55 protein-coding genes, 2 tRNA genes and 4 pseudogenes are annotated in these 55,399 nt (G+C 71.0%); 33 read left to right on the forward strand and 28 right to left on the reverse strand.

Annotated features, from left to right (window positions below):
- Window positions 1–189 precede the first annotated feature (189 nt).
- The 11 genes from G7070_RS04355 to G7070_RS04405 all read left to right on the forward strand — a co-directional run bounded on the left by G7070_RS04355 (window position 190) and on the right by G7070_RS04405 (window position 10,314).
- On the forward strand, window positions 190–429 hold the full coding sequence (locus tag G7070_RS04355) for a helix-turn-helix domain-containing protein (protein WP_166232247.1): 240 nt from the start codon (window positions 190–192) through the stop codon (window positions 427–429).
- A complete protein-coding gene (locus tag G7070_RS04360; protein WP_166232249.1) occupies window positions 426–932 on the forward strand; it encodes an IclR family transcriptional regulator domain-containing protein in 507 nt (168 codons plus the stop codon). The genes G7070_RS04355 and G7070_RS04360 overlap by 4 nt, the downstream gene beginning before the upstream one ends.
- A gap of 35 nt (window positions 933–967) precedes the next feature.
- Entirely contained in the window at window positions 968–2,617 is a 1,650-nt protein-coding gene (locus G7070_RS04365) for an OPT/YSL family transporter (RefSeq protein WP_206079946.1), read from the forward strand.
- 45 nt (window positions 2,618–2,662) lie between these two features.
- Window positions 2,663–3,730, forward strand: coding sequence for an aminopeptidase (locus tag G7070_RS04370; protein WP_166232251.1), 1,068 nt, complete (start codon window positions 2,663–2,665; stop codon window positions 3,728–3,730).
- A gap of 14 nt (window positions 3,731–3,744) precedes the next feature.
- The gene (locus tag G7070_RS04375; protein WP_206079947.1) at window positions 3,745–5,019 is read left to right on the forward strand and encodes an alpha/beta fold hydrolase; all 1,275 of its coding nucleotides are present in this window, start codon (window positions 3,745–3,747) and stop codon (window positions 5,017–5,019) included.
- A 59-nt stretch (window positions 5,020–5,078) separates the two neighbouring features.
- Window positions 5,079–5,756 (forward strand): AroM family protein, encoded by a 678-nt coding sequence (locus tag G7070_RS04380; RefSeq protein WP_166232252.1) that lies wholly within the window; start codon window positions 5,079–5,081, stop codon window positions 5,754–5,756.
- A 105-nt stretch (window positions 5,757–5,861) separates the two neighbouring features.
- On the forward strand, window positions 5,862–7,235 hold the full coding sequence (locus tag G7070_RS04385) for a hemolysin family protein (RefSeq protein WP_166232254.1): 1,374 nt from the start codon (window positions 5,862–5,864) through the stop codon (window positions 7,233–7,235).
- Window positions 7,232–8,266 carry a hemolysin family protein gene (locus tag G7070_RS04390; protein ID WP_246227316.1) on the forward strand — a complete coding sequence of 345 codons (1,035 nt, stop codon included), beginning with the start codon at window positions 7,232–7,234 and terminating at the stop codon, window positions 8,264–8,266. The genes G7070_RS04385 and G7070_RS04390 overlap by 4 nt, the downstream gene beginning before the upstream one ends.
- Window positions 8,267–8,318: 52 nt before the next feature.
- Window positions 8,319–8,861: a TetR/AcrR family transcriptional regulator gene (locus tag G7070_RS04395; protein WP_166232256.1), complete on the forward strand. Its 543-nt coding sequence runs from the start codon at window positions 8,319–8,321 to the stop codon at window positions 8,859–8,861.
- Complete coding sequence (locus G7070_RS04400) at window positions 8,858–9,568, forward strand: ABC transporter ATP-binding protein (RefSeq protein ID WP_166232258.1); 711 nt, start codon at window positions 8,858–8,860, stop codon at window positions 9,566–9,568. The genes G7070_RS04395 and G7070_RS04400 overlap by 4 nt, the downstream gene beginning before the upstream one ends.
- Complete coding sequence (locus tag G7070_RS04405) at window positions 9,565–10,314, forward strand: ABC transporter permease (RefSeq protein ID WP_166232260.1); 750 nt, start codon at window positions 9,565–9,567, stop codon at window positions 10,312–10,314. Before G7070_RS04400 ends, G7070_RS04405 begins: the two co-directional genes overlap by 4 nt.
- Before the next feature lie 1,830 nt (window positions 10,315–12,144).
- On the opposite strand, the gene G7070_RS04410 is transcribed toward G7070_RS04405, so the two are convergent.
- Together G7070_RS04410 and G7070_RS04415 are read right to left on the reverse strand one after the other, a co-directional pair.
- The gene (locus G7070_RS04410) at window positions 12,145–13,377 is read right to left on the reverse strand and encodes an HNH endonuclease signature motif containing protein (protein WP_166232262.1); all 1,233 of its coding nucleotides are present in this window, start codon (window positions 13,375–13,377) and stop codon (window positions 12,145–12,147) included.
- A gap of 1,199 nt (window positions 13,378–14,576) precedes the next feature.
- On the reverse strand, window positions 14,577–15,953 hold the full coding sequence (locus G7070_RS04415; protein ID WP_246227318.1) for an MFS transporter: 1,377 nt from the start codon (window positions 15,951–15,953) through the stop codon (window positions 14,577–14,579).
- 170 nt (window positions 15,954–16,123) lie between these two features.
- Here G7070_RS04415 and G7070_RS04420 point away from each other — a divergent pair, with 170 nt between their 5' ends.
- Window positions 16,124–16,708: a TetR/AcrR family transcriptional regulator gene (locus tag G7070_RS04420; RefSeq protein ID WP_166232266.1), complete on the forward strand. Its 585-nt coding sequence runs from the start codon at window positions 16,124–16,126 to the stop codon at window positions 16,706–16,708.
- 43 nt (window positions 16,709–16,751) lie between these two features.
- On the opposite strand, the gene G7070_RS04425 is transcribed toward G7070_RS04420, so the two are convergent.
- Complete coding sequence (locus G7070_RS04425; protein ID WP_348981495.1) at window positions 16,752–17,699, reverse strand: agmatinase family protein; 948 nt, start codon at window positions 17,697–17,699, stop codon at window positions 16,752–16,754.
- Window positions 17,696–18,025 carry a hypothetical protein gene (locus G7070_RS18395; RefSeq protein ID WP_246227320.1) on the reverse strand — a complete coding sequence of 110 codons (330 nt, stop codon included), beginning with the start codon at window positions 18,023–18,025 and terminating at the stop codon, window positions 17,696–17,698. The genes G7070_RS04425 and G7070_RS18395 overlap by 4 nt, the downstream gene beginning before the upstream one ends.
- Before the next feature lie 253 nt (window positions 18,026–18,278).
- Here G7070_RS18395 and G7070_RS04430 point away from each other — a divergent pair.
- Window positions 18,279–19,048 (forward strand): annotated as a pseudogene (locus G7070_RS04430) (YggS family pyridoxal phosphate-dependent enzyme).
- A 51-nt stretch (window positions 19,049–19,099) separates the two neighbouring features.
- Here the strand turns inward: G7070_RS04430 and G7070_RS04435 are convergent.
- On the reverse strand, window positions 19,100–19,474 hold the full coding sequence (locus tag G7070_RS04435; protein ID WP_166232268.1) for a YciI family protein: 375 nt from the start codon (window positions 19,472–19,474) through the stop codon (window positions 19,100–19,102).
- Complete coding sequence (locus tag G7070_RS04440) at window positions 19,471–20,175, reverse strand: TetR/AcrR family transcriptional regulator (RefSeq protein WP_166232270.1); 705 nt, start codon at window positions 20,173–20,175, stop codon at window positions 19,471–19,473. Before G7070_RS04440 ends, G7070_RS04435 begins: the two co-directional genes overlap by 4 nt.
- 75 nt (window positions 20,176–20,250) lie before the next feature.
- Between G7070_RS04440 and G7070_RS04445 the strand changes: the two genes are divergently transcribed.
- Window positions 20,251–20,787, forward strand: a complete 537-nt coding sequence (locus tag G7070_RS04445) for a DnaJ family domain-containing protein (protein ID WP_166232272.1) — start codon at window positions 20,251–20,253, stop codon at window positions 20,785–20,787.
- Window positions 20,788–21,325: 538 nt separating this feature from the next.
- Here the strand turns inward: G7070_RS04445 and G7070_RS04450 are convergent.
- From G7070_RS04450 to G7070_RS04460, 3 genes are all read right to left on the reverse strand, one after another.
- Window positions 21,326–22,132: a hypothetical protein gene (locus G7070_RS04450; protein WP_166232274.1), complete on the reverse strand. Its 807-nt coding sequence runs from the start codon at window positions 22,130–22,132 to the stop codon at window positions 21,326–21,328.
- Between the two features lie 157 nt (window positions 22,133–22,289).
- Window positions 22,290–23,249: a BsuBI/PstI family type II restriction endonuclease gene (locus G7070_RS04455; RefSeq protein WP_166232276.1), complete on the reverse strand. Its 960-nt coding sequence runs from the start codon at window positions 23,247–23,249 to the stop codon at window positions 22,290–22,292.
- Entirely contained in the window at window positions 23,246–24,721 is a 1,476-nt protein-coding gene (locus G7070_RS04460) for an Eco57I restriction-modification methylase domain-containing protein (protein ID WP_246227662.1), read from the reverse strand. Before G7070_RS04460 ends, G7070_RS04455 begins: the two co-directional genes overlap by 4 nt.
- 199 nt (window positions 24,722–24,920) lie before the next feature.
- On the opposite strand from G7070_RS04460, the pseudogene G7070_RS19760 reads away from it, so the two are divergent.
- The 3 genes and pseudogenes from G7070_RS19760 to G7070_RS04470 all read left to right on the forward strand — a co-directional run.
- A pseudogene (locus G7070_RS19760) lies at window positions 24,921–25,061 on the forward strand (recombinase family protein); the annotation flags it as partial.
- 284 nt (window positions 25,062–25,345) lie between these two features.
- Window positions 25,346–25,978 (forward strand): recombinase zinc ribbon domain-containing protein, encoded by a 633-nt coding sequence (locus G7070_RS17580; protein WP_431977918.1) that lies wholly within the window; start codon window positions 25,346–25,348, stop codon window positions 25,976–25,978.
- Window positions 25,944–27,214 (forward strand): IS3 family transposase gene (locus tag G7070_RS04470; RefSeq protein WP_166230744.1). Its coding sequence is split into 2 segments (ribosomal slippage): window positions 25,944–26,232 and window positions 26,232–27,214, totalling 1,272 coding nucleotides; the frame shifts between segments, so codons are not numbered across the junction. Before G7070_RS17580 ends, G7070_RS04470 begins: the two co-directional genes overlap by 35 nt.
- A 322-nt stretch (window positions 27,215–27,536) precedes the next feature.
- Here the strand turns inward: G7070_RS04470 and G7070_RS04475 are convergent.
- The 4 genes from G7070_RS04475 to G7070_RS04490 all read right to left on the reverse strand — a co-directional run bounded on the left by G7070_RS04475 (window position 27,537) and on the right by G7070_RS04490 (window position 30,434).
- Window positions 27,537–27,612, reverse strand: a tRNA-Ala gene (locus G7070_RS04475).
- Window positions 27,613–27,657: 45 nt separating this feature from the next.
- Window positions 27,658–28,422 carry a hypothetical protein gene (locus tag G7070_RS04480; RefSeq protein ID WP_166232280.1) on the reverse strand — a complete coding sequence of 255 codons (765 nt, stop codon included), beginning with the start codon at window positions 28,420–28,422 and terminating at the stop codon, window positions 27,658–27,660.
- 93 nt (window positions 28,423–28,515) lie between these two features.
- Window positions 28,516–29,136, reverse strand: a complete 621-nt coding sequence (locus G7070_RS04485; RefSeq protein ID WP_166232282.1) for a GNAT family N-acetyltransferase — start codon at window positions 29,134–29,136, stop codon at window positions 28,516–28,518.
- Window positions 29,133–30,434: a molybdopterin molybdotransferase MoeA gene (locus G7070_RS04490; RefSeq protein WP_166232284.1), complete on the reverse strand. Its 1,302-nt coding sequence runs from the start codon at window positions 30,432–30,434 to the stop codon at window positions 29,133–29,135. Before G7070_RS04490 ends, G7070_RS04485 begins: the two co-directional genes overlap by 4 nt.
- A 17-nt stretch (window positions 30,435–30,451) precedes the next feature.
- Here G7070_RS04490 and G7070_RS04495 point away from each other — a divergent pair, with 17 nt between their 5' ends.
- The 4 genes from G7070_RS04495 (at window position 30,452) to mscL (ending at window position 32,603) form a co-directional block, all read left to right on the forward strand.
- Window positions 30,452–31,075, forward strand: coding sequence for a 5-formyltetrahydrofolate cyclo-ligase (locus tag G7070_RS04495; RefSeq protein WP_166232286.1), 624 nt, complete (start codon window positions 30,452–30,454; stop codon window positions 31,073–31,075).
- Between the two features lie 54 nt (window positions 31,076–31,129).
- The gene (locus G7070_RS19530; protein ID WP_166232288.1) at window positions 31,130–31,429 is read left to right on the forward strand and encodes an FmdB family zinc ribbon protein; all 300 of its coding nucleotides are present in this window, start codon (window positions 31,130–31,132) and stop codon (window positions 31,427–31,429) included.
- A 56-nt stretch (window positions 31,430–31,485) separates the two neighbouring features.
- Entirely contained in the window at window positions 31,486–32,082 is a 597-nt protein-coding gene (locus G7070_RS04505) for an SAF domain-containing protein (protein WP_166232290.1), read from the forward strand.
- 146 nt (window positions 32,083–32,228) lie between these two features.
- Window positions 32,229–32,603, forward strand: a complete 375-nt coding sequence (gene mscL, locus G7070_RS04510; protein WP_166232292.1) for a large conductance mechanosensitive channel protein MscL — start codon at window positions 32,229–32,231, stop codon at window positions 32,601–32,603.
- A 181-nt stretch (window positions 32,604–32,784) separates the two neighbouring features.
- Here the strand turns inward: mscL and G7070_RS04515 are convergent, their stop codons facing one another.
- Window positions 32,785–33,150: a hypothetical protein gene (locus G7070_RS04515; protein WP_166232294.1), complete on the reverse strand. Its 366-nt coding sequence runs from the start codon at window positions 33,148–33,150 to the stop codon at window positions 32,785–32,787.
- The gene (locus G7070_RS04520) at window positions 33,147–34,523 is read right to left on the reverse strand and encodes a UTP--glucose-1-phosphate uridylyltransferase (protein ID WP_246227325.1); all 1,377 of its coding nucleotides are present in this window, start codon (window positions 34,521–34,523) and stop codon (window positions 33,147–33,149) included. Before G7070_RS04520 ends, G7070_RS04515 begins: the two co-directional genes overlap by 4 nt.
- 468 nt (window positions 34,524–34,991) lie before the next feature.
- Here G7070_RS04520 and G7070_RS04525 point away from each other — a divergent pair, with 468 nt between their 5' ends.
- Together G7070_RS04525 and G7070_RS04530 are read left to right on the forward strand one after the other, a co-directional pair.
- Window positions 34,992–35,825 carry a hypothetical protein gene (locus G7070_RS04525; protein ID WP_166232298.1) on the forward strand — a complete coding sequence of 278 codons (834 nt, stop codon included), beginning with the start codon at window positions 34,992–34,994 and terminating at the stop codon, window positions 35,823–35,825.
- Between the two features lie 66 nt (window positions 35,826–35,891).
- Window positions 35,892–35,964: transfer RNA gene (locus tag G7070_RS04530), tRNA-Arg, on the forward strand.
- Between the two features lie 59 nt (window positions 35,965–36,023).
- Here G7070_RS04530 and G7070_RS04535 read toward each other — a convergent pair.
- From G7070_RS04535 to G7070_RS04555, 5 genes and pseudogenes are all read right to left on the reverse strand, one after another.
- Window positions 36,024–37,052: an LLM class flavin-dependent oxidoreductase gene (locus G7070_RS04535; RefSeq protein ID WP_166232300.1), complete on the reverse strand. Its 1,029-nt coding sequence runs from the start codon at window positions 37,050–37,052 to the stop codon at window positions 36,024–36,026.
- Between the two features lie 187 nt (window positions 37,053–37,239).
- Window positions 37,240–37,584, reverse strand: a pseudogene (gene trxA, locus G7070_RS04540) (thioredoxin); the annotation flags it as partial.
- 18 nt (window positions 37,585–37,602) lie between these two features.
- Window positions 37,603–38,097 carry a hypothetical protein gene (locus tag G7070_RS04545; RefSeq protein WP_166232304.1) on the reverse strand — a complete coding sequence of 165 codons (495 nt, stop codon included), beginning with the start codon at window positions 38,095–38,097 and terminating at the stop codon, window positions 37,603–37,605.
- Window positions 38,094–38,450, reverse strand: a complete 357-nt coding sequence (locus tag G7070_RS04550) for a class I SAM-dependent methyltransferase (RefSeq protein WP_166232306.1) — start codon at window positions 38,448–38,450, stop codon at window positions 38,094–38,096. Before G7070_RS04550 ends, G7070_RS04545 begins: the two co-directional genes overlap by 4 nt.
- 15 nt (window positions 38,451–38,465) lie before the next feature.
- On the reverse strand, window positions 38,466–39,155 hold the full coding sequence (locus tag G7070_RS04555) for a metal-dependent transcriptional regulator (protein ID WP_166232308.1): 690 nt from the start codon (window positions 39,153–39,155) through the stop codon (window positions 38,466–38,468).
- Window positions 39,156–39,254: 99 nt separating this feature from the next.
- On the opposite strand from G7070_RS04555, the gene serC reads away from it, so the two are divergent.
- Entirely contained in the window at window positions 39,255–40,364 is a 1,110-nt protein-coding gene (serC, locus tag G7070_RS04560; RefSeq protein WP_166232310.1) for a phosphoserine transaminase, read from the forward strand.
- Between the two features lie 8 nt (window positions 40,365–40,372).
- Here serC and G7070_RS04565 read toward each other — a convergent pair whose 3' ends face one another.
- A complete protein-coding gene (locus tag G7070_RS04565) occupies window positions 40,373–41,332 on the reverse strand; it encodes an LPXTG cell wall anchor domain-containing protein (RefSeq protein WP_166232312.1) in 960 nt (319 codons plus the stop codon).
- Window positions 41,333–41,375: 43 nt separating this feature from the next.
- Here G7070_RS04565 and G7070_RS04570 point away from each other — a divergent pair, with 43 nt between their 5' ends.
- Window positions 41,376–42,023 carry a DUF7691 family protein gene (locus G7070_RS04570; RefSeq protein WP_166232314.1) on the forward strand — a complete coding sequence of 216 codons (648 nt, stop codon included), beginning with the start codon at window positions 41,376–41,378 and terminating at the stop codon, window positions 42,021–42,023.
- Window positions 42,024–42,262: 239 nt separating this feature from the next.
- A pseudogene (locus G7070_RS04575) lies at window positions 42,263–43,488 on the forward strand (IS110 family transposase).
- Between the two features lie 77 nt (window positions 43,489–43,565).
- Here G7070_RS04575 and G7070_RS04580 read toward each other — a convergent pair.
- The 3 genes from G7070_RS04580 to G7070_RS04590 form a co-directional block, all read right to left on the reverse strand.
- Complete coding sequence (locus G7070_RS04580; protein WP_166232316.1) at window positions 43,566–45,056, reverse strand: NCS2 family permease; 1,491 nt, start codon at window positions 45,054–45,056, stop codon at window positions 43,566–43,568.
- A gap of 104 nt (window positions 45,057–45,160) precedes the next feature.
- A complete protein-coding gene (locus tag G7070_RS04585) occupies window positions 45,161–45,934 on the reverse strand; it encodes a DUF3027 domain-containing protein (RefSeq protein WP_246227327.1) in 774 nt (257 codons plus the stop codon).
- 2 nt (window positions 45,935–45,936) lie between these two features.
- Window positions 45,937–46,323 (reverse strand): cold-shock protein, encoded by a 387-nt coding sequence (locus G7070_RS04590; protein ID WP_166232320.1) that lies wholly within the window; start codon window positions 46,321–46,323, stop codon window positions 45,937–45,939.
- 117 nt (window positions 46,324–46,440) lie between these two features.
- Here G7070_RS04590 and G7070_RS04595 point away from each other — a divergent pair, with 117 nt between their 5' ends.
- From G7070_RS04595 to G7070_RS04605, 3 genes are read left to right on the forward strand one after another with little or no spacing between them, the layout of a single operon-like run.
- Complete coding sequence (locus G7070_RS04595; protein ID WP_166232322.1) at window positions 46,441–47,370, forward strand: hypothetical protein; 930 nt, start codon at window positions 46,441–46,443, stop codon at window positions 47,368–47,370.
- The gene (locus G7070_RS04600; RefSeq protein WP_166232324.1) at window positions 47,367–47,924 is read left to right on the forward strand and encodes an NUDIX hydrolase; all 558 of its coding nucleotides are present in this window, start codon (window positions 47,367–47,369) and stop codon (window positions 47,922–47,924) included. Before G7070_RS04595 ends, G7070_RS04600 begins: the two co-directional genes overlap by 4 nt.
- Window positions 47,925–47,958: 34 nt before the next feature.
- Entirely contained in the window at window positions 47,959–48,891 is a 933-nt protein-coding gene (locus G7070_RS04605; RefSeq protein ID WP_166232326.1) for a cation diffusion facilitator family transporter, read from the forward strand.
- A 24-nt stretch (window positions 48,892–48,915) separates the two neighbouring features.
- On the opposite strand, the gene G7070_RS04610 is transcribed toward G7070_RS04605, so the two are convergent.
- Together G7070_RS04610 and groL are read right to left on the reverse strand one after the other, a co-directional pair.
- Window positions 48,916–49,626, reverse strand: a complete 711-nt coding sequence (locus G7070_RS04610) for a copper homeostasis protein CutC (protein WP_166232328.1) — start codon at window positions 49,624–49,626, stop codon at window positions 48,916–48,918.
- Window positions 49,627–49,777: 151 nt separating this feature from the next.
- Complete coding sequence (gene groL, locus G7070_RS04615; RefSeq protein WP_166232330.1) at window positions 49,778–51,406, reverse strand: chaperonin GroEL; 1,629 nt, start codon at window positions 51,404–51,406, stop codon at window positions 49,778–49,780.
- Between the two features lie 211 nt (window positions 51,407–51,617).
- Here groL and G7070_RS04620 point away from each other — a divergent pair, with 211 nt between their 5' ends.
- Window positions 51,618–52,046: a hypothetical protein gene (locus G7070_RS04620; protein WP_166232332.1), complete on the forward strand. Its 429-nt coding sequence runs from the start codon at window positions 51,618–51,620 to the stop codon at window positions 52,044–52,046.
- Window positions 52,047–52,121: 75 nt separating this feature from the next.
- Here G7070_RS04620 and G7070_RS04625 read toward each other — a convergent pair whose 3' ends face one another.
- The gene (locus tag G7070_RS04625; protein ID WP_166232334.1) at window positions 52,122–52,406 is read right to left on the reverse strand and encodes a DUF3263 domain-containing protein; all 285 of its coding nucleotides are present in this window, start codon (window positions 52,404–52,406) and stop codon (window positions 52,122–52,124) included.
- Between the two features lie 129 nt (window positions 52,407–52,535).
- Here G7070_RS04625 and G7070_RS04630 point away from each other — a divergent pair, with 129 nt between their 5' ends.
- Window positions 52,536–53,246: a type I phosphomannose isomerase catalytic subunit gene (locus G7070_RS04630; RefSeq protein ID WP_166232335.1), complete on the forward strand. Its 711-nt coding sequence runs from the start codon at window positions 52,536–52,538 to the stop codon at window positions 53,244–53,246.
- Entirely contained in the window at window positions 53,231–53,722 is a 492-nt protein-coding gene (locus tag G7070_RS04635; protein WP_166232337.1) for a hypothetical protein, read from the forward strand. Before G7070_RS04630 ends, G7070_RS04635 begins: the two co-directional genes overlap by 16 nt.
- 115 nt (window positions 53,723–53,837) lie before the next feature.
- Here G7070_RS04635 and G7070_RS04640 read toward each other — a convergent pair whose 3' ends face one another.
- Window positions 53,838–54,272 (reverse strand): VOC family protein, encoded by a 435-nt coding sequence (locus G7070_RS04640; protein ID WP_166232339.1) that lies wholly within the window; start codon window positions 54,270–54,272, stop codon window positions 53,838–53,840.
- 95 nt (window positions 54,273–54,367) lie between these two features.
- Between G7070_RS04640 and G7070_RS04645 the strand changes: the two genes are divergently transcribed.
- On the forward strand, window positions 54,368–55,315 hold the full coding sequence (locus tag G7070_RS04645) for a DUF808 domain-containing protein (protein WP_166232341.1): 948 nt from the start codon (window positions 54,368–54,370) through the stop codon (window positions 55,313–55,315).
- Window positions 55,316–55,399 lie beyond the last annotated feature (84 nt).

Genomic DNA, 55,399 nt, shown 5'->3' on the forward strand with positions numbered 1-55,399 from the left:
ATTATGCGCAACGCTCGTCTCCAATATCGGCACAACTCTGGACTCCCTCACCCGCGGCGGGTTATGTTCTCCGCCATCCCGAGCGAGGAGCGCGCCATGTATCTGCTTGTCAGTCGCGCCACCGTGGCGCAGCCGTGTGGACGCACGCCGTCCGACCGCCCGCCGACCCCTCTCCGCGAGGGCTGAACCATGGCCGGGGGCACGGAACTGCTGACCGTCAGCCGCGCGCTCAAGGTGCTGCGCGCCTTCAGCGAGGAGAACCCCTCCTGGGGCGTCACCGAACTCGCCAACGAGTTGGACCTGGACAAGTCGCAGGTCCACCGCCTGCTGGCCACCCTCACCCGGTACGGCTTCGTCGCCACGGTCCCCCGACGAGGCGCTACGCGCTCGGGCCCGCGGCCGTCCGGCTCGGCCACCTGGCGGAGATGAGCCCCGGCGTCCGGCACCGCTGGGACGTCCACCTGGCCGCCCTGTCCCAGCGAACGGGAGAGAGCGTCGTCATCGCCGTCCCCGACGGCTTCCGGTACCGCACCATCGCCGCCGTGGAGGGCCCGGGGCTGCTGCGCTACAACACCGCCATCGGCCGCTCCTACCCCGGCAACGCGGGCGCGACCGGCCACGCGATCTTCGCCCACCACCGCGGCGTGAGCGCGGTCGACCTGCTCACCGCCGACGGGACGCCCGCGGCCACCGCCGACGTGGCCGCGCTCCGGGAGCGACACGAGGCGGTCCGCCGCGACGGCTACGCGGTCTCGGAGGCCGAGTACGACCCACGCGTCATGTCCGTGGCGTTCCCCCTGATGTTCGACGAGCGGATCTTCGGGTCGGTCTCGGTCCTGGGCCCCAAGGAGTCCATGCGCGAGCGGCGCGAGGATCTCGTCCGCGCCGTCCGCGACGCCGCCACCGCCATCCAGGAACCCGTGGGTTCCTGAGCCACCCTCCCCCGACGCCACACCGAAAGCCGGCCATGACCACTGAACCCACCACCACGACGCAGGCACCCCTGCGGCACCCCAGCGCCTTCGAGCCGATCACCTTCATCCTGATCATCCTGCTGTCCGTCGTCGGTGCGCTGATCGGGCTGCACCTGATCACCACCCTCGGCATCTCGGCCAACACGTCCGTGATCGGCGCGCTGGTGGCCATGATCATCGGGCGCATCGGCATCCTCGGACTGAGCAAGTTCCGCGACATCAACCGCCAGAACCTCGCCCAGTCCGCCATCTCGTCGGCCACCTTCGCGGCCGCCAACGCGCTGCTCATGCCGATCGGCATCAGCTGGGCGTTCGGCCGCCCCGACCTCGTCTGGCCGATGCTGGCCGGCGTCACGGCGGGCCTGATGATCGACGCCTGGGTGCTCTACCGCACCTTCGGCTCCCGCTTCCTGCCCGCGACCGCTCCCTGGCCGCCCGGGGTGGCGGCCGCCGAGACGATCAAGGCCGGCGACCAGGGCGGACGCCGCGCCGCCGTGCTCACCGGCGGTGGCGTGGTCGGCGCCGTCATGTCCTGGTTCGGGCTGTCCGCGTCCGCCGCCGGCGTCGCGTTCATCGGCAACGTGGTCGCGCTGCTGATGCTGGGCATCGGCCTGATGGTGAACCAGTACTACAAGCTCGTGCCCGCCCTCAAGGACGTCTCGCTCTCGGGCCAGTACATCCCGCACGGCCTCATGGTCGGCGCCGGGCTCGTCGCGCTGGGGCAGGCCGTGTGGATCTTCCTCAACCGCCCCAGCCGCCGGAAGGCCACCCCCGTGGACGACGGCGAGGACGCCACCGATCCGGCGCTGGCCCCGACCCGCGGACGCCAGGAGCTCGCGTCCGGCCTCGGCGGCGGCTTCGTGGTGTTCATCGTGGGCGCGCTCGCGCTCGGCGTGATCACCGGCCTGATGGCGGAGATGTCGATCTGGCAGCTGATCGGGTGGGCGCTGTTCGCCGCCTTCGCCGCGTTCGTCCACGAGATCATCGTCGGCCTCGCCGCGATGCACTCGGGCTGGTTCCCCGCGTTCGCCGTCACCCTGATCTTCCTGGTGCTCGGCCTGGTCGCCGGGCTGCCGGACGTCCCCCTGGTCGTGCTGGTCGGCTACTGCGCCGCGACCGGCCCCGCCTTCGCCGACATGGGCTACGACCTGAAGGCCGGCTGGATCCTGCGCCGCGTCCATTCGCGGCACCCCGGGTACCGCGCCTACGAGATGTCGGGACGCCGTCAGCAGTACTACGCCGCCATCCTCGGCTTCGCCGTCGCCCTGGCCGCCGTCATGCTGCTGTGGCAGCCGATGTTCACCGACGGGCGGGTCCCGCCGGTCTCGAAGGTCTTCGCCGACACCATCACCGCGGGCCTCACCAATCCCAACGCCGTGACCAACCTGATGCTGTGGGCCATCCCGGGCGCGATCATCCAGCTGATCGGCGGCTCGAGCCGGCAGATGGGCATCATGCTCGCCACCGGCCTGCTGCTGACCCAGCCCAACGCGTGCTGGCTGATCTTCGGCGCGCTGATCATCCGCCTCGTCATCCGCCACCTCAAGGGCGCGAAGGCCGAGGAGGACCTGGCCCTGGTCGGCGCCGGCCTGATCGCCGGGGACGCCATCGCGTCCCTGGGCCAGATCTTCAAACCCCGCTGATCCGCGTTCCACCACCCCTGACCGCAACGAAGAAAGGCAACCGAAATGGAAGTCACCAACCGCGTCGAGTCGCGCAACGAGTACCTCGCCTTCGAGGCGTTCGTCGGCGCCCGCAAGTTGATCGAGGAGATCATGTGCGTGCAGCCGGGCGAGAACGTGCTGATCACCACCGACACGTCCTCCGACATGCGCGTGGCCGAACTGCTCGGCGGCGCGGCCCGGGCCGTCGGCGCGCATCCCGTCATCGTGCGCTACGAGACGCGCTGGCAGTCGGCCGTCGAGCCGCCCGCCCCGGTCGCGGGCGCCGCGCTCGGCGCGGACGTGTGGATCGAACTCCAGCTCGGCTACATCATGCATTCGAACGCGTTCCGGGCGGCGATGGAGCGGGGCACCCGCTACACGTGCCTGACCGGCCTGGACGTCCAGATGCTCGTCGACACCGTCGCCAAGGTCGACTACGCCGGCGTCCGGGAACTGGGCGACAAGCTGGTCGAGCTGATGAGCGCCGGCGAGGAGATCCGGATCACCTCGGAGAACGGCATGGACATCACCGGGCGCACCGGCGACCGCCCCATCCACGTGCGCGGCATCCCCGCCGACAAGCCGGGCATGTCGGTCATGCTCGCCGGCCAGATCTCCTGGAACCCGCTCGAGGAGACGCAGAACGGCACGATCGTGTTCGACGGCGCCGCCTGGCCGCCGGACGAGAACGGCCTGATCGCGAACCCGATCACGCTGACGGTCGAGAACGGCGTCGTGACGTCGATCACCGGCGAGGGCCGCGACGCCGCCGTCTTCCGCGCCTGGATGGAGTCCCAGGACGACCCGAACATGTTCCGGATCGCGCACTGGTCGCTGGGCTACAACCCGGGCGTGACCCGCTCGACGGGCCGTATCGTCGAGGACGAGCGCGTGTTCGGCTGCGTCGAGTTCGGCATCGGCACCAAGGGCGCCTGGATCGGCGGCGAGCCGTGGGTCGCCCCGGCGCACACCGACGGGTCGAACGTCCGGCCGTCCATCTACGTCGACGGGGTGGCCATCGAGGAGAACGGCAAGTACGTCCACCCCGAGCTCGTCGAGATCTGCCGCCGACTCGGCGTCGGCGGCTACTGAGAGGAGAATCCGCGGTGAGCACCGAGACCTTCCGGGTGGACGGCCACGAGGTCCACGAGCACGTCGTGACCGTTCCGCTCGACCACACCGGCACCACGCCGGGCACGATCGAGGTGTTCGCCCGCGAGTTCGTCCGGCGCGGCGGGGAGAGCCGGCCCCGGCTGATCTGGTTCCAGGGCGGCCCGGGCAACCGGGCCAACCGGCCGGACTCGGTCGGCGGCTGGCTCGACCGGGCGCTGGAGGAGTACCGCGTCGTCCTGCTCGACCAGCGCGGCACCGGCCGCTCCACCCCGGCCGACCGGCAGACCCTGGCGGGGATGGCCGAGCCCGCCTCCTACCTCAGCCACTTCCGCGCCGACGCGATCGTCGAGGACGCCGAGGCGCTGCGCGTGTCGCTGGGCGAGGAGAAGTGGAGCGTCCTGGGGCAGTCGTTCGGCGGCTTCATCGCCACCGCCTACCTGTCGCGCCACCCGGGGTCGCTGCGCGAGGTCGTGATCACCGCGGGCCTGCCCGCGCTGACCGGGCCCGCCGACGACGTGTACGCGCTCACCTACGCGCAGACCGCGCGCCGCAACGCCGACCTCGGGCGCGCGTTCCCGTGGCTGCCCGGCACCATCGCCGACGTGGCCCGGCACCTGGGCGACACCGAGGAACTCCTCCCCACCGGGGAGCGGCTCAGCGCGCGGCGCTTCCTGCAGATCGGGATCAAGCTCGGGGCGGCGTCCGGCTTCGCGGCGATGCCCTACCTGCTGGAGGACCCGTTCGTGAGCGTCCGGGGCGAGCGCCGGCTGCGCGACCGGTTCCTGGCCGAGGTGGGCGGGGTCGTGTCGTTCGCCGGCAACCCGCTGTACGCGGTGCTGCACGAGACCATCTACGCCCAGGGGTCCGCCTCACACGGGGCCACACGCTGGGCGGCGCAGCGCGTCCGGGACCGGCTGCCGGCGTTCGACGCGTCGGCGTCCGCGCCGCTGCTCACCGGCGAGCACATCTACCCCTGGCAGTTCGACGAGGACCCGGCCCTGGTTCCGCTCAAGGACGCCGCGGAGGCGCTCGCCGCCAAGGAGGACTTCGGGCGCCTGTACGACCCGGCCACGCTGGCGGAGAACACGGTGCCGGTCGCCGCGGCGGTCTACCAAGACGACATGTTCGTGCCGCGGCAACTCTCGCTGCAGACCGCCGCGGGGATCCGCGGGCTGCGGCCCCTCATCACCAACGAGTACCAGCACGACGGCATCCGCGTGGACGGCCGCAACCTGCTCGACCGGCTGCTGCGGCTGCTGCGCGGCTGACGCCACACCGACCACGGCGCCGGCACCCGCCGCCGCCAGGAAGCTCTTGAAGGGGAACCATGAAGCTGTCGCTGGTCACGATCGGGCAGAGCCCCCGCGTCGACATCACCGCCGAACTGGACGGCTACCTGCCGACCGGGGTGGAGATCATCGAGTTCGGCGCGCTGGACCACCTCGACGAGGCCGGGATCGCGGCCATCGCACCCCGGGCCCGCGAGGGCCACCTCACCTCGCGCCTGCGCGACGGGGGCTCCGCGGTCTTCGGGCACGGCCACACCGTGCCGCTCGTGCAGCGCGCGATCCGGAGCGGCGAGGACGCCGGGGCGGACGCCACCGTGCTGCTCTGCGCCGGCGACTTCCCCGGGGTGGTCCACGACAAGCCGCTGTTCCTGAGCGAGCGACTGTCCCACGACGGCGTCCGGGGGCTCCTGAGCGGCCTGGGCGCCGGCCGTCTGGGCGTCGTCCGGCCGCTGCCCGAGCAGCTGGACGCCGGGTACGCGCACTGGGGCCGGTCCCTGGGGCGGTTCCCGGCCGCGATGGCGGCGGCGTCCCCCTACACCGACTCGCTGGAGACCATCGCGGCGGCGTCCGCCAAGGTGGCTGACCGCGTCGATCTGGTGGTGCTGGACTGCATGGGCTTCGGCGAGGACGCGCGGCGGGCTGCCGCTGAGGCGTCCGGGGTGCCGGTGGTGACGGTTCGCGGGGTGGCGCTGCGGCTGCTCAGCTCACTTCTGTGATGCGGGACGAGCCGGTCCGCTGTTGGGCGGCACTGCCATAATGAAGCCCATGACAAGCACCGACGCGGAGAGTCATAGACCCAGCTCCCCCGGTGAGGTGGTCCGGTGAACCCGGTCGTCTCCCTGCTGCTCGGCGTCGTGGTGGTCCTCGCGATCACCGCCGCCACCGCCTATTTCGTCGCCCAGGAGTTCGCGTTCGTCTCCGTCGACCGCTCCCGGCTCGCGGGTCGCGCCGCGTCCGGGGACAAGCGGGCCGAGACGACGCTGACGGTCACGCGCCGCACGTCCTTCATGCTGTCCGGCGCCCAGCTCGGCATCACCGTGACCGGCCTTCTGGTCGGCTACGTGGCCGAGCCGCTGATCGGCCAGGCGCTGGGCTCGATGCTGTCGGGCGGGGCGCTCACGGCGGTCGCCGTCGGGATCGGCGGCTTCGTGGCGCTGGCCTTCTCGACGCTGGTGCAGATGCTGTTCGGCGAGCTCTTCCCCAAGAACTACGCGCTCGCCCGCTCGGGGCCGGTCGCGGACGCGCTGGCCCCCTCCACGCGCGTCTACCTCGCGGTGCTGGGCCCCGTGATCTGGGTGTTCGACAAGGCCGCCGAGCTGTTGCTGCGGCTGCTGCGCATCGAACCGGTGCACGACGTCGAGTCGGCGGTCAGCGCCACCGACCTGGAGCGGGTCGTCGCGGACTCCCGGGCGGCCGGCACGCTGCCCGACGAGCTCGGGCTGGTCATCGACCGGATCATCGACTTCCCCCGTCGCGGCGTCGAGCACGCGATGGTGCCCCGCGTCCGGGTCGACACGGTGCGCGACACCGCCACGATCGGGCAGGTGCGCGCCGAGATGGCGGCCGGCCACACCCGCTACCCGGTCATCGGGGCGGACTACGAGGTCGTCGGCGTCGTGCACCTCATGGACGTCCTCGGCCGACCCGCCGACGACGAGGCACCTGTCGCCACCCTGGCGCGCGAGGCGCTGTTCCTGCCGACCGTCATGTCGCTGCCGGACGCCCAGTCCGCTCTGCGCGAGGCCGGCCAGGAGCTGGCCTGCATCGTGGACGAGTTCGGCGGCTTCGCCGGCATCCTGACCGTCGAGGACCTGATCGAGGAGATCGTCGGCGATCTGGTCGACGAGCACGACCTGGACCCCGACCCGGACGACGACATCCATCTGGTCGGCGGCGACACCCCGGTCGACGACGTCGAGCGGCTCCTCGGGCTTCGCCTGCCGGAGGGCGACTACGAGACGTTGTCCGGCCTGCTGATCCACGAGCAGGGCGACCTGCCGGCGGTCGGCGATGCGATCACCGTCCGCCTCGAGCCGTCGCTGGGGCAGCAGACGCTGGACGCGGACGCCCCCGTGACGCTGGTCACGTTCACCGTGGAAGCGATCGAACGGCACGTCCCCTCCCGCGTCCGCATCGCGGTCGCGTCCGAGGACGGGACGTCCTCCGGGGGCCACGAGAGGACGGCGGAGCGATGATCACCCCCCTGGCCATGAGCCCCTGGGCCGTCACCGCGTGGACGGTGGCCCTGATCGCCCTGAGCGCCTTCTTCGTCGCGGCCGAGTTCGCCCTCATGGCGGCCAAGCGGCACCGCCTCGAGCGGCGGGCCGACACCCCCGCGGGGCGGGCCGCGCTGAAGAACTCGGCCGAGCTCACGCTCGTGCTCGCGGGCGCCCAGCTCGGCATCACCGTCTGCACGCTCGCGCTCGGGGCCATCACCAAGCCCGCCGTGCATCACGCCCTGATGCCGCTGCTCGAGGCCGGCCTGCCCACGGCGGCGGCGGACGTGGTGGCGTTCGTGCTCGCCCTGATCGTGGTGACGTTCCTGCACCTGGTCATCGGCGAGATGGCGCCCAAGTCGTGGGCGATCGCCCACCCGGAGGAGTCGTCCCTCGTGCTGGCGCTGCCGCTGCGGGCCTACATGTGGCTCACCCGGCCCGTGCTGATCGCGATGAACACCGCGGCGAACTGGCTCGTCCGGCGCGCGGGCGCCGAGCCGGTGGACGAACTCGCCACCGGGCAGGACGCCGTCGGCCTGCGTCATCTGGTGGAGCACTCGGCCAACGTCGGGGCGCTCGACGCGCGGTTCAGCGGCTCCCTGGAGCAGGTGCTGACGCTGCGCGACACGAAGGTCCGGGAAGTGATGCCCACCGGCCGGCCGCTGTCCGCGGTCGGGGTGCAGGCCACGGTGGCGGACGCCAGGGCGGAGGCGATGGCCTCCCGCCACCGTCGCGTCCTGGTGCGGGACGGCGAACGGACCGTCGGCGTCGTGCACGTCCGCGACACCCTGCAGGCGCCCGATCCCTCGGCCCCCGCGCTCTCGCTGGCCCGTCCCCCGGTCACCGTCGCCGCCGACACGGGGCTGGCCGCCGCCGTCGCCACCATCCGGCAGGCGAGGACGCAGTTGGCCGTGGTGACCGAGGACGGCCGCGAGGTCGGCGTCCTGACGTTCGCCGACGTGCTGCCGAGCCTGATGCCGGCGGCCATGCTCGTCGCCGAGGAAGGCTGACGCCCCTAGCCTCGGGCTCGACACCCTGTTTGTTAGTAACTAACATTTATGCATGAGCAGGTGGGACACCACGCATGCCGCGCTCAGGGAGGCGGCCCTGGAGTTGTTCGGGACGTTGGGGTACGACGCCACCACGACCGCGCAGGTGGCACGCCGGGCAGGCGTCACCGAGATGACGCTGTTCCGGCACTTCCCGACCAAGGAGGCGCTGCTGCTCTCCGACCCGTACGACCCGCTGCTGGCCGAGGCCGTCCGCACCCGGCCGCCGGGCGAGGCCCCCATGGCGGCGCTCGTCGCCGGCATCGGCCAGGCGTGGTCGCGGCTCCCGGAGGCCGACCTGGCCGCCCTGGGCGCGGTGCTGGCGATCGTCCGGGGGACGCCGGGGCTGCGCGGCGCGTTGGAACGCAACGCGTCCGCCACCACCGACGCGCTCGCGGAGGCCTTGATCGCGCGTGGGGCCACCCCGGTCGCCGCGGCCGTCGCGGCGGCGGCCGCGATCGCGGGGTTGAGCGCGGCCCTGCTCGCCTGGGACCCCGAGGAGCGCGACCTGTCCGACCACCTGAGCGAGGCGCTGGACGCCTTGGCGGGCCGATGAGCGCCCTGACTCTTGCGGGCGTCAGCGGCGGCTACCGGGGCGCGGCGGCCGTCAGCGCGATCGACCTGACGGTCGGGCGCGGCGAGGTGGTCGCGCTCGTGGGGCTCAACGGCACCGGCAAGACCACCCTGCTGCGGCTCGCGTTCGGCATGGTCCGACCCACGGCCGGACGGGTCAGCGTCCTCGGGACGCCGGTCGCGGGCCTGCCCGCCGCGATCTGGGGTCGGGTGGGGTACCTCGTCGACACCCCGCTCGCCTACCCCGAGCTCACGGTGCGGGAGAACCTTCGGATGGCCCTGTCCCTGCACGGGCGGTCGGCTGCGCGGCTCGACCAGTGCCTGGGGAGGTGGCGGCTGCGCGAGTCGGCCGGCCGCAGGCTCCGGCACCTGTCGCTGGGGAACCGGCAGCGGGTGGGGCTCGCGGCGGCCTTGGCGCACGACCCGGACCTGGTGGTGCTCGACGAACCCGGCAACGCCCTGGACCCCGCGGGCGTCATCATCCTGCGCGACGAACTGCGTCGCCGGGCGGACGCGGGTGCCGGCGTCCTGGTCAGCAGCCACCACCTCGACGAGGTGGCCCGCGTCGCCGATCGGGTGCTGGTGATGAACGCCGGACGCCTCGTCGGGGCCCTGGATCCGCACGGCGCCGAGTTGGAGCGAGCGTTCTTCGCCATGGTGCGCGCCGACGACGAGGAGCGGGTGCGATGAGGGCCGCGTTGGCCGCCGAGGCGCTCAAGCTGGGGCGCTCCCGCGTCGGACCGCTCGCGTCGCTGGTGTTCGTCGGAGGACTGCTGGCCCTCCTGGCGGGGATCGCGGCGGCGGTGGCGTCGGGCAACGCCGAGATGATCGCGAAGGCCGGACGCGGGGCCACAGCGGACTGGTCCGGGTTGCTCGCCTCATCGGCCCAGGTCACCGCCGCCGGCGGCCTGCTGGGGTTCGGCGTCGTGCTCGCCTGGATGTTCGCCCGCGAGTTCGCCGAGGGCACCGTCTCCGGGTTGTTCGCGTTGCCGCTGCCCCGCGGCCGCATCGCAGGGGCGAAGCTGGTCGTCTACCTCGGTTGGGTCGCGGCGGTGAGCCTCGCCGCGTCGGCCGGCGTGCTCGCCCTGGGATGGGTGCTCGGCTACGGGTTTCCGTTGCGGGACGCCTGGTTCGGGCTGGCACGGCAGGTGGCGCTCGGGTTGCTCACGGGTCTGGTTGCGGTGCCGGTCGCGTGGGTCGCGTCGGCGTCCCGGTCGCTGCTCGGGGGCGTGGCCTCCGCCGTTGGGATGGTCGTGATCGCCCAGGTGGGGACGCTGGCCGGCGCGGGGCCCTGGTTCCCGGTCGCGACCCCGGCCATCTGGGCCATGACCGGGGGCACGGTCGGAGCGCCACAGCTGGGGCTCACGCTCGCCCTGTCCGCGGCCGCGGCGGCACTCACGTGCCGGAGTTGGGCCCGCATGCGGCTGGATCGGTGACATCCGGTCGCCGCCCCCTCGCTTGAACGCCCCCGTGAACGGGATCAGCGGCTTGCACCCATGCCCGACGCCCCGTCGCTCGTGGGCCCGGACGACTCGTGGGCCCGGACGAACTGACTCAGCGCTTGCTCCCCGGGTAGGAGTGCGGGGCCGCGCCCGTCCCGACGACTGCTCGTTCTCGCCCGTCAGTTTGCCCCGCCAGGCGACCAGCCTCGTCAACCGGCGCCCTCTGTCAACCAGCCCGCAGCCACCCTGGTCAACCAGCCCGCAGTCACCAGTCGACCGGCCGTCCCTGTCAACCAGCCGCAATGTCAACCAGCCCCCGCAATGTCAACCGGCCGCCGCACATGTCAACCGGCTTCCGCAGATGTCAACCGGCTTCCGCAGATGTCAACCGGCCTCCGTAAATGTCAACTGGCCCCCGCAGACGTCAACCGGCCTCCACAGATGTCAACCGGCCTCCGCACATGTCAACCGGCCCCCGCACATGTCAACCGGCCTCCGCAGATGTCAACCGGCTTCCGAAAGTGTCAACCGTCCGGCAATGTCAACCGGGTCGGTAATGTCAACCGGGTCGGTAATGTCAACCAGCCTCGAAATGTCAACCGTCCGGCAACATCAACCGGGCCCGCAGTGTCAACCAGCCCGGCAATGTCAACCAGCGGCCGAAAATGTCAACCGGCCGACGACATCAACCGGGCCGGCAATGTCAACCAGTCGCCGCAATTCCAACGGGCCCCTGCGGTGCCAACCGGCCCCTCAGCCGGCGCCGCGTCCAGTTCCCCCTCGACGGCCCCGAGGGCGGCAGCGCGCGCGTCCGCTCGTTGGTCGCCTCTCGCTCGGTGCACAGCGCCGCCTCGAGCATCCGGCAGGCGCCCCCTATCAACACTCCGCCCACACCCCATGCCAACCGGCCTCCGCAATGCGATCCGGCTCCGAGAAGGGCAACCGGCCCGACAGCCGGCGCCGCGTCCGACTCCTCCTCGGCGGCCCGGCGGGCGGCCTGCGCGCGCCGCCCCGGCGACCAGCCACCCTTGCCAACCGGCCCCGCGATGTCGACCAGGCCACAGCCACCGCCGAACAGCCACCCCACGTCAAGAACCAGCCCTCGCAGTGTCAACAGGCCACAGCCACTCGCTGTCACCTGTCAGACCAGCCCTCCCGTCAACCAGCCCGCCCTCGCGGGCCTTCCGCCCTGCTCAACCAGCCCGCCCCGGCGGGCCCTCCGCCCTACAGGGGCCCACCTCGTGCCGGAGTATCTGCTAGCGGCGTCCGTCCCGATACCAGCAACCCGATCGCCCCGGCCGCGACACCGCCGTATGCGCGGGGCGGGATCGGGGCCGCCACGGGACGCGGCGGGACCGTACCGACGCCCTGGGCGCCAACGCCGGCTGCTCCACACTGCGAGCCACCACCTCGGCGCTACCGCACCATCATGTCTGGACGCGAGGCGTGGAACCTCTGGTTGGAGTCCCCTACGGCCACGCCCCCATGGACTTCGGCGTCAGACCCGGACACGGGCGCGCTCGCGAACGGCCCGGGACTCGCGCGGCAGGCCGCGGCATCGGCTTCCAGACCGGGGCCGGCAGGACGATCGACCCAGCCGCCGAAGGCGAGCGCGCTGTTGACTCGGCATCCTGGCGGACGTTGGCACCCCACGATGGCCCCGCTCGCTTGGCCTCTTGCGCTCGGTTCCAGCGCACGGCGGACCAGTGCCCCGCGACGACCCGCGTTATCCCCTCACCCGCGGCCGACCGGAGCGGGTTCGGGTGACCGGCTGCGCCTGTGCCCCGACCGACTTCTGGACGGTGAGCGACGCCGCCGCGTCCATCAGCCGGAACTCGTACCCTCACCGGCCGGATGCTCGCGCCGGTGGCGGTGGTTGCGGCGGGGACGCTGCTGCGGGTCGACCCTGACCGGTGGAATCACCACCGGCACGCCATCGTCGAGTCGGATCTGCCAGCGTGTGTCGGGATGCCGGTGGTCGGGTTCGACCGTGTTGTGGTGATGCCGGCACAGGAGCACCAGATTCGGAAGCGAGGTCGGTCCGCCGCGTTGCCAGGGAGTGACGTGGTGAGCGTCGCACACGGCGGCGGTCCGGTCGCAGCCGGGGAACACGCAGCCACGATCCCTGGCGACGAGCGCGGCACGGATCGCGGGGGTGACCAGCCGGTTCGCCCGTCCCACGTCCAGCACCTCGCCTGCACCGTTCATCACCACCGGGAGGATGCCGGCGTCGCAGGCCAGCACCCGCACCTGCGTGGGGGTGAGGTCCGCACCTGAATCGAGCAGCTGCGCCTTCCGGCAGTCGTCGACCAGCCGGTCGTGGTTGATGAGGACCATGATCCGCGGCCGATCCCCGCCGTGGTTGGGGGCGTCCTGGTGCACCGCGGCGGCGCGGGCGAGCTCGATCAGGGCATCAGCCCGGCGCTGGGTGGGGGTGGCCTTCTCGGCGAGCGGGTCGGCGCAGTCCAGGGCACGGCGGTGGTGCAAGTGCGCGATCGCCTCGACCTGCGCCCGCAACAACTCCGCCTCCACCGTCGGCAGCGAACCTTTGATGAGGACCGATCCCATCCCATCGGGGGTGAAGGTCAGGTGCCGCACCGCGTGGGCGTGCCGGGCTTCCCGCTCCAGGCGGCGTTCCAGCGTTTCGTCGGCGGTTTCGGGGGCGATGACTTCGAGGAGATGCCGGGCCAGCCGGCTGAGTTCGTGGGAGTCGAACTGGGCGCAGAACCCCACCATCATCGCCTCAGCGTCCCGCACCTTCTGGTCGGGCAGATCCTCGGGCAGTTGGGCTAGGACGCGGGTGACCGCGCGGGCCTGCAAGGGTGTGGCCGCCCCGGTGAGGGTCGCTTCCCGCAGCACGGGCCGGCTCGACAGTTCCTGGGCTGAGGCCAACAGCCGGCCGGCTTCGCGTCGCGTCATCCGCTGGGCGTCGTGCAGCCACGACAACGTGCCCACCCCGACCACCGCCTGCGGGGCCGCGACTCGATCCGCCTCAGCCACCAACACCCCTGCCAGTGCTTGCAGGCGGCCGGCGGCGGCGAGCGCCTGCTCGGCCAACCCGACCCGCTCAGCATCGGTGAGCAGCACCCGATCCAAACCATCGGGCTCCAGGCCGTCCAGACCAGCGAGGACATTCGTCAGGAATGCCTCACTCCGCGTCCGGATCAACGTCTCCATGAAAAGACTCTAGAAGGGCCCACTGACAATTCTTGATGCTGGTTGGCTCCGCCGACGAAAACAAGGTGAGATCGCACCGGCGCGCGGCGCCCCGGGCTGTTCACCTCATGACCAGGGCGATCGTGAACTCGTTCCACGCCGCGCTAGACAGCGATCCGGTCGGCGACCACGCGCGCCTCGCGGAAGGCTCTGCGCGCTGCGTCTGTCGGGGCGGGGTGGCGCCGAACCGGGTCGCGGCGTACTCCCCACCACCAACACGAGGATGCTGACCACCCCGATGCACCGGACCAGACCAACACACCTCCGAGGCCCACCGACCAGCACGTCAACCACCCGGATGCGTCGGACCGCACCTGGGCACCGCGGAGTCCCCACCCCCACACGCTGGAGGACCCCCGCGCCGGAGGCCACGGTCACGTCGCCGCGCATCACGAGCAGGATGCGGGCCTCGTGGCACTCAGGCAGCGCGACGTCGGCGCCCGGGGCACTTCGACCACCTGATGTGCCAGGACCAGCGGGTCGCGATCCACTGCGGCCGGTGCCGGAGGCCCCAGCGATCCCACGCCGGGGAGGATCCGTCGCGTTCGAGTCCGTGGATTGGGTGTTACTGACGATTAATCCGCCGCTACAGCCGCTCCGTTCTGGGCGTGTCCGCTGAACGCCGAACATCGAGAAGACGACGTGGCCGGTGGGTGCCCCTTCGTGGAAGGCGTGCCCACGGCGAATGCCGCTCACGCGTTCACCAGGAACGAGCGATGCATCGGTCGACAGCCCCACCACCGATCCCCTCGGCAGCACGCGGCACCCAGCCACCTCCGAGCACGGCACCCCGCGTCAGCGACACGGCGGCACCACCCCCGGCCGCTTCAGGACATGTCAGCCGTCATCGACACCACGCCGGCAGGCAGCGTGGGGTACGGCCGCACGAGCCGCGTCGGCGCACCGACCGCATGGGCATGGAACCCGAACCTCGACGGCCAGCCCCGGCGGCTTCCGCGACCACGACGGCCAGCATCGAGGCTTCGGCGGCCTTGACGGCCCACGCGGCCGGAGCGTCCGCTCGGCCAACCACAGCGCGGTCAGTGGGCGGGCAACTCCGAGTCGTCCGGCCGCGGCGCAGGGATGAACACCGCGAGCACCGTGCAGACCACGGCGGCGATGAAGCCGAAGATGAACGCCATCTGGAACCCACCCGGGCTCGGCGCCACCGCGTCCCCGACGCGCACGGACGAGGCGGTCAGCACCGCCGCGATCACCGCGGACGCCGAGGCGGTGCCCAGCGCGCGCATCAGGGTGTTGAGGCCGTTGGCGGCGCCGGTCTCCGAGGCAGGCACCGCACCCATGATGAGGTTCGGCATCGCGGCGTACCCCAGCCCGATCCCCACGCCGATGAGCACGTTGATCACCAGAATGTGCCACGCGTGCAGGTCGAGCAGCACCGCCGCGGTGTAGCCGATCGCGATGATGCTCGAGCCGGCGATCAGCAGGGGCTTGGGGCCGAAGACCGTCTCCAGGCGTCCGGCGACGGGCGACATGACCAGCATGGCGATGCCCGAGGGCATCAGCATCATGGACGCCTGCAGCAGCGGCAGCCCCAGCCCGCCGGCCACCTCGGGCAGTTCGAGCAACTGCGGGAACGCGACCGAGGACGAGAACAGGGCGAACCCCATCGCGACCGAGGCGAGGTTCGTCATGAGGACCGGCCCGCGCGCGCTGACCCGCAGGTCGACCAGAGGATCGTGGATCCGCAGTTCGAGGAAGCCCCACACCAACAGGACGGCCGCACCGCCGAGGAGCAACCCGAGCGTCAGCGGGGACGTCCAGCCCCAGTCGCCGCCGCGGGAGATCGCCAGCAGGAGGCACGCCAGCCCGATGGCGAGCCCGACGACGCCGACGACGTCGATGCGCCCGCCGGTCCGCACGTCACTCTCCGGGACGCACGTCGCCACGAGCACGAGGACCGTCGCCCCCATCGCTGCGGCCGCCCAGAACAGCATGTGCCAGTCGGCGCGCTCCGTCACGAAGGCGCTCAGCGGCAGGCCGAGCGCACCGCCGACGCCCAACGTGGCGCTGACCAGGGCCGTCGCACCGCCGAGGCGTTCCTCGGGCAGGGTGTCGCGCAGGATCGAGATGCCGAGCGGGATGACGCCCATGCCGAGGCCCTGTAGCCCGCGTCCGACGATGAGCGGCACCACGCTCGGCGACAGCGCCGCGACCGTCGAGCCGGCGACCAGGAGGCCGAGCAGCACGAGCGCCACCCGGCGCTTGCCGTACATGTCGCCGAGCTTGCCCGAGATGGGGGTGCAGATCGCCGAGACGAGCAGGGTGATCGTGATGACCCACGCCGCGTCCTCGCGGGACGCCCCCAGCAGGTGCGGCAGTTCGCCCTGGATCGGGATGAGAATCGTCTGCATGAAGGAGGCGGTGACGCCCGCCAGCGCCAGGACGGCGATCACGAGGTTCGGACGGGCGGGCCGTCCGGTCCTCTCGAGAACGGACTGCGGTTCCTGGCTGAGCGCTACCAATGGACTTCCTTCGATCGAGCGGCGAGTCGTGAGACTCCATCTCATCTAAGATAGTTCGTATCATTCCAGCGCGCCAGTCTCGTCCGCGATACGATCGGGGCATGGCCAGGGACGTTCGGGAACGCGCCCGCGAGGCGGTCCGCACCGAGATCGCGCAGGCGCTCAGCGACCTGTTCGCCGCGCGCGGCTTCGACGCGGTCACCGTCGAGGAGGCCGCCCGCGAGGTCGGCATCTCCCGCGCGACGTTCTTCCGCTACTTCGGCTCCAAGGAGGACGCCGTCATCGCGGCCATGGACGGCGTCGGCGTCGACTTCGGCGCCGTCCTCGACACCCTCGACCCCGTCGCGGGCGAGTCCGCCTGGGGGCTGCTGCTGCGCACGTTCCAGCGCACGCTGGAGGGCGTCGATGAGAGCTCGGACGCCGACCGCGCCCGCCTCCGGATGATCCACAGCACCCCGTCGCTGCGCGGCCGGCTGACAGCCCGCCGCGTCAGCCGCGAGGACTCCCTCGCCGACGCGCTGACCCGCCGCGGCGTCCCCCTGGCCCGCGCGCAGGCGGCCGCGGCCGCCGGTCTCGCCGGGCTGGACGTGACGTGGCGCAGGTGGGCCAACGGCACCGCCCTCACCATGCAGCGCGCCCTCGCCGACACCTTCGCCGACCTGGCCGCGACCGACACCCCGCTCTAACCCGGCTCGACCAGGGCCCCATTCGCTCGAGGTCCACGCACGGTCAGGCGGCCTGCGGCCCCCAGGCGTGCCGGTCGAGCTGGGCCGCCTTCGTGCCGAGGTGGCCGTTGCGGACCAGCATCGCCAGGGCGTCCAGGATCACCCGCGAGCTGAGCAGAGCGGTCTGTTCGGCCCAGTCATACGGCGGCGAACACTCGACGACCTCGAGCCCGGAGATCCCCTCGCCGGCGATCATCCGAATCATGTTGAGCGCCTCGCGCGGAAGCAGGCCGCCCGGCTCGGGCCAGCCAGTCCCGGGAACGAAGCCGGCGTCGATGACGTCGATGTCGAAGGAGAGGTAGACCGCCTTGGCGTCCTTCCACGCCGTCTCGAGGGCGACCTCGGCGACCTTCTCGATGCCGACCCGCTCGACGTCGCCGACCGTGATCACGGTGGTGCCCCGCTCGCGTCCCACCTTGACGCCGGCCCGCGGCGCCTGCCAGCCCCCGATGCCGACCTGCACGAGGTTCGTGGCGGGGGCGTTCTTGATGTTGGTGGCGTGGAACCACGGCGTCGTGTGCATCCGCTCGTCCAGGTCGGTCTCCTGGGTGTCGACGTGCCGGTCGAAGTGGATGATGCCGACGTTGCCGTCGACGTAGGGCGCCAGCCCCCGGATCGTCGGGTAGCCGATGGAGTGGTCGCCCCCGAGGATGACCGGGAAGACGCCCCGCTGGTAGACGTGCGCCATCGCCTGGCTGATCTGGTCGAAGGACTTCTCCAGGTTGCCCGGGATCGTGAAGATATCGCCGATGTCCACCATGTTGAGCTGCTCGCGCAGGTCGATGCCCAGCTCGTAGCAGTAGGTACCGAACAGGTTCGTGGACCGGCGGATGCCCTGCGGGCCGAACCGGGCACCCGGCCGGTACGTCGCCCCGGAGTCCAGGGGCGCGCCGAAGATGGCGACCTCGGCGTCCTCGACCTGGTTGACGTCCTCGAGGAAGGGCGAGTTCAGGAACGTGCCGCGCTCCCCGCGAAGTGCGGCAGCTCGCCGCGGGAGAACGTGGGGATGGTGCGATCCTTCAGGGTCGGGGAACCCTCGAGGCCGAACGCGAGGCCGCGCTCGATCTCCTCGTCGTGTCGGAACAGGGAGATCCGCTCCTCGGCGAGCTGCGCCCAGCGTCCCTCCTTCGAGGCGAACGCGTCGCTGTGGGAGTGTTGATGATCATGGGGGTGCCCATGACCGTGGGAGTGGGGCCGACCCTGCTCGTGGGCGAGCCGATGGGCCTCCGCTTCGTGATCGTGCTGTTCTGGATGCGGATTCTGCGGGCGATCGGACATTGCTGCCTCCCGTGTGACCGTCTTGGCTTCCGGTACGGTCACCCTCGTCGGTCGGGGCGCTCCTTGCCACCTGCACCCTCCTTAACAAACAAGGCGTTGTGAAGTCAATGGTTGGGGCGCGCAAATCTCGGCGGCTCCAGGGTCGCTCCCCAGCAGCGCCGACCGGCGACGGTGGGCCTCACGGGGTGACACCACCGCGCGTCCGGCCCCGCCGCCCGGCCTACGCTGGGAGGGCCCACACGAAAGGACGACCGTGCAGCAACCCGACCATGGCGCACCCTTCCCCCACGCGACGACGCCGGAGGAGTTCGCCGCCAACCTGGACGCCGTGCGCGCCCGGATCGCGGCGGCGGCCCACCGCGCCGGACGCGAGGCGTCCGAGGTCGAACTGCTGCCGGTGAGCAAGACCGTGCCGCAGGAGCGGCTGCGCGCGGCGATCGCCGCCGGCTGCACCACCCTGGGGAGAACAAGGTGCAGGAGGCCGTCCGCAAGCACGGCGAGCTCGCCGACCTGGACGTCCGCTGGTCGCTGATCGGGCATCTGCAGCGCAACAAGGCCAAGGACGTCGCCGCCATCGCCGCCGAGTTCCACGCCCTGGACAGCCTGCGCGTCGCCGAGGCCCTCGACCGCCGACTGGACGCCCTGGGCCGCCCGCTGGACGTGTACGTCCAGGTGAACACGTCGAGCGAGCCGCAGAAGTACGGCGTCGCCCCCGACGAACTGCCGGGCTTCCTGGCCGACCTGACCGCCTACCCGACGCTACGGGTGAAGGGCCTGATGACGCTGGCGCTGTTCACCAGCGACCAGGAGCGCGTCCGGAAGTGCTTCGCGCTGCTGCGCGACCTGCGCGACCGGGCTCGGGCCACCGACCCCGACCTGATCGGACCCGGCGGGCTGTCGATGGGCATGTCGGGCGACTTCGAGACCGCGATCGAGGAGGGTGCCACCTGCGTCCGGGTGGGCCAGGCGATCTTCGGCGCCCGCCCGACCCCGGACAGCATGTACTGGCCGGACGCCCGCTGATCCTGCGCCGGCGGCGTCCGGTTCCGCGAACGACGGGTCGAGCACCCGCGGTCAGGCAGGCTCCTCCTGAAGCGCGCGGACCTCGATGCGAGAACCCAGAGCGGCGGAGGCGCGTTCCGCCCAGGCCAGGGCTTCGGACATCCCAGGAGCCTCGATGATCCAGAAGCCGCCCACGTAGGAGGGCGCGTCGACGAACGGGCCCGGGGTGTGACGGGGCACGCCTCCGGTGACATCGACCGTGACCGCCGCCGAGGGCGGCTGCAGGCCACCGGCGGCGACGAACGCCCCCGCCTTCGTCAGGTCGGAGTTGAAGGCGTCGACGGCCGCCAGGAGTGCGTCCAGCTCAGCCGGGGCGAACTCGAGCATCGACTCCATCGTGGGCTCCTCGCCCGCGTCGTGCGGGACGGTGAGGAAGTACTGCGTCATGCGGTGCCTGCTTTCATCGGAGTGGATCGGTGGGTCGAAGGATCACGGCGTGCGGTCCCGGCCAGCGGTGGGGGCTCCGGCGTCCCTGAAGGCACTCCCACGGAACCTGGGACGAAGAGTCTGTCCAGGTGCTCGTCGATGGCGGCGTGCGCCGCGCCCGGCTCGATGACGTCCAGTTCGAGCAGCGGGGCGAGGCCCGTCACCGCGAGCACGAGGTCGGTCTCGACGACGGGGTCACGACCCGGACCGATCTGACCGTCGCGGATCGCCTGCCGGATGAGGGCTTCGATCTGTGCCCGCCCGTCGCGCATTCCGGCGCCCACCTGCGCCTTCAGCGCGGGGTCATGGAGCGCCTCGGCGACGTAGGCCGCGTGGAGGCGGCTGGTCGCCCGGGCGTCCGGACGCAGCGGCAGCATCTCCGTGAGGACCACGCGGAGCGCCTCGCGCGGGTGCGGGGGCCGGCCGAGCGCCGCCAGCGCGTCCGCCACGCGACGGGCCGTCTGCTCGGAGGCGAACTCGACCGCGAAGGCCAGCATCTCGGCACGCGAGGAGAAATAGTGCTGGAGCTGGCCCAGCGAAACGCCCGCCTCGCTCGCCACCTCACGCAGGGTGGCGCGCGCCCAGCCCTGCTGATCCACGACCCGCCACAGCGCGTGGGCGATGGACTCGCGTCGCTCGTGGCGATCGACTTGTTTCGGCACGGCACCCCTCCTCATGTTTCAATACAAGTGACATAATACAGATGACCGACAGCCCGTGCCAGGAGGTGAGCGGGGATGACGAGCCCCGAACTGCCCGCCAGGTTCTACAACCCGTACGCGTTCGAGTTCGACACCGAGACGGTGATCGCGCTGCTCGCCGACCGACACATCCGCCAGGCGATCGAACGCGGTGAGTTCGACGACCTGCCCGGTAGCGGCCGCCCGCTGGACCTGCCCGCCCAACACGACCCCGACTGGTGGCTCAAGGGCCTCATCAAGCGCGAGGGCCTCGCGCTGCTGCCGGCGTCCATCCAACTGCGCAAGGACGACGCCGCCCTGGACGACCTGCTCGATCGGCTCCCGCACGAGGACGCCGTCCGCCGCGAGGTCAGGCAGTTCAACGAGCGGGTGGTCCGCGCCCGGTACCTTCCCCCAGCAGGACCTCCGCTGATCACGATGCCCCGCGACGTCGACGCCACGGTCACCGCCTGGACCGCCCGCCGAGAAGCCCGAGCCGAGGAGGCGCGCCGCCAGAGCAGCGAGCACACGAGCGGCACTCTCCCACCCCAAAGGAGGCGTCGTCGTCCCGCCCGCTGGCGGCGTCGCGGCTAGCCCCTGGCTCACCGCCGCGAGGTCAACAAGCTGTGCCGTCCCGCACTCCGCGGTGGTTGTGCGAGGACGTTGCCGCCGTAACCGACAGCGACAGTGGGTGCTGTGCATGGCGCGATGACAGCTTGGTTCCGGACGCCGACTGCTACGGGCCACGACGCTACTCGCTCCCGCGGAGCGGGCCACGGCGCTGAGGGCCAGGGTTCCGGCCCGCTCGGTCACGCACCACCTCCACCGGATCACCCGCGCGACTAGGGAAAACTGAACGTGTGAGGCCACACGCCCTCGTCCGATGGCTCGCTGCCAACGGTGCTGACGCATTGACCGCCGATGAGCAGGAGCCCTGGGCGTCGCTCGTCACAGCTGCGAACAGATCATTCAGATGGGCGCGTGACGACTGCAACGACCTATGACATCAGACGCTACTAGCTCAGCTCGAGTGGGTGCTATGCGAAAACGGCTCGCAGGTGCGGCATCAGTGTCATCACTTTGACGAAGCAGTTCGGCGTTCACCGTGGCACCGCCTGGACGAAGGCTCGTGCTAGCCCTTGAGGCGAGAGGCGTACTCATGATCCTGATGGCAGACAAAGCGCTGCGGATCAGTGCTCGCGATCTCCCCAACTGCATCGCCGAACTTGCTCACACGGTCTGCCAAGTAGGTGGAGAGTGAGCCGGCGGATACGACGGCGATGTTGAAATGTCCGTCGACCTTCGCCGACTTGATCTCACGGGTCACGGCCACCCATGGGACCTCGACTGCTTCAATACTCTCGCTCGTGACGTCAACCGCGAACACTGGCGCTGAGGTGACGATCACTGGGTAATAGAAGTCGATGCTCGCCCATTCCTGACCTGGCCGGTGCGTGACGTAGGAGGCCCTATTCACCTGTGAACGAAAGTACGTCAACGCCTTCGCCAGCGGGTAGACCAATGAGGTGAAGATTCCCCGGTTGTCCGCTAGCCAGGTCTGCTTACGGTCGAGGCGGGTTAGCTGAGTCCCGAGGAAACCACCCTCCCACGGATTCCCTGGCAACTTGTCGATCCCGAGATACTCTCGAGCACGCGTGCTGTGAAGCTGCGCTCGACCGTCCCCAAGCTCCGTCCGCCCAGTCTCGATGGTTGGGAACCGGAAATGTTGTTCTTTTCGATCCCGCTCCAACTCGTAGGGGCTCGCTGGGCCGCCTACCACTACGTAAGGCATCGAACTCTGCTTACACTCAGCGAGTACCTGAACGCCGACGCTGAACGACAACTCATCGTTGCGATAAAGCTGTCGATAGCCATAAACGTCGATCTCACGTGACACAGTCGCGTCGTCTGGATCAGGAAACGCCTTGCCCTGCATCACGTGGAATCCACCGGCGCCCAAAGCGCGAGCGGTATCCTGCTCCAAGAGCCACCCAGCGTCGCGCAGGGCAGCCACAACTTCACCCGACGTAGGCAAGGTCATCCCACGATCAACCATGGCTACTCCGGTTCGATCACAAGTTTGACGGCTTCCTCACTCATTCGTATGGCCCGAGGAATCGTTCACCGTTGTAGTGGATCATGTGGGTAGGGTGGTCGGCGCACCAAACTTCGGATTCCCAGGCGATCTTGTCGACGTACTTGCGGAACTCAGCCCGGTCGGGGAAGCACGAGACGTAGACGAGTCCGGCCGTTGACTCTGCGAACAGCTCGGCAAGTTCGGCTTGCCGTTTGGAGTCGACTGGGCCGTGGGAGCTGGCAGCTTCGAGGAGCACGAGCCAGTTCCGGTCTGGTAGGTACAGGACGAGGTCGGGCATCTTGCCGTGCTGATCGACCTTCACGCTGAGCGATGCGAGGGAATCGCGTTCGAAGAGCGCCCACTTGTCCCCTGCGTCGCCGATGTACAGCACCTGTCCACCGGGGGTGAAACGTGGGCAGAAGTCTTCGATCATCGCCTTCAGTAGGACGTTCTGGCCGCCCGGCGTCAGGGTGAAGACCGACCCATCGGGGAGGGTCAGCGGGACGCGGTCCATCTCGCGCACCGCCGCGTACCGGGCCTTGAGTCCCGGCAGCTCAGCGAGGTACTGATCGACAGCGGACGACCATCTGTCGGTGTCGTAGGCGCGCAGCACGTCCAGCGCCTCAGCCGTGACTTGGTAGTTCCACTTCGGGGAGTTGACGGGGCGTTGCGGCTGGTCGGGGTTCTGTACGACGAGTTGTGCTTCCACAAACTGATGCAGTGTGAATCGCCGAACCGTCTCGCGGGAGTTCGGCGCGTAGTCCTTGCCGTACTCGTCGCGGATGAAGTCCATGATCGCGCGCGTGCCGAGCATCGGGTTGGCGACTTCGGTCCAGGACTCGAAGGGGGTGAGTTTCAGGAGTGCCAGCAGCACGAGCGCTGATCGCTCGTTGCTGCGCTCGGCATCCATGCCGAGCGTTTCGAGAACGATACGAGCCTCTTCCAGACGCTCGTACGCAGCGTCGTTAAGCTCGCTCATGCGGCGATCAGCTCCCTGACTAGGGAGTCAACCTCCAGCTGGGACGCGGCGGAGTTACGTCCCAGGTCGCGCAGAATGGCCGCTGTAGGGAACCGGAGGCTTCGAAGGTCAGTGGCGTTGACCTGGGTATGGCCAGAGAAGGTGCGGAAGAACTTGTCGATGACCGACGAGTTGAGCCAGAGGGCGATTCCATTGGCAAGGTCCTCGTCCAAGCCGTGACCGCCGATATGGCAGACGTTGAGGTGGTTCTCGAACGCCACCTTGCCGGGGTTTTCCAGTGGCGACCAGACTGAAGCGACGATTCGTCGGCGTTCTTCTTTCGCGCTGAACCGCTTGACGATCGCGTACCAGCCCTCCGGCAGGAGCATCGCGCGATCCTTGTCGTCAGTCGGCTGGAACCACTGCGGCTTGCGGATTTCTCGTGGCCAGATCACGCCGCCGTCTCGAAGGTTGCCTGGATAGATCAGCGGCGCAGCGCCGGACTGCGCCACAGCCCTGAGCGCATGGCGCGACCGGAAAACGACCACGCGACCGGTTGAGACCTGCACACCGAGATCAGCCAGGGAGCAAGGCTGAGAAAGCACAACCTCGGCGACAGCCGTGTCTTCAGCGTCGGTCGCAAGGCGGATGAATCGGTTCGGATCGTTGGGGAACACGACCTCGTCATACGCGACGGCACGGGTTGAGACATCATCAGTGTGGTCACGGCTGACGGAAAGCTCAACAACACCCGGAGCCGCCCCGCGCGTTCCAGCGAAGATCACGTTCTCTTGAAGGACGCCAGTGTCGGCGAACACCGTGGAGCGGGAATCGAAAACGTGCACTCGATCGAGAGCGATCGAGTCGAGCAAATGGGCACGAAACGCGCCGAAGTACGGGCCGTTGAAGAACGAGCGGGGAGTGATCGCCACCACCTGGCCACCTTCCCGAAGCGCCGCCACGGACAGCGAGAGAAACGCCGCGTACAGGTTCGGTGCATCGACCCCGGCAGCACGCATGGCCGCCCGATGTGCACTCGATACCGCAAGCTTCCCGTACGGAGGGTTCTCAATCACGAGATCGAACTGGCCCTCAAAGTTTAGCGAAGAATCCAAGCCGACGGAGTCGAGGATGAAGTCCGCCTCAACTGCCCTGGCGTGGACTCGGCCACCACCCGCTTGCTCACATGCCGTAAGCGTTGCCCTGAGGCTTGGCAGGACGAGAGGGTCGCGCTCGACCGCAATGATCTCAATCGACAGCTCTGACCGTTCTGGGAGGGCACGGCTGACGAGCGCTGCTGCAAGTACACCTGAGCCTGCGCCGGGGTCGAGCACACGCAACGTCCCACCTTCGGGCAGGCGCGGAATTGAGGCAATCAACTGCGCGGCCACTGCGGGCGTGAAGAACTGCCCGAGCTCGCCCTGCGTGCGCGCATCAAGCCCACCGAGGGCGGCGACACGCTCGCTCTCGGCGACACTCAACAGGTCTGCCATCAACACCCTCCCATCGTATCCGGGGCCACTGACACGCCACGGGGAACACGCAGACCGCCGGCCGCCGACAACAACATCTGGGCACCCCAGCTCGCGTTCATCGCCGCAGCCCGGGTGACCTTCTGCATCGTTCACAAGCTCGACCGGCTCGCGCGCAACCGCGCAGACGACGTGAAGAAATCACGAAGCCCTCCTCGCGGCAGGCGTCACCTTGGTGTCGGCGACGGAGTCGATCGATCAGACTCCCTCGGGGGTGCTGATGCACGGCATCATGTGGTCCATTGCGGAGTTCTACAGCCGCCACCTCGCCACGGAGGCAACGAAGGGCCTTACCCAGTAGCTCGCGCAGGGCGGCACACCGATGCGCGCCCCCGGCTGGCTACCTCAACGTCCGCCGCACCGACCCACGCGGCCGCATGATTCGCACTGTCGAGATCGATCCGAGCGAGCGCCGCTGATTCGGCGGGCGTTCGAGACCTACGCCAACGGCTAGACCTCCGTCACCGGGCTGTTGCGTGACCTCACCGCGCGAGGGTTGACGCCTGTGCCGTCACCGAAGCGCACGTCGAAGCCGCTCGGGAAGAACACGTCTACAAGCTGCTCACGAACCCGTACTACGCGGGAGTGATCCGCTGTAAAGGAGCCCCTGCACCCGGGCGCGCACGAGCCGCTGATCGAGCCCTCAATGTTCGATCAGGTGCAATCGCTACTGAAGCCGCGCAACCCGCGGATGACGCGGCACGTCCAGCATGCGCACCACCTCAAGGGCTGCTGCACTGCGGAACATGCGGGTCGCGGATGCTACTCGACTTCGCCACCAACCCGCGCGGCACCACCTACGCCTACTTCATCTGCTCCGGCCGCGCAGCCAAGAAGACCACCTGCACCAGACGCTCCGTGCCTGTCCAGGCCGCCGAGCGGCTGGTCGCGGACTCATACCGCGACATCACGATCAGCGAGACCGACTACCGGCACCTCGCCGCCGAAGTCGATGCCGCGTTCGAAGAGCAGAGCGCCGGACGGGACCGAGAGTTCGCCAACTTCACCGCCAACCGAGGGCGCCTCGAAGCAGAGAGTGACAAGCTCCTCGCCGCGCACTTCGACGATGCCATCGACCTGCCCACGCTGAAGCGACACCAAGACCGCATCCGCACGGGCCTCGCCGTGAATCCCCCCGGCGTGTCCGGGGGCTCCGAACCTTGGGAAGGGAAGGTTTGGAGTCATGCCAGGGAACACATCGAAGAGGTATCCGCTTGAGTTGAAGCAGCGGGCGGTGCGCATGTACGCCGAGGTCCGGCCGGATCATCCGACGGATTGGGCGGCGATGGCCAAGGTGGCCGGCCTGCTGGGGGTGGCCACGCCGGAAACGTTGCGGAAGTGGGTGCGTCAGGCCGAGGTCGACCAGGGTGCCCGGCCGGGGGTCACGTCGGAGGAGTCGGCCGAGTTGAAGCGGCTCAAGCGTGAGAACGCCGAGTTGCGTCGGGCGAACGCGATCTTGAAGGCGGCCTCGGCTTTCTTCGCGGCCGAGCTCGACCGGCCAGGGCTGTGATCGTGGACTTCATCCGCGAGCACGCCGACCGCCAGGAGCCTGGCGGGCTGCGATGGGGTGTTGAGCCGATCTGTGCTGTGCTGACCGAGCATGGCCTGCCGATCGCCCCATCGACTTTTTATGAGTGGAAGGACAAGCTTCCCACGCGTCGGCAAGAACGCGACCAGGCCTTGTTGGTGGAGGTGCATCGGGTGCATGCCGCTCATTACGGCGTGTACGGGGCCCGGAAGGTGTGGCTGCAGCTGAACCGGGAAGGGATCAGCGTGGCCCGCTGCACGATCGAGCGGCTGATGCGCGCGGCCGGGCTGACGGGGGTGGTGCGTGGCAAGGTGAAACGCACCACGATCGCGGATCCGGCAGCCGTTCGTCCCGGTGATCTGGTGAAACGGAACTTCGCCCCGCTGGAGCCCAACAGGCTTTGGGTGGCCGACATCACGTATGTGTCGACGTGGGCCGGCTGGGCGTATGTCGCGTTCGTCACCGATGCCTACGCCCGCCGGATCCTGGGCTGGCGCTGCTCGGCCACCATGACCACCCAACTCGTCCTCGACGCGGTCGAGCAGGCCATCTGGACCCGGCAACGCGACGGACACGAGTTGGCCTCGGTGATCGCGCATCACGACCGGGGCTCCCAGTACAGCGCCGTCCGCTATAGCGAACGGCTCGCCGCTGCCGGGATCCAGCCCTCGGTCGGGGCCATCGGTTCGTCGTATGACAACGCGCTGGCCGAGACGATCAACGGCTTGTACAAGACCGAACTGATCAAACGCCGGGCGCCGTGGCGGACCCTGGATGATGTCGAGTACGCCACCGCCGAATGGATCGACTGGTTCAACCACCGACGGCTGTATGAGTACTGCGGCGACATCCCACCAGCAGAACTCGAGAACGCGTTCTACGCTCGTCTACACGCCCAGCCACCGGCTGAGCTCACACACAGTTGAGCCTCCGGACACGCCGGGGGGATTCACCGACATCCAACAACGCCTCAGCGGACACGAGGAGCAAAACGCCGGAGCGAGGGCGTTCCTCCACGACAGCCTGCGGTTGCTCACCCACGCGCACCACGCGTATACGCACTCGGACGACGAGAACCGAAGACCCGCGAACCAAGCGTTCTACACCCGGTTGGAGATCACCGACGAAGAGCAGCTACGCCCACGCCTGGCCGAGCTGTTCAAGACGATCTTCGAGGCCGCCGCAGGCAAGGAAGCAAACGGGAACACCCAACATCTTCCAATGTCGCGTGTTCCCGTAAGACACTTTTGGTGGAGCTAAGGGGATTCGAACCCCTGACCTTCTCATTGCGAACGAGACGCGCTACCAACTGCGCCATAGCCCCTTGAAGCGCTGACCAGACTACCACGCAGCACAGCCAGCGCGAAAATCACTCCCCCACGGCGCGGGGACGCTCGTCGCCCTGGCCGTCCACCTCGGCGGACGCGCCGGACGCGGCCTCCTCGGGGGCGTCCGCGGTCACCGGGACGCCCGAGCCGGAGGGCAGTGGGGCGGACAGATCGATCGTGCGGACGGTGCGCGGCGCGAGCGGACGCGACACGTAGGTCGGCGCGGTGATGGGGATCGGTTCCCACAGCGAGCCGGTCATCTCGATGGGGCCGCTCAGCTCGACCGAGTGTGCGGCTTCCTCCTCCTCGGTGGACTCCCACACGGCGATCGCGACGGTCTCCTCGTCGACGTCGCCGCCGCGGACCACCCGGACGCGGGCGTCCAGCTTGCGCCGCATCCGGGCCACCGAGATCCGCGCGACCACGAGGAAGGCGACCAGCAGCCCACCCGGGACGGCCAGCGTCCACCAGGGCACGAGGTTGAAGCCGGCCATCGCCGCGGTGGTCGAGGCGACCAGCAGCAGGAACAGCACGGTGAGGCGGCGGCGGCGCGCGGCGGCCCGGTCCAGATCGGCGAGCTCGCGCAGCGCGGCGCGGCGGTTGTGCGGCGTCGAGACGACGGCGGTGCCGTTCTCGGCGGTGTCCAGCGGCGTGCCGCGGCGGACGATCGTCACCGACGAGCTGAACGGCTCACCGGGCTCGACCTCGTCCATGAGCCCGTTATCACGGCGGTTGAGGAACATGGGCACCAGGTAGATCAGCCAACACGCCGCGACGGCGCCGAAGATCAGTCCCTGAAAACCCATGGCCACGACCCTAAAGGTGCTCGTGGACGCCTCCCCGGAGGACTCGCCGCGCCACCGGCATCCCTCCCCCGAAGTCGTGGCGCGAGCCCTAGATCAGCGCGCGGGCAGGCGTCCGATCAGGCCTTCGGGGCCGACCTCCTCGGCGTGCAGGGCGAACATCAGGTGGTCGCGCCACTCGCCGTTGACGTGCATGAACGCCGGACGCATCCCCTCGGGCCGGAAGCCCAGCTTCTGCACCACGCGCAGCGAGTTCACGTTCTCGGGACGGATCGCCACCTCGATGCGGTGCAGCTTCAGGACGCCGAACGCGTAGTCCGCGCCCAGGGCCAGGGCGGTCGGGACGATGTTGCGGCCCGCGACGGCGCGGTCGACCCAGTAGCCGGCCATCCCCCAGCGCGCCGACCCGTAGGTGATGCCCGAGATGGTGAGCTGCCCCACGAGCACGGGCTCGTCGCCGGGCTCGGTCCAGGTGATCGCCCAGGGCAGGGCGCGGCCCGCGCGGGCGTCCACGTTGAACTGCCGCACCAACTGCCGGAAGGTGAGCCCGGCCTCGGTGGACTCATCGGGCCGGGTGGCGTCCCACGGTCGCGTCCAGGACGCGTTGCGCGCCCGGATCTCGTACCAGTACGTCTCCTCGCGGGCGCGCAGCGGACGCAGCCCGACCGGGCCGTGCTGCAGGCTCACCGGCCAGCGGTGCGCCCCGCCGGGCTTCACCGCGCCTCGTGGTCCGATCCGTCGCCCAGCACGACGCACTCGACCTCGCTGCCGGCCACGGCGCCGTCCCAGTCGGCGGGGATGATCGCCAGCACGTTGGCGCGGGCGAGGTCCCAGGCGAGCTGGGAGTCGGACGCGGCGATCGCGGTGACCTCACCCGAGGCGTCCCGGACGGCGGGCACGTAGTGCGTGACGCCGAGTTCGGACTCGACGGGCCCGGTCAGCCGCCCGGGGAGGCGTTCGCCGGCCAGCGGGTCGACCTCGTTGAGCTTGTTGACCAGCGGGCGCACGAGCGCCAGGTAGGCCACGTAGGACGACACAACGCCGGAGGGCAGCGTGATGAGCGGCGTCCGGCCGTCGCCGAGGCCGGCGTGCACGATCGGGGCGCTCCCGTTGAGGCCGACGAGCGCCTCGTCGACGTCGCGGGCGCCGGTGATGTCGTTGACGAACGAGCCGCCGCCGATGGCGACGATCAGGTCGGCGCGGATCTGCTGGTCGTTGACGACGCGGCGGACCGCCTCGGCATCCGCGGGGACGACGCCGAGCGGGTACACGGTGGCGCCGTCGGCGCGGGCCGCGGCCGTGATGAGCGCGGTGGTCGCGTCGTAGCGCTGCTGCGGGGCGGTGAGCGCGTGGCCCGGCTCGATGAGCGTCTCGCCGACGGTGAACACGACCACGCGCGGACGCGGGCGCACCATCACCTTGTCGAGGCCGACTTCGGCCAGCACGGCGACCGAGCGCGGCGTCAGCACGTCGCCGGCGTGCAGCAGCGGCGTCCCGTCGGCGAGCTCGGAGCCGGCGCGGCGCAGGTTCTGGAACAGGCGGGTCTCGCCCTCGATCAGCACGACGTCGTCCTCGCCGAGCCGGCCGGCCGACAGCGGCACGACCGCGTCGACGCCCTCGGGGACGATGGCGCCGGCCTCGACCTGGACGGCCGCGCCGGCCACGACCGGACGGCCCGGGTCGTCGGCGGCGCGGATGGTGTCGATGAGGTACAGGCTCGCCGGACGCTCCGGGGTGGCGCCGACGAGGTCGGAGCCCCGGACGCCGTAGCCGTCGACGCGCGCGGTGGTCACCAGCGGCAGATCGAGGTCGGAGACGATGTCCTCGCACAGCACGAGGCCGGGCACATCCAGGATCTGCATCGCGAACGGCCGCATCGGCTGGACCTTGTCCAGCAGGAAGTCCCGCTCCTGCTCCAGGGAGCGGGCGGTACCGGTGGGACGCGCGAACGGCGAGGAGACGGGGCGGTCGTCGCCCTCGACGCCGTCGGTCGTGCTGGGTGCGAAGCTGGCCATGAAACTACGATAAGACAATGAGCACACCCGGCCCGGAAGGGTTGCCGCGAGCCGTGCAATCCGGCGGGCATTCCCGCGCCAAGCAGGCGCTGCGCGCGGCCGTCCGGGCTGCTCGGGCCGCCGACGGGGCGCGCGCGGACGCCGATCGCGACCGGCTGCCGCGCCTGCTGGACGCCTCGCGCGGGCACCGGCGCGTCGCCGCCTACGTCTCCGTCGCACCCGAGCCCGACACCACCGCCCTGATCGAACGGCTCGCGGCCGAGGGCGTCGAGGTGCTGCTGCCCGTCCTGCAGGGCCACCGCTCCCCCGCCTGGGCTTGGTACGCCGGCGCGGACGCGCTGCGCCCCGGCTGGCACGGCATCCCCGAGCCGACCACCCCGACGCTGGACGCCGACGCGCTGGCGTCCTGCACGCTGGTGTGGGTCTCGGCGCTGCTCGCCGCCCCGGACGGCGGCCGGCTGGGCACCGGCGGCGGCTGGTACGACCGCGCGCTCCTGCACGCGCACCCGGCCGCGACCCTGGCGACCCTGGTGGGCGACGCCGAACTGGTGGACGAGGTGCCCCGCGAACCGTGGGACCTGCCCGTCGATCTCGTCGTGACCCCGTCGCGCACCGTCTCGACGGGCGCCCGCCGCCCGTAACGCCGCTCCGACCCGGGGCTAGACTGTCCCGTCGTCGTCCCCGGAAGGAGCCCCATGCCCACCTACGAGTACCGCTGCGCCGACTGCGGCCGCGAGTTGGAGGTGCAGCAGAAGTTCTCCGACGACCCGTTGACCGTCTGCCCCACGTGCCAGGGCCGCCTCAACAAGGTGTTCAGCGCCGTCGGCGTCGTGTTCAAGGGGTCGGGCTTCTACGCCACCGACAACCGCAGCAAGAAGGACAAGGGCAAGGCCGCCTCCGAGAAGTCGGGCGGCAAGTCCGAGAAGTCCGGGGCCAAGTCGGCGGACAAGCCCAAGAAGGCGGACAAGCCGAAGAAGGCCACCTCCGACTCCTGACCCGCCCGCCCGCAGCGTCACCGAACCGCCTGACGCGGCCCGCCTAACCTGCGGGCGTGAAACCTCCGCGCGCCCCATTGTCCCTGCCCCGGTTCCTGCGGCTGCGCCGGCGCCCCCTGGCGGCGCTGTGCACGTTCGTCGCCGTCCTCACCGGGCTCTGGGCCCTGTCCCCACCGCCGGACGATCGCACGACCGTGCTCGTGGCGGGGGCTGCGCTGCCGGCCGGCACGGTGCTGGGACGCGGCGACCTGGTCGCGCGTCCTCTCCCGCCCGAGGCCGTCCCGGAGGCGGCGATCACCGAACCGGACGCCCTGGTTGGCCGCGCGCTGGCCGGGCCCGTCACCGCGGGCACGGTGCTGACCGAGGCGTCGGTCGCCTCCGGCGAGCGGCTGGCGCGCCCCGGCATGGTGGTGATCGCCCTCCCGCTTCCCAGCGGGGGCATCGCCGCCCTGGTGCGGCCGGGCGCGGAGATCGACCTGATCGCCTCCGACGGCGCCACCGTGGCGGGCCAGGTCCGCGTCCTGAGCGCGCCCGAAACTGCTGAGGGCTTCGGCGCGGCCTCGCGGGCGGCGCTGATCGAGGTATCCCCGGACGCCGCCGCGCGGCTCGCCCAACTGGCCCAGACGGGCTCCCTCACCATCGCCGTGCGGTGAGGGAACACCGGGTGCCGGCGCGGTGACGAACCGGCCAACACTACCCCTCAACTCCCATCCGCACTGACTTTTCGGTAACATCGTCCGCCGGTTGCCCCACAGCCCCCCGTACTCGGGGCACTACCGTCGAGAGGGAACAGAGTTTTATGAAGGAATTCAAGGAATTCTTGATGCAGGGCAGCCTCGTCCAGCTGGCCACCGCCGTCATCATCGGCGCGGCGTTCGGCGACGTGGTGAAGGCCTTCACCCAGATCATCATGGACTTCATCGGTCTGATCGGTGGCCAGCCCGACTTCAGCCAGGTCGTCATCCCGGGGATCAACGTCAACATCGGCGTCTTCCTGACCGCGCTGGTGTCCTTCGTCATCATCGCCGCCGTCGTGTTCTTCGGCGTCATCAAGCCGTACAACGCGCTGCAGGCCCGCATGAAGAAGAACAAGGAGGCCGAGGTCGCCGTCGAGGCGCCGACCACCGACGAGCTCCTCGCGGAGATCCGCGACCTGCTCAAGGCCCGCAACTGATCCACGCTCGCCACGGCTCGTCCGTGGGATCGTCAACGGGGTCCGCTTCGGCGGGCCCCGTTTCGTCTGCCCGCATGGGTCCTGAACCTAGACGCGTCACGGTCAGGGGCGCGGCGACATGCGGTCGCACCCGAGGCGCACGCCGGTGCCCACCCTCTGAGCGACGTCGCGACCTCGAAGATCAGCCGCGGCCGAAGTGCGGCGGCGCGTCGGCCAGCAGGCGCCGCTCGTCGGCGTCCAGGCGCGTGCGGGTGGACGGCGGAAGCACAGTGAGCACCGCCAGCCCGAGCGCCTCGCGTGTCCGGATCAGCGCCGCGTGGAACTCGGCAGGCCCGATGCCGCCCCGGGCGTCGGCCGGAACGGGGTGGGGCCAGGGCTCCGCGCCGGCGACCGCGTGCGCGTGCGCACCGATCCGCCCGGCGTCCCAGCCCGCCGCTGCCAGGGCCGCGACGGCGGCGTCCACCTCGAACCGCTCCTGGACGCCGAGGTCCAGGTCGCAGCCGGTGAGCGCCCGCCCGAGCGCCCGGTGCCAGGGACGTCCGGTCACCGGCGTCCGATGGCCTCGTCCTCGATGACGCGCGGCTCGCCCTCGTCGGGCAGCACGGCGTCCCCGATGACGGTGACGGGGTCGGAGAAGGTCCAGTCGCCGTTCACGGTCAGCGAGCGGGCCTCCCTCAGCGACGGCACGTACTCGACGCGCCGGTCGAAGTCCGGCAGCAGCGCGTAGAACCGCTTGTCCAGCGACACGGCGGGCAGACGCTCGGTGGTCGCGCACAGCCGGGCGTCGCCGTCGAGCGCGAAGGCGTCCGAGCGGACCAGCATCAGCTCGTTGGTCGTCTTTACCGGCAGGAACCGGTCGCGTTCCACGGCGATCGCCTGGGCGCCGGGGAACACCTCGATCGCGGCCCCCATGGCGATCTCCATCTGGATCACCTCGGGGGTGGACTTGTCGCTGGGGTCCACGTTCTTCTCGTTGCGGATGAGGGGCAGCCCCAGCACGTTGTTGCGCTCGGCCATCAGCCGCTGCAGCGCGGCGAGGTCGACCCACAGGTTGTTCGCGTGGAAGTAGGGGTGCCGGTACTCGTCGGTGAAGAACTCCATCTCCTCGGGCGCCGTCTGCGCGGTGTCGCGCAGGATGAGCTGGCCGTCGCTCTTGCGGATGGCGAGGTGGCCGCCCTTGCGGTCGTTGGGCGTCCGGGGGCACACCTCGGCGGCGTACGGCGCGCCGGACTGGGCGAACCAGCCGGCCAGGGTGGCGTTGGGGCCGGCACCGAGGTTGTCGCCGTTGGCGATCGACGCGTACCGGAAGCCCTCGTGCAGGAGTTGGTCGAGCAGGCCGGTGCCGACGAGAGAGGTGTAGATGTCGCCGTGGCCGGGCGGGCACCACTCCAGGTCGGGGTCGGCCGGCCACTCGATCGGCTCGAGGGTGTCCTTGGTCAGCTTCGGCTCGAACCCCTGCAGGAAGTCCACGGGCAGCCCGCCGACGGCGAGGTCGTCGTAGCGCTCGAGGTAGGCCAGCGTGGCCTCGCGCGTGCGGAAGCTGTTCATGAAGATGAGCGGCAGGCGGGCGTTGTACCGCTCGCGGGCGCGCAGCACCTGGGCGACGAGGATGTCGAGGAAGGTCTTGCGTCCGCGGACCGGCAGCAGCGTCTTGGGTCCGTCGAGGCCCATCGAGGTCCCCAGCCCGCCGTTGAGCTTGATGATGGCCGTCCGGGAGAGGGCGTCGGCGGCGGCGTCCGGGTCGATGTCGATCGAGGCTAGTCGGGGCGGGTCGGTGAGCGGCTCCAGCGAGTCCTCGCGGATGTAGCCGCCGCCGGGCTGCCCCAACTGCTGGTAGTAGTGCGTGAACACGTCGACGGCTGCCGCGGAGGCGCCGGCGTCCAGCATCTTCTGGCGAGCCCGCTCAAGTCCGGAGGTCATGACGCCGACTCTAGCGAGGCGTGAGCCGAGGGTTCCCATCGCGTTGCATCCCGACCCCGATCGCGTCACAGCGTTGTGGCGATCCGTCTGGGAACATAAAGGGAGAGCGACGCCGGTCGAAGGGCTAAGAAGCCGTCTACCCACCCCCAGGAGACATCATCTACCTGGCGTCGCTCTCTTGCTAGAACTATACGCGGCTTGCTCCCACGAAACCAGTCCCCCCTACGGGTGATACGAGCCGATCACTATTAAGTACGACCTTTGGGGCCGTGGGGCCGCCCAAAGTGGGATCGTTCTCACTCCAGCCCCTTGTGGGCCGAGGTACCGAGCCGGTCCACCCACCGCCGGCCGCCGAATCCCGCCCCGGCGCGTCACGAAGCGCGGCCGCGGAAAGGCCGGAGCACCCGTCCGGGTGACGGCACTCCAACAACCCCGCGGGGCGGCCGGTGCCGGGGTAGCGTGCGAAGGGTGAAGCGTTCCTCCGTGTTCGCTGCGCTCGCGGCGGCAGCGATGGTCCTGGTCGGCTGCGCCGCCGAGCCCCCCGCGCCGACCCAGACCATCATTCGCACGGTGACCCCCTCCCCCACATCCGCACCGGCGGTGCCGGCGCCGTCCGGCTTCCCGTGCCGCGACCTGCGTCCCGACGAGACCGCCGTGCTGGAGGGCGCGGTGCGGCCCATGATCAACCGTCCGATGCGCGCGGTCGACCTGGGCTCGGGCTGGGCCGTGGTCAGCTTCTGGCACAACACCCTTCCCCCCGAGCAGATGGCGTTGGCGACCGACGGCACGACGTTCGTGAACCTCGCCGAGAGCTGGACCGGCGTGGTGGGTGACCTCCGCTTCGACGGTGCGCGGGACGCCTACACCGCCGCGCAGTCGTGCGCGGCCGACCTCCGCGAGACCAAGTACCTCCCCGGGACCACGCTGCCGATGGGCCCCGACCCGGGCACGGCGCTCGGGCCGACCGGGATCGTGCTGCAGTACGTCCCGGCCGACCCGAAGTTCGCGCCGAAGTGCCGGGCGCTCACGGCGAACGAGCGCTGGCAGGTGGCGACCATCCTCGGCCACGACGTCCCGACCGGGAAGCCCGAGCCGCGAGCGGTGGACCTGCCGGAGGACATCGCCGTGGTCGCCTACTGGCGCGCCCAGGGCAAGGGCGCCACGCTGGAGCATTTCGTGACCGACGGCCAGCAGTTCTCCAACATCGAGGCGGACTGGCCGGGCAGCCACTCCTTCGCCGGCATCGCGTTCGCCGACGGCCCCAAGGCCCTGAAGACCGCCCGGGCGTGCGTGTCGGGCTGACCGGCTCCACCGCCGGGAAGGATGCGGTTGGTCGCGCCGGGGGCGTCCGAGTAGCCTTGCTGGCCGGGCCCCATAGCTCAGGGGATAGAGCAGAGGTTTCCTAAACCTTGTGTCGCAAGTTCGAATCTTGCTGGGGCCGCCGCGACGCCGACCTGTCCACGACTGCGGGCGTCAGACCCCGAAGCGGCGGGCCGTGGGTCAGCTCAGCATATCCCGCACCAGCGGGACCACCCGCGTGGCGTAGAGCTCGATCGAGCGCATCAGCTGCTCGTGCGGCATCGGGCCGCTGGCGTACTTCAGGTCGAAGCGCTGCACGCCCAACTGCCGAACGGTGGCGGCGATCTTGCGGGCGACGGTCTCGGGCGAGCCGACGTACAGCGCGCCGTGCTCCACCTCGTTGTCGTACTCGTCGCGCGACATCGGGCCCCAGCCGCGGTCCGCACCGATGCGGTCGCGGTTGGCCTTGAAGTGCTCGTAGAGCTGCGTGCTCGCCAGGTCGTCGGTGTCGGCGACGTGGCCCGGGCTGTGGACCGCCACGGGCAGCGGCTCCGTGGCGCCGAACTCGTCGAGGGCGCGGTGGTACAGGTCGACGAAGGGCTTGAAGCGGTCGGCCGGTCCGCCGATGATCGCGAGCTGCAGCCCGAACCGGTAGTGGGCGGCGCGGACCACCGACTGCGGCGAGCCGCCGACGGCGACCCAGGCGAACATGCGCCCGCCCTCGGTCTTGGGGAACACGTCGACGCCCTCCAGCGGCGTCCGGTAGCTGCCGGACCAGGTGACGGGCTCCTCCTTGAGGAGCTCGGCGAAGACCGCCAGCTTCTCCTCGAACAGGGTCTCGTAGTCGGCCAGGTCGAAGCCGTACAGCGGGAAGGACTCGATGAACGAGCCGCGTCCCAGCACCGGCTCGGCGCGTCCGCCACTCAGAGCGTCGATGGTCGCGAACCGCTCGTAGACCCGGATGGGGTCATCGGAGCTGAGCACCACGACGGCCGAGCCGAGCTTGATCCGCCGGGTGCTGGTCGCCAGACCCGCCAGGACGATGTCCGGCGCGGAGATGGCGAAGTCGGGTCGGTGGTGCTCCCCCACGGAGAACGCGTCCAGGCCGAGTTCGTCGGCCAGCATGCCCTGCTCCACGACGTTGCGGATCACCTGCGCCTGGCTCAGCGGCGCGCCCTGCAGGTCGACGGTGACGTCGCCGAAGGTGTCGAGTCCGAACTGCAGCTCCATGGTGGTCTCCTGTCGTCGGGGGTTCGTGGGTGGGAGAAGAGAACCCCGGCGCGGCTGGGGTGCCGCGCCGGGGACGCTCTCACTTCTCGGACGCCTCGGGCTCCGCCGAAGTCTCGGACGCCGGGGCCTCGGACGCCTCGGGCTCGGCATGGCCGTGCTCGGCGTCGTGACGCGCCTGGGCCTCCTCGGCCTGCTTGCGGACGTCCTCGATGTCGAGGGCCTTCACCGCCTCGACCAGCTGGTCGAAGCTGGACGCGTTCATGGCGCCCGCCTCGCGGTACACCAGGACGCCGCCCCGGAACGCCATCAGGGTCGGGATCGACTGGATCTCGAGGGCGGCGGCGATCTGCTGCTGGTCCTCGGTGTCGAGCTTGGCGAAGGTCACGTCCTCGTACTTGTCGGACGCGGCGTCGAAGACCGGCGCGAACATGCGGCAGGGGCCACACCAGGCGGCCCAGAAGTCGATGAAGAGGGTGTCGTTCCCCTCGATGGTCTGCGCGAAGTTCTCAGCGGTCAACTCGACGGTGGCCATGGTGGCTCCTTTCGTTGGTTACTGCCCCTCAACGCCTGCCGCGGGTGAGTCATTCCCCGCGACCTGGGTCGCGGGCTCCGCGGAGGACGCGTGCAACTGCTTCAGCACCACGAAGCGGCGCATGCCGATGGACATCCGCACCGGGCCACGCCGGTCGATGCGCCCCGACAGCCAGTCCACCGCGGCCTGCTTGCGGCGCGGGGACGCGCCGGGCAGGTACAAGGCGTCGATGACCTCCAGCGCCTCGACGCGCGAGCCGACCTCGACGTGGTAGCGCTCGCGGGCGTCCTCCACCTTGCGCAGCCCCGTCCCGGCCAGCGCATCCACGTAGCTCGTCCACTCGGTCGGGCCGGGGAACCGCGGCCGGGAACGCAGCCGCGCCACGAGTTGCAGCGACCGCGCGAGCTCGCGCGGCCGGACGAACAGGATCGTGGGGGCGATGAACGCGAAGACCCCGCCGGGACGCAGCACGCGCCCCACCTCCGCGAACAGCGCCTCGGGCGGCTGGATCACCAGCGGCCCAGCGCGCTGACGACGGCGTCGAGGGAGTCGTCGGCGAACGGCAGCCGGCGCGCGTCGGCGCACACGAACGGCGCCTGCGACCGCTCGGTGGCGACGGCCAGTTCGTGCTCGGACAGGTCGAGGCCGATCAGGCGGCGTCCGGGCTGTTCCAGCTCGCGCACCATCGCCCCGGCCCCGCACGCGAGATCCAGCACGTCGCGCGCGCGCGGCGACACCGCACGCGCCAGCCAGCGGTACGGGTTGGAGCCGTCCGCCTCCAGGCGCGTCATGATCGCCTCGGTCAGCCCGGGGTGGTCGCGGTGGACGGCGGCCAGGTAGGTCGCCCAGTCGAAGCCGCGCTTCATGGCCGCTCGCCGCGCCTAGCGCGCGGACGCCTCCTTCACGAAGAGGTGGTGGGCGAACTCGCCGGCGACGAGCCTGCTCTGATCGCCGACCGTGAGCTTCAGGTCCGCCCCCGCACGCTCCGCCGTGACGGAGCTTCCGGGCGCGACCCCGAGTTCGCCGAGTTCGGCGAGCATGTTCGGGGTGGCCTGCAGCGCCTCGGTGAGCCGCTCGATGGTGACCTCCAGTTGCCCCACGTGCGGCAGCACCTGCGACAGCGGGCACACCTGCGCGACGGCCGGCACCTCGGGTCCGAGCTCGCCGTGCAGCGGGATGGGGTTGCCGTAGGGCGACCGGGCCGGGTCGTGCAGGATCTCGGCCAGGCGGGCCTCCACGGCGTCGGAGATGACGTGTTCCCAGCGGCACGCCTCGTCGTGGACCAGGTCGAGCGGCAGCCCGATCACCTCGGTGAGCAGCACCTCGGCGAGGCGGTGCTTACGCATCACGCTGGTCGCCTTGGCGCGGCCGTCCTCGGTGAGCTGGATGTGACGATCGTCGGCCACGTGCAGCAGCCCGTCCCGCTCCATCCGCTGCACCGTCTGGCTCACCGTGGGCCCGCTCTGGCCCAACCGCTCCGCGATGCGCGCACGCAGCGGCGGCACGCCCTCTTCCTCGAGTTCGTACACCGTCCGCAGATACATCTCGGTCGTATCGATGAGGTCACTCACGCCTGCACCCTCCCGCTCGCAGCCCCTACACGCACAGCCCTACCCTAGCCGTCATGGGCGTCGCCGCCGGAGCCGGGGCGACGATGGGAGAATGACGCCGTGTCCCTGAATATTCCCGCTGAACTCCTCCCCCGCGACGGTCGCTTCGGCTGCGGCCCTGCCAAGGTGCGCCCCGAGGCGCTGCAGGCGCTCGCCGGGCGCGGCGCCTCGTGGATGGGAACCTCGCACCGCAAGGCGCCGGTCAAGGACGTGGTCGGCAGGATCCGCTCCGGGCTGGCGACGCTGTACGACGCCCCCGACGGCTACGAGGTGGCGCTCGGCAACGGCGGCTCCACCCAGTTCTGGGACATCGCGAGCTTCGCGCTGGTGGAGCGGCGCGCGTCGGTGGGCGTGTTCGGGGAGTTCACCCACAAGTTCGCCGCCGCCCTGGCCCGGACGCCGTGGCTGGACGAGCCGGCCGTCACCCGGGTGGAGCCGGGCACCGTCGCGCTGCCCGCGCCCGCGGACGCCGACGCCTACGCGTGGGCGCACAACGAGACCTCGACGGGCGCGGCCGCGCCGGTGCACCGGATCGGGGAGGCCGACCCCGGCGCCCTGACGCTGATCGACGCCACCAGCGCGGCGGGCGCGCTGCCGGTCGACCTGGCCGGGACCGACGCCTACTACTTCGCCCCGCAGAAGGCCTTCTCGTCCGACGGCGGGCTGTGGTTCGCGTTCCTGTCCCCGGCGGCGATCGAGCGCACGGGGCGGCTCACCGCCGAGCGGTGGGTGCCCGACTCGCTCAACCTGCAGCTCGCGCTCGACAACAGCCGGTCCGACCAGACGCTGAACACGCCCGCGCTGGCCACGCTGTTCCTGATGGCCGAGCAGATCGACTGGCTGCTGGCCGCGGGCGGGCTGCCACACGCGGCGCGCCGCTGTGGCGCCTCGTCGGGGCACCTGTACGGCTGGGCGGACGCGCACCCGCTCGCGTCCCCGTTCGTGGCGCAGCCGTACCGCTCCCCCGTGGTCGGCACGATCGACTTCGACCCGCAGGTGGACGCCGCCGCGCTGGCCGCGACGCTGCGGGCCAACGGCATCGTGGACGTGGAGCCCTACCGCAGCCTGGGACGCAACCAGCTCCGGATCGGGATGTTCCCCGCGGTGGATCCGGCCGACGTCGAGGCGCTCACCGCCTGCATCGACTGGGTGCTCGAGCGCACCGTCTGAGCGACGCCTCAGCGCCGCCGCAGCACGACGACGAGCCCGGCGAGCGCGGCCAGCCCGGCCGCGACGGCGATGGACGCCGTGGTGCCCGTCTGGGCGAACGTGCGGTTCTCCTCGGGCCCGGCGGTGGCCTGGGTCTGGGACTTCGGTATGCGGGTGGCGCGCGGCGTCGGGGTCGCCGGCGCCGGTCCCGGGACGGGGACGGCGTTCACGACGCCGCCGGTCCCCGCGGCGGTGAGCACCTGTGCGGGGTCCATCGCCTGGGTCACGGACTGCCCGCGCTCGCCCGCCGGGATCTCCGCCTGACCGAGCGGGGCGAAGCCGGCGTCCAGGGTGAGGACGGTGGTCGCCGTGCGCAGCACGATGCGGCCGTCCTGCAGCACCACGCCGTCGGTGACGCCGTCGGGCACGTCGGCCACCCGGGTCAGCGGGTTGGGGGCGTCGCGCGTCGGCTGGGCGGGCGCCTGATAGACGCCGGCCTGCGGGCCCTTGGTGACCAGCGAGATGCGGTGGTCGGCGTCCACGAGGATCGCGGCGGCGTCGTGGCTGCCGTCGGGGTAGGCCAGCGGGTAGGCGATCGCCTTCAGGATCTCCGTGCCCGGCCACGGCTCGGTGACCTGGTAGACCGTCACCTGGCTGCGCCTGCCGCCGATGTCGGCGACGTAGGCCTCGCCGGACTCGAACGCGAGCGCCTGCGCGCTGGTCAGGGAGTCGCGCGACGACATGGAGCCCTCCACGGTGCCGTCGGGCTTGATCGCGGTGAGGGTGAGCCTGCCCGAGGCCTTGTCCAGCGTCCAGTAGCGCCCGCGCGTGTGGTCGGTGGCCATGCCGAGCGGGGCGGAGGTCGCCGGGAGCCGGAACACCTCGTCGGCGCGCACGGGCGGGGCCGACAGCAGCGCGCCTGCGACCATCAGGATCAACAGCAGGATGAGCGCACCGGTCACGATCTTGTTCTGCGCCCTCAGCTTCACCCGGTCAGTCTATTCCACGCCCGTCGTGGGTATGCTCCGCCCCATGGGCAACGTCAGCCTCATCGCCGTGGGCATCGATGACGTCCGCGAGCTGTTCAGCGGCAGCGAGACTCGGGTCGCCGAGCTGCGCGACGTCACCGAGCGCACCTGGCCCACCCCGCCCCCGCGCGGCGGACTGCTCAGCAAGCTCGGCCCCTTCTCGCGCCGCGCCGTGGACGCCCCCGTGGTGCACCCCGGCGTCCCGACCGGCCTGGAGATCGACGCCGTCGCGCACGGCCGCGACGTGCCGCCCGACCGGCTGTCGGCGGCGTGGGCGCTCGTGGGCGCCTGGCTGGCCCAGCACGGCTGGGGGCACTTCGAGATCGAGGTGGATCGGGCCGTGCTCGACGGCTTCGACTTCGACCTCGCCACCCAGGGCGTCCCGGCCGAGCTGGGCCTGCGCGGGGTGTTCCGGCGCTCGTTGGGGCTGCCGCTCAAGCCACTCCCGGGGCAGACGCTGGGGTACGCCCGCGGCGCCCAGGCGACCGCGATGGCCTCGCACTGGGGTGCAGCGCTGCCGGCGCTCGAACCGGAGCACCGCGCCCTCGCGGAGCCGATCGCGTCCTGGCTGGCGGGCTTCCCCGCCTGGACCCGGCAGGCGCTGGAGGAGGGACGGCCGGCGCCCGACCTGATCGCCGCCTACCGCGCCTGACCGCCCCGTTACCTTGCTGGTGACCCCGTTGGTCGGGGTTACGGTCGCTGGGCCCGGCATGACTTACTGCCCCTGTCGTACGAATGATCCGGGGGGTGTTGTCACCGGGCCTGGTGGCGCCAGATGACCGCTGATAGGGACACGGCCCAGCAATGAGGTCTCGTCGTAACGTGGGTGCCGGCAGCTGACGCATCACCAGCCCACGACGACCGTCGCTGCGATGCAAGGATGTGGTCGTCATGGAGAAACAGATCGGCTTCGACATCTGGTGCGGGCTGGACGTGGGCAAACAAGCCCATCACGCCTGCGCGCTGGATGCTGCCGGCAACAGGGTCTTCGACAAGCCGCTGCCTCAGGACCAATCCAAACTCGAGGACCTGTTCGGCAGGCTGTCCGAACACGGCCGGGTGCTGATGATTGTGGACCAGCCCAACACGATCGGGGCTCTGCCGATCGCTGTCGCCCGATCGATGGGCATCACCGTCGCCTACCTGCCCGGGCTGGCAATGCGCCGCATCGCCGACCTCCACCCCGGGAACGCGAAGACCGACGCCCGCGATGCTTTCATCATCGCTGATGCCGCTCGCACCATGCCCCACACCCTGCGCCGGGTCGATGTCGGCGAGGAAGCCTTGGCCGAACTGAAGGTCCTGGTCGGCTTCGACGACGACCTCGCCGCCGAAGCCACCCGCCTGTCCAACCGCATCCGCGGCCTACTGACCCAGATCCATCCCGCATTGGAACGCGTTGTCGGACCACGATTGACCACCAAGCAAGGCCTCGCAGTCATCGAGCATCTCGGCGGCCCCCAAGGCATCACCGCAGCGACGAAGTCACGCCTGCTGCGCATCGTCACCAAGGCGAACCCGCGCGGCGCCCAGTCCTTCGCAGACGCCATCACGACCGCCCTCGCCGAGCAGACCGTCGTGGTCGCCGGCACTGCCGCGGCAGAGAAGGTCCTGCCCAAACTCGCTGCCTCCCTGCGCCAGACCCTGGAACAGCGAGCCGAATTGGCCCTCCAGGTCGAGAAGGTCGTTGATGACCACCCTCTTGCCGAGGTCCTGACCTCGATGCCAGGCGTCGGGGTCAGGACCGCAGCACGGATCCTGCTCGACATCGGCGACGCCAGCTCATTCCCCACCGCCGGACATCTGGCCGCCTACGCCGGCCTCGCGCCAGTCACCCGCCGCTCGGGACCAGTATCCGGGGCGAGTTCCCCGCCCGGTCAGGCAACAAGCACCTCAAACGAGCACTCTTCCTTTCCTCGTTCGCCGCGCTCAGATCTGACCCCGCCAGCCGCGCCTACTACGACCGCAAACGAGCCCAGGGCAAGAAGCACAACGCCGCCCTCATCTGCCTGTCCCGTCGCCGCTGCGATGTCCTGTTCGCCATGCTCAGGAATCGAGAGCCCTACAGGGCTCCCGCCCCAACACCAGAACCCTCACCCCGACCTCTGGCCACTTGACGAGGAACATAGGGACACCCCCCGGACGACGAAGACCGGGCCGCCCCGTGGGGACGACCCGGTCTGACCGTGCTAGATCAGGCGAGCAGCGCGTTGATGACGCCCTGGCCGAAGTAGATCAGGAACGCGACGCCGATGACCCACAGCAGCGGGTGGACCTGGCGGGACTTGCCCACGGCCACCTTGATGGCGATCCAGAACAGGAAGCCGGCGCCGATGCCCGCGGTGATCGAGTAGGCGAACGGCATCGCGATCATCGTGACGAAGGCCGGGAAGCCCTCCTCCGGGTCGGTCCAGTCGACGTGCACGACCTGGCTGAGCATGAGGAAGCCCACGAACACCAGGGCGGGCGCGGCCGCCTCGGACGGCACCAGCTTGACCAGCGGGGCGAGGAACAGGCTCACCAGGAAGGCCAGGCCGGTCACGACCGACGCCAGGCCGGTGCGCGCGCCCTCGCCGACGCCCGCGGCGGACTCGATGTAGGAGGTGTTGGACGACACCGAACCCAGGCCGCCGGCGATCGCAGCGATGGAGTCGACCGCGAGGATCTCGCGGGTGTGCTCGGGGTTGCCGTCGGCGTCCAGCAGGCCACCCTCGGCGCCCACGGCCACGACGGTGCCCATCGTGTCGAAGAAGTCGGCCAGCAGCAGCGCGAAGACCGTCATGATCATGGCGATCGTCACGGCCGGGCCGGACGAGAAGGCGCCGAACAGGTCGACGCGGCCGATCAGAGACAGGTCGGGCAGGCTGAGCAGCCCGCCGGCGCCGAGCTCGGGGATGTTGAGCGCCCAGCCGGTCGGGTTGGCGCCCTGCTCCTGGCCCGGGATGTGGAGGATCGACTGCAGGATCACGGCCACGACGGTCATGCCCACGATGGCGATGAGCATGGCGCCCCGGACGCGACGGACGTAGAGCAGCACCAGCAGGAACAGGCCGATGACGAAGATGGCCATGGGCCAGCCGATGAGCGAGCCGCCGACGCCGAGCTGCAGCGGGGTGCCCTCGCCCTTGCGGACGATGCCCGCGTCCGCCAGGCCGACCAGGGTGATGAACAGGCCGATGCCGACCGCGATGCCGGTGCGCAGCGGGCGCGGAACCGCCCGGAACACGGCCTCCCGGAACCCGGTCAGCACCAGGATCAGGATGATGACGCCCTCCCAGACGATCAGGCCCATCGCCTGCGGCCAGGTGACCATCGGGGCGATGACGTAGGCGAGCATCGCGTTGAGGCCCAGACCGGTGGCCAGGCCGATCGGGAAGCGCCCGACGACGCCCATCACGATGGTCATGATGCCCGCCACGAGGGAGGTCGCCGCGGCGACCATCGCGATGGTGGGGCCGACGTTGGCGGAATCGGCGGCGGACAGTCCGCTGATCAGGTTGCCGTTGCGGTCGGCCGCGGTACCGATGATGAGCGGGTTCAGCGCGATGATGTAGGCCATCGTGAAGAACGTCACGAGCCCGCCCCGCACCTCCTGCCCGACGCTCGATCCGCGCTTGGTGATGCTGAACCAGCCGTCGAGGCCGGAATTGGGCGCGCCGACGGGCGCCGTAGTGCTGGAGGACATGGCGGGAATCCTAAGGGTTCGCCGCCCGGAAAGCGCGTTCGTCTCGCCAGAAGAAGCGGTCGCGCGGCGGGCCCGAGGTTGTGCCTCGGCGCCGCGGCCGCGCCTCAGTCGAACAGCAGGTCGTCCACCGAGATGGTGTCCCAGACCGGACGCGGCAGGTCGACGCCGCGCTGCGGCTCGGCGACGTCCGAATGGGCGCCGCAGCCGTGGTCGACCGCGACCACGCGGCCGTCGCTGGGCGAGTACTCGTTGGCGCACGCGCCGAAGCCGCGGCCCAGCGACCCGGACAGCCGGACGAAGTAGGCGCAGCTCTGGCAGACGCCGGGCGCCTGCTTGGTCATCGCGTTGTGGGGGCCGCCCTCGCCGGCGGACCAGCGCTCGGCGGCCTCGTCGCGGCCGTACGGGCTCATGACGCGCTCGCGGCCCAGCCCCAGCTCGGCCACGACCGCGCGGATCGCCTGCCACTCGGCCGGATCGGCGTCGCGGGCGGTGTCGCCGCCGGTGAATCCGGCCTCCAGGCGCGGGTCGTTGTCGGGGGTCGGCATGAGGACGCCGGGCGTGACGTCGCCGGCCTCGATGCGCTCCTCCCACGGCACCCACGCGGGCGCCAGCAGCGAGCCGTCGCCGGGCAGCATGACGACCTCGGACACCGTCACGACCTTCGCGCGGGCGGCGCGGGCGACGGTGACCGCCCAGCGCCAGCCCGGGTAGCCGGGGTGATCGACCTCGAAGTAGTGCGTCGCGACGCGGGAGTCCTCCGCGCGGACGCCGAGGTGCTCCCCCACGCCCGCGACGTCGGCGCGCGCCTCGGCGGCCGCACGGGCCAGCTCGATCGCGTCGCCGCAGGCCAGGTCAAGCTCGGGTGCCTTCACCGCCACTGTCACAACTCCAATTCATCGGCGACGGCGCGCAACAGCTGCGCCGTCTTCGCGGCCTGCTTCGGATCGGGGTGCCGGTTGCGGCGGTAGCCGTTGCCCATCACGTCGAGGGACTTGATGAGGTCCTCGACGATCAGCGCCATCGCCTCGGTGGAACGACGCGACGCCTTGGACAGCGACACGGGCGAATCCAGTAGCCGCACCGAGATCGCCTGCTCGCCACGGCGCCCGTCGATCAGGCCGAACTCCACCCGCTGGCCCTTCTTCAGCGTCTCGACGCCGTCGGGCAGCGCGGAGGCATGGACGTAGACCTCATCGCGGCCGTCGTCCTTGGCGATGAAGCCGAAACCCTTGTCAGCGTCGAAGAACCGCACGCGCCCCGAAGGCATGGCACACACTCCTGCATGGTCACTGGATAGACCTGTCCAGCCTACCGGACGCGCCAACCTCCCCGCGGGCGCGGGCGGGCCCCGCGGTAGGGTGACAGCGTTGCGAAGGAGGTGGCCGTGGCCGACTGGACCGATGGGCCCGAGTACGCGCCCCACGACCGGCCGCAGGCGTTCGTGGCCCCCTCGGCCGCGCCGCTCAGCGAGCCGGACGCCGCCGCGCCCGCCCCTGAACCTCCCGCCGGACCGGCGCCGGCGTCCTACGCGGGCCCCGAGCACGCCCCCGACCTGGCGGGGCTCATCCCGCCGCCCCCGGCGCGGCGCGACCCCCGCGAGGCGTTCGACGTGGCCGGCACGCCCCTGACCAGCTGGTCCGGCGGCCCGAAGGAGGCCGACGACCACCTGCACGAGCGGCGCCCCACCGACCCGTTCCCGAGCAGCGCCCCGCTCGTCGCCAGCGTCGCCCCGCCCGCGTCGGCGTGGCCGCCGCCCAGCCGCCTGGAGGACTGGCCGCCGCCGCAGTCGCCCCCGGCAGCGGTCCCGCCGCCGGGGTTCCCCGCCCCGGCCCAGGGGCCCTACGCCCCGATGCCGCCCACCCCGTACCCCCAGCAGGGATTCCCGGGCGCCCAGCAGCCCGGCTACCCCCTGCCGGGCCAGCAGGCGCCCTGGCAGGCGCAGCGGCAGCCGTTCTCGTCGGTGACGATGGGCGACATCGGGCGGGCGGCCACCCCCGGCGTACTGATCTGCCTGGTCGTCGGCCTGCTCGTTCAGCCGCTCGCCGCCCCGCTGCTCCTGGTGGCCTGGGCGCTGGCGACCCGGATCCGCTACCGCCGCCGGCTGATCGTGCGCACGTTCGGGATCGCCTCGGCCGGGGTCCTGGTCGTCGCGCTGCTCGACATGCTCGCCACGACGGGCGACTTCGACCTGTTCACGCTGCCCGAGTACGCCAACGTCTGGGCGACCTTCGCGCACCTGGGGCTGCTGATCGCCGTGCCGCTGATCGTCGGCCAGGCGCTGCGCCGCGGCGAACCCCCCGAGGACCTGCCGTGACCGAGCCGTTCCGCACGCGCGACTTCCGCCCGGTGCCGCCGCGCGAGCGTCCCCGCAAGACGCGGCGCGGCGTCCGCGTGGTCGTGACCGACGGGGCCAGCGCGCTGATGTTCGCCGACACCGACCCCGGCGTCCCCGGCTCGCGCTGGTGGGTGACCCCCGGCGGCGGGATGGACCCCGGCGAGACCGAACTCGACACGGCCGTGCGCGAACTCCAGGAGGAGACCGGGCTGCGCGCGGACGCGTCCGACCTCATCGGCCCCGTGATGCGTCGCGTCGCCGCCCACGGCTACTCCGACCAGATCTGCGAGCAGAGCGAGGCCTTCTTCGTGCTCGTGACGCCCCGCTTCGAGCTCGACACCTCGGGCCACACCCCCGAGGAGCGGATCACCTTGGCCGGCCACGCCTGGCTGCCGCTCGACGCCCTGGACGACGTGCCCGAGCCGGTCTGGCCGTCGGAACTCGCGCGCCTCGTCGCGACGGCGTCCCGCCCCGACCGCTGGCCGGGCGACGTCGGATGGGTCGAGGAGTCGACCGTCCCCATCGCGGAGTAGGCTGGTGGGCGTTTTTGCGCCCGGAAGGACCTCCATGGAATCGGCTGTTCCGCCCGCCCCCGTCTCGACGCGCTTCCTGATGAAGTTCATCATGGTGTCGATCGTCGCCGCCGTCGTGACGGTGGCGATCAAGGGCACCGCCGCGTACATCACCGGCTCGGTGGGCCTGCTGTCGGACGCGCTCGAGTCGACCGTCAACCTCGTCGCCGCGTTCGTGGCGCTGTGGGCGCTGGCGGTGTCGGGCAGGCCGGCCGATCACAACCACGACTTCGGACACGGCAAGGCCGAGTACATGTCCAGCCTGGTCGAGGGCGCGCTGATCTTCGTGGCCGCGGCGGCGATCATCATCACCTCGATCCGCCGCTTCATCGTGCCCGAACCGGTCGAGGAGCTCGGGTGGGGCCTGGCGCTGTCGGTGCTGGCGACGCTGGTGAACCTCGGGGTCGGACTGGTGCTGATCCGGCAGGGGCGCAAGCACCGCTCGATCACGCTCGAGGCAGACGGCAAGCACCTCATGACCGACGTCTGGACGACCGTCGGGGTGATCGCGGGCATCATCCTGCTCGCCGTGACCGGCTGGCACTGGATCGACCCGCTCATCGCGCTGCTGGTCGGCCTCAACATCCTGCTGACCGGCTGGAAGCTGATCCGCCGTTCGGTCGTGGGCCTGCTGGACGCCGCCCTCCCCGAGGACGAGGTCGCGGCCGTCCGGGAGGCCATCGAGGGCGTCATCGGCGACGACCGGGTCACGATCACCGAACTGCTGACCCGCGAATCGGGACGCCAGCGCTTCGTGCAGGCGACGGTCGTGGTCCCCGGGCACTGGACGGTCTCGCGCAGCCACGACCTCGCCGACGCCGTCGAGGAGGCCGTGCACCGGGCGCTGCCCGAGACGCGCACCGTGGTCCACATCGAGCCCGGCCCCTCGGAGCACCCCGACGAGCCCCGGGCGGACGCCGCCGGCTGAGCCGCACGCGACCGAGCGCCCCCGTCAGGCGCTCGCCCGGGCGCCGCGCGCCTCGGCGTCCAGCAGCAACCGCCAGGACCGGACGAGCGACTCGTCGACGTAGGCCTTGCGGGAGCCCCCCGGGCGCACCTGATCCTCCACGTGGTACTGCCGGACGCCGCGGCGTCCGAGCCACGGCACCTGGTCGGGGTGCAGGTCGCCGTCGGCGACGACGAGCCGGGCCAGCGCCGGGTCCCCGGCGAGCCGGGCGAGCAGGTCGTCGAGCCCGTGCTCGAGATCGCGCGCCGAGCCCGCGGTGCGGACGCCGTCCAGCCCGGGCAGCCCCCGGACCGCGCGCCAGGCGTCGTCGGTGTCGAGGGCGGCGTCGAAGGCCCGGGAGAAGGTCCAGGGGCAGGCGAAGCCGTCCAGCAGCGCCGACACCACGCCGACGTCGACCTCCCCGACCCCGTTGAGGAAGCCCAGCACCAGCCCGTCGGCGCCGGCGTCCAGGTAGGACGACACCAGCCCGCGCAGCCGCACGATCTCCCCGCCGTCGGTGGAGTAGCCGGGGCGCAGCCGGACGACCGGCCGCAGGTGCAGGCTGGAGCGCGACCGCACCTCGGCGACGAGCCGTGGCTCGGGCGACAGCGCCCCGTCGTCCAGGGCGCCCACCACCTCCAGCCGGTCGGCCCCGCCCGCTTCGGCGGGGGCGGCGTCCTGCGGCGTCAGGACGCGGACCTCCAGCGTCGCGCTCATGGCCTCATCATGGCCGAGGACGCCGCGGGAACGGCCACGCCACGCGGCGGAGCGCCCGGCGGCCGGGCCGCGCACGCGCCCGCATCCCCCGGGACGCGAACGGGGCGCCCCACCGAAGTGGGACGCCCCGCAGCGTCGGGTCGGGCGCGGATCAGAAGTCCATGCCGCCCATGCCGCCGTCGCCGCCCGGCATGGCCGGAGCCTTCTCGGGCTTGTCGGCGATGACCGCCTCGGTGGTGAGGAACAGGCCCGCGATGGACGCCGCGTTCTGCAGCGCCGAGCGCGTCACCTTGGTCGGATCCGGGATGCCGGCCTTGAGCATGTCGACGTACTCGCCGGTCGCCGCGTTGAGGCCCTCGCCCACGGGCAGGCCCGCGACCTTCTCGGCCACGACGCCGCCCTCGTAGCCCGCGTTCTCCGCGATCTGCTTCAGCGGGGCCGAGGCCGCGGTGAAGACGATCTGGGCGCCCACGAGCTCGTCGTCGGACATCTTCTTCAGCTTGCCCTTGGCCGCGTTGGCGGCCTGGATCAGCGCGACGCCGCCACCGGGGACGACGCCCTCCTCGACGGCCGCCTTCGCGTTGCGCACGGCGTCCTCGATGCGGTGCTTGCGCTCCTTGAGCTCGACCTCGGTGGCCGCGCCGACCTTGATGACGGCCACGCCGCCGGCCAGCTTGGCGAGGCGCTCCTGCAGCTTCTCGCGGTCGTAGTCGGAGTCGGAGTTCTCGATCTCGCGGCGGATCTGGGTCACGCGGCCCTTGATCTGCTCGGAGTCGCCGGCGCCGTCCACGATCGTCGTCTCGTCCTTGGTGACGAGCACCGAACGCGCCCGGCCCAGCATCTCGAGGGTGACCTGGTCGAGCTTGAGGCCGACCTCCTCGGAGATGACCTGGCCGCCGGTCAGGACGGCGATGTCGTTCAGCATGGCCTTGCGGCGGTCGCCGAAGCCCGGGGCCTTCACGGCGACGGACTTGAAGGTGCCGCGGATCTTGTTGACGATGAGGCCGGCCAGGGCCTCGCCGTCGACGTCCTCGGCGATGACCAGCAGCGGCTTGCCGCTCTGCATGACCTTCTCCAGCACGGGCAGCAGGTCCTTGAGGTTGCTGATCTTGCTGTTCACGATGAGCACGTAGGCATCGTCCAGCGACGCCTCCATGCGCTCGGGGTCGGTCACGAAGTAGGGGGAGATGTAGCCCTTGTCGAAGCGCATGCCCTCGGTGAGCTCGAGCTCCAGGCCGAAGGTGTTGCTCTCCTCGACGGTGATGACGCCTTCCTTGCCGACCTTGTCCATCGCCTCGGCGATGATGTCGCCCACGGTGGTGTCGGCGGCGGAGATGGACGCGGTGGCCGCGATCTGCGCCTTGGTGTCGACCGGGGTGGAGTTCTTGGCCAGTTCGTCGGCGATGACCTTGACGGCCTTGTCGATGCCGCGCTTGAGCTCGATGGGGTTCGCGCCGGCGGTCACGTTGCGGAGGCCCTCGCGGACCATCGCCTGCGCGATGACCGTCGCGGTGGTGGTGCCGTCGCCCGCGACGTCGTCGGTCTTCTTGGCGACCTCCTTGACCAGCTCGGCGCCGATCTTCTCGAACGGGTCGTCGAGCTCGATCTCCTTGGCGATGGACACGCCATCGTTGGTGATGGTGGGCGCACCCCACTTCTTCTCCAGCACGACGTTGCGGCCCTTGGGGCCCAGCGTCACCTTGACGGCGTCGGCGAGGACGTTCATCCCCCGCTCGAGGCCGCGGCGCGCGTCAACGTTGAATTCAATCAGCTTTGCCACAGCGGCAACCCTTTCGGATGTCAGCTTGATCGTCCGGACGGTGCCCGCGACGGACGGCCTGATCGGCAGGCCTCACCGGACCGAACGCGTGGCACTCTCGACCCGAGAGTGCTAACAACATGTTTAGCACTCGACACCCTCGACTGCAAACGAAATCCGGGATCCCGGCGGGCCGGTTGACGGCCCGCGGCGCGACGGCGACGCTGGCGTCGTGATCACCTGGGATCGGCTGCGGGCCGGCGCGAACGTGCTCAACCTCAGCACGGCGCTCGGGTTGGCGGCGGCGCTGGCCGGTCGCGCCCGGCTGCGCCGCGGCCCGCACGGCCTGATCCTGGCCGAGGGCTACCGGTTCGGCTTCCCCGTCGCCGGCGCGTTCACCGTGGGCGACGTGATCCTGACGCGCGGGGACTTCGTCCGGCTCGGGGCCGCGCAGCCCGACCTCCTCGAGCACGAGCGCCGCCACGCGATGCAGTACGCCGTGCTCGGGCCCTGGTTCCTGCCGGCCTACCTCGCGGCCGTCGCCTGGTCGTGGTGGCGGGCCGGCGACCCGGCCACGCGCAACGTCTTCGAACGCCACGCCGGGCTCGTCTCGGGTGGCTACGCTCCCCCGCCGCAGCCCGACCCCGAGCCGTGGGCCTGAGCGGCACCCCAGGACGGGCCCCGGCCCCAGGACGCACGGACGCCCCCGGCGCGGGCCGGGGGCGTGCGGGACGGTTCAGATGACGGAGTGGACCCCGAGGTGGCGCGCCGAGCGCTGCTCCTGCCGGCGCTGCCGCTGCCGCCGCAGCCGCTTGACGAGCATCGGCGCGTGCGCGAGCGCCTCGGGGCGGTCGATCAGCGCGTTGAGCTGCTGGTAGTAGCGGGGGGACGAGAGGCCGAAGCGCTCCAGGATGGCGGCTTCCTTGTTGTCGGTGGCCGCCCACCACGAGGCCTCGAAGTCGAGCAGGTCGGCCTCGGTCTCGGTGAGGCCGGACGGGCTCAGAGCGTAGGCATCGGACATGCGGGCGAGTTTACGCCCGAATCACAGCCGTGTCATTCGTGTCACCCTGCAGCGGGGTTTGCCCCCCGTTGAGCGGCCGGGTCTAATGGAGTGGAACACGACTGCCCAGACTGCATGGAGGCGCTGGCGATGGACCTTCTCCAAGGGACGATGATCCACTACCCGTGGGGAACGTTCGAGGCCATCCATGATCTGCTGGGCACCCAACCCGACGGCCGGCCGCTGGCCGAGTTCTGGCTGGGCGCGCACCCGCTGGCCCCCTCCGCGCTGGCGGGCACCACGCTGGACACCGCCATCGCCGAGCGTCCCACCCTGCTGGGCGAGCGCAGCGTGGCGGCGTTCGGGCCGCAGCTGCCCTTCCTGATGAAGATCCTCTCGGCGCGGCACGCGCTGTCGTTGCAGGCGCACCCGAACCGGGAGCAGGCCCAGGCGGGCTTCGCCGCCGAGGAGGCCGCCGGCATCCCGCGGGAGTCGCCGCAGCGCACCTACAAGGACACCTGGCCCAAGCCGGAACTCCTGGTGGCCCTCGACGAGTTCCGGACGCTGGCGGGCTTCCGCGAGCCGACGTTGACCGCCGAACTGTTCGGGGGGCTCGAGGCCGGGCCCGACGTGGACCGGCTGATCGCGCCCCTGCGCTCCCGCGGCGGAGAGGCCGCCCTGCAGGAGGTGTTCCTGCAGGTGCTCTCGCTCGGCGCGGAGCACCGCGGCGTCGTCGACGCCGTGCTGGCCGCCGCCGTGTCGCACCGCGGCGAGGACGGCGAACTCGGACGCTTCTCCCGCACGGCCCTCGAACTCGACGACGTGTTCCCCGGCGACCCGGGATCATGGCGGCGCTGCTGATGAACCCGGTCACGCTCCAGCCCGGCGAGGCGCTCTACGTGCCGGCCGGACGCATGCACGCGCACCTGCACGGCACCGGCATCGAAGTGATGGCGAGCAGCGACAACGTACTGCGCGGCGGCCTGACCTCCAAGCACATCGCGGTGGACGAGCTCGTGACGGTGGTCGACTTCGCCTGGGGCACCCCGACGCTCCGGCGGGCGACCGAGACCGCGCCGGGCGTGTGGACCTACGACACGCCCGCGACCGAGTTCCAGGTCACCCGCCTCGAGGTCGCCCCGGGCGCCGAGGTCGCGCTGCCCGAGTGCCACGAGGCCCGCATCCTGCTCGTGACCCGCGGCGACGTGACCCTGGCCTCCGGCGCCGGCGTCCTCGAGTTGGGCCAGGGCGACTCGGCCTTCCTCACCGCGCAGGACGCGGCCGTGACCGCGACCGGCGACGGCCAGGCGTTCCTGGCCTCCCCCGGGATCGCCTGAGCGGGCCGTCGCGACCGGCGACCGGCAGGCGTCCTGACCTCTCCGGGACCGCCCGAGCCCGGTCGAAGCGAGCCCGTCGCGGCTCATCCGCGACGGGGAAGCGGACCCGTGAAGGTCAGCCGCGGCCGTCGCCCAGCAGCGTCCGGCCGTCGTCGGTGATGGTCCAGTACGGGTTGTACGCGATCTCCCACGGGTGGTCGTCCGGGTCGGTGAAGACGCCGGAGTACCCGCCCCAGTAGGTGCGGTCCGGCGTCCGGACGATCCGGGCACCCGCGCGCTCGGCCTCGTCGATCAGCTCGTCCACGTCGGCGGGCGAGGTGACGTTCACCGCCAACGTCACGCCGCCCCAGCCGCCCCGGTCGAGATCGTCGGTCCCGGAGTCGATCGCCAGCGCGGACCGCTCCCACAGCGCGAACACCGTGCCGCCCGCCTGGAAGAACGCGAGCCCCTCCGGCGAGGGCGACTGGGTCCACCCGAGCCTGCGGTAGAAGTCCCGCGAGCGCTCGACGTCGGCCACGCCCAACGTCACCATCGAGATACGCATGTCCATGCCTCCATCCTCGCCCACGGGCGCGGGGCCCGGAGCCGGGCACGCCGGTTTTGTAAGCTCTCCTCGTTCCGCGCCTACCGAAGGGTCGACAACCGATGAGTGGTGGCCTCGCCGCATTGCTGGATGACATCGCCGCCATGGCGAAACTGGCCGCCGCGTCCGTGGACGACGTCGCGGCCGCGGCCGGACGCGCGTCCGCGAAGGCGGCCGGCGTCGTGATCGACGACACCGCCGTCACCCCGCGCTACGTGACCGGGTTCAGCCCGACCCGCGAACTGCCGATGATCAAGAACATCGCCGTCGGCTCGCTGCGCAACAAGCTCATCATCATCCTCCCGGCGATCCTGCTGCTCAGCCAGTTCCTGCCGTGGCTGCTCACGCCGCTGCTGATGGTCGGCGGGCTCTACCTCAGCTACGAGGGCGCGGAGAAGCTGTGGGAGAAGGTGTCGGGCCACGACAAGCACGCCGCCGCCCAGCCGGTCACGACCCAGGGGGCGGACCAGGAGAAGGTGATGACGTCGGGCGCGATCCGCACCGACTTCATCCTCTCGGCCGAGATCATGGTGATCGCCCTCAACGAGGTCGCCGGCGAGCCGCTGCTGTCCCGCGCCATCATCCTCATCGTCGTCGGCATCGGCATCACGCTCGGCGTCTACGGCGTCGTGGCGCTCATCGTGAAGATGGACGACATCGGCCTCGCGCTCGCCGAGGGCGGGCAGGGCTTCCGCGCCCGCTTCGGCCAGAGCCTGGTCAAGGCGATGCCGACGGTGCTCGCGGTGCTGTCCAACGTCGGCATGATCGCGATGCTGTGGGTCGGCGGCCACATCCTGCTGGTGGGGGTCGACACCCTCGGCTGGCACGCCCCCTACGCGTTCGTCCACCACCTCGAGGAGCTCGTCGCGCACGCCACGGGCCCGCTCGGGGGCTTCCTGGCGTGGCTCACGAACACCTTCTTCTCGTTCCTCATCGGCCTGGCCGTGGGCGCGCTCGTCGTGGTGGTCATGCACCTCATCCCCCGCCGCAAGGAGGCCGCGGCTCACTGACCGCGCCCGCCGGGGTCGTCCGCTCGGACTCCCTCGTCGCGTCGCCCGCTCGCGGGCAGGAGCCGCGAGCCAGGTGCCGCGGCC

This window comes from Propioniciclava coleopterorum, assembly GCF_011393335.1.
Taxonomy (GTDB): Bacteria; Actinomycetota; Actinomycetes; order Propionibacteriales; family Propionibacteriaceae; genus Propioniciclava; species Propioniciclava coleopterorum.

Bases quoted from the DNA above. Each gene is read 5' to 3' on its own strand.
- G7070_RS04355 (WP_166232247.1), top strand. From the start codon at position 190: ATGGCCGGGGGCACGGAACTGCTGACCGTCAGCCGCGCGCTCAAGGTG.
- G7070_RS04360 (WP_166232249.1), top strand. From the start codon at position 426: ATGAGCCCCGGCGTCCGGCACCGCTGGGACGTCCACCTGGCCGCCCTG.
- G7070_RS04365 (WP_206079946.1), top strand. From the start codon at position 968: ATGACCACTGAACCCACCACCACGACGCAGGCACCCCTGCGGCACCCC.
- G7070_RS04370 (WP_166232251.1), top strand. From the start codon at position 2,663: ATGGAAGTCACCAACCGCGTCGAGTCGCGCAACGAGTACCTCGCCTTC.
- G7070_RS04380 (WP_166232252.1), top strand. From the start codon at position 5,079: ATGAAGCTGTCGCTGGTCACGATCGGGCAGAGCCCCCGCGTCGACATC.
- G7070_RS04390 (WP_246227316.1), top strand. From the start codon at position 7,232: ATGATCACCCCCCTGGCCATGAGCCCCTGGGCCGTCACCGCGTGGACG.
- G7070_RS04395 (WP_166232256.1), top strand. From the start codon at position 8,319: ATGAGCAGGTGGGACACCACGCATGCCGCGCTCAGGGAGGCGGCCCTG.
- G7070_RS04400 (WP_166232258.1), top strand. From the start codon at position 8,858: ATGAGCGCCCTGACTCTTGCGGGCGTCAGCGGCGGCTACCGGGGCGCG.
- G7070_RS04405 (WP_166232260.1), top strand. From the start codon at position 9,565: ATGAGGGCCGCGTTGGCCGCCGAGGCGCTCAAGCTGGGGCGCTCCCGC.
- G7070_RS04420 (WP_166232266.1), top strand. From the start codon at position 16,124: ATGGCCAGGGACGTTCGGGAACGCGCCCGCGAGGCGGTCCGCACCGAG.
- G7070_RS18395 (WP_246227320.1), bottom strand. From the start codon at position 18,025: ATGTCCGATCGCCCGCAGAATCCGCATCCAGAACAGCACGATCACGAA.
- G7070_RS04435 (WP_166232268.1), bottom strand. From the start codon at position 19,474: ATGACGCAGTACTTCCTCACCGTCCCGCACGACGCGGGCGAGGAGCCC.
- G7070_RS04445 (WP_166232272.1), top strand. From the start codon at position 20,251: ATGACGAGCCCCGAACTGCCCGCCAGGTTCTACAACCCGTACGCGTTC.
- G7070_RS04455 (WP_166232276.1), bottom strand. From the start codon at position 23,249: ATGAGCGAGCTTAACGACGCTGCGTACGAGCGTCTGGAAGAGGCTCGT.
- G7070_RS04460 (WP_246227662.1), bottom strand. From the start codon at position 24,721: ATGGCAGACCTGTTGAGTGTCGCCGAGAGCGAGCGTGTCGCCGCCCTC.
- G7070_RS04480 (WP_166232280.1), bottom strand. From the start codon at position 28,422: ATGGGTTTTCAGGGACTGATCTTCGGCGCCGTCGCGGCGTGTTGGCTG.
- G7070_RS04490 (WP_166232284.1), bottom strand. From the start codon at position 30,434: ATGGCCAGCTTCGCACCCAGCACGACCGACGGCGTCGAGGGCGACGAC.
- G7070_RS04495 (WP_166232286.1), top strand. From the start codon at position 30,452: ATGAGCACACCCGGCCCGGAAGGGTTGCCGCGAGCCGTGCAATCCGGC.
- G7070_RS19530 (WP_166232288.1), top strand. From the start codon at position 31,130: ATGCCCACCTACGAGTACCGCTGCGCCGACTGCGGCCGCGAGTTGGAG.
- mscL (WP_166232292.1), top strand. From the start codon at position 32,229: ATGAAGGAATTCAAGGAATTCTTGATGCAGGGCAGCCTCGTCCAGCTG.
- G7070_RS04520 (WP_246227325.1), bottom strand. From the start codon at position 34,523: ATGACCTCCGGACTTGAGCGGGCTCGCCAGAAGATGCTGGACGCCGGC.
- G7070_RS04535 (WP_166232300.1), bottom strand. From the start codon at position 37,052: ATGGAGCTGCAGTTCGGACTCGACACCTTCGGCGACGTCACCGTCGAC.
- G7070_RS04550 (WP_166232306.1), bottom strand. From the start codon at position 38,450: ATGAAGCGCGGCTTCGACTGGGCGACCTACCTGGCCGCCGTCCACCGC.
- G7070_RS04570 (WP_166232314.1), top strand. From the start codon at position 41,376: ATGGGCAACGTCAGCCTCATCGCCGTGGGCATCGATGACGTCCGCGAG.
- G7070_RS04580 (WP_166232316.1), bottom strand. From the start codon at position 45,056: ATGTCCTCCAGCACTACGGCGCCCGTCGGCGCGCCCAATTCCGGCCTC.
- G7070_RS04590 (WP_166232320.1), bottom strand. From the start codon at position 46,323: ATGCCTTCGGGGCGCGTGCGGTTCTTCGACGCTGACAAGGGTTTCGGC.
- G7070_RS04605 (WP_166232326.1), top strand. From the start codon at position 47,959: ATGGAATCGGCTGTTCCGCCCGCCCCCGTCTCGACGCGCTTCCTGATG.
- G7070_RS04610 (WP_166232328.1), bottom strand. From the start codon at position 49,626: ATGAGCGCGACGCTGGAGGTCCGCGTCCTGACGCCGCAGGACGCCGCC.
- G7070_RS04625 (WP_166232334.1), bottom strand. From the start codon at position 52,406: ATGTCCGATGCCTACGCTCTGAGCCCGTCCGGCCTCACCGAGACCGAG.
- G7070_RS04630 (WP_166232335.1), top strand. From the start codon at position 52,536: ATGGACCTTCTCCAAGGGACGATGATCCACTACCCGTGGGGAACGTTC.
- G7070_RS04635 (WP_166232337.1), top strand. From the start codon at position 53,231: ATGGCGGCGCTGCTGATGAACCCGGTCACGCTCCAGCCCGGCGAGGCG.
- G7070_RS04640 (WP_166232339.1), bottom strand. From the start codon at position 54,272: ATGGACATGCGTATCTCGATGGTGACGTTGGGCGTGGCCGACGTCGAG.
- G7070_RS04645 (WP_166232341.1), top strand. From the start codon at position 54,368: ATGAGTGGTGGCCTCGCCGCATTGCTGGATGACATCGCCGCCATGGCG.